The organism is Ktedonobacter sp. SOSP1-52 (genome assembly GCF_016587395.1).
This window is the reverse complement of record NZ_BNJH01000007.1, coordinates 57672-114618: the sequence shown is the minus strand read 5'-3', so window position 1 is coordinate 114618 and position 56947 is coordinate 57672. Positions and strand designations below refer to the sequence as shown.

Genomic DNA, 56947 nt, shown 5'->3' with positions numbered 1-56947 from the left:
TCCACCATGACTGATCCTCTTTTTCTTCTTTCTCGCCATTCTGACAGATCAGTTTTCTTTTTGCAACACAGCCTGCGTTCTCAACCGCGAAAAATGATCGGCAGGTTATTTGGCAATCACGCTTTTTTACCTGGCAAATGACATGCTCACAGTCATGGTTCATGGTCGGTTACGCTGTTGCTCCCTTGGCCTGGGTCAGGGTGCGAGGCAGGAATGCCAGCACGCCTTGACGGGACGTGGGTACAAGCGTGCGTCGTTGGGCTGTGCGTTGACGACGTAGATGCCTGCGTTCTTGCCGACGTTGAGCGCTTCCCATCTGCCAGGTCATCCAGACGACAGGTGCCGTGCTGAGTGGCAGACGGAGCTACGATGTGGACCGGAAACCGGGACTACCACCAGCGTATCGGAAGGTCTTCGGAGGAGCCTGGATCGGGCCTGTGTTCGTCCTGATGCATCACGCACCTGACGACGAAGAAGATGAGACGATCACGTTCCTCTCAGATGACATTCGATCCGCAGTTGCGACAGGCTTGCGAGCCACAGAGGGGAAGAATCTGCTGATCATCGGTGCCAGCCTTGCCCGTCAGTGTCTCGAGGCAGGGCTGATTGACGAGATCCTCGTGCATGTAGCGCCCATCTTGCTCGGTGCTGGTGTCCACTTCTTTGCCCGAAAGGCGGGCGAACAGGTTGCCTGAGAGACGATAGCCGTCTCACAAGCAGAGCAACTGACCAACCTGCGTTTCCGCGTGAGAAAGGCATGAACAGACGCAACAGATGGGGGATAAACGCACCTCTCCGGCCAAGGGCACGCTCGTCAGAGAGAGACCAGTTCCAAAACCTGGCATAGCAAAATGGCTCCGTACTTTCCATAGAAAATGGCCCTTGTAGGAAGACCACTATCCTTCTATAATTTTGCCAGGGAAAGCACTTCGGAGCCACATGCAGGTACGTATCCATTCAGAAGCTCCCCTTTAGCTCAAGACTTCTCGGCGTCTGCGGCATTTCGTTGGGTCATGTGTCGGTCCTGCTGGAGAGATCAGCCTGGAAATGCGCTGGAAGAATGAGGAAGAACAAGGAGACATGGAAGCGATGAAAGCTATTCGCCTCTATGGTCAGAGCGGACCCGATCAATGTGTGTTCGAAGATGCACCGCAACCTCAGCCAGGAGTAGGAGAAGTCCTGATTCGTGTCCATGCGACAAGTGTGATGTGGCAGGAACCTACCTGGTCAGAAACCTGGAAAACACCGGCTGGTATCGAACGTCAGCATCCCATACCAGGTCATGATGTTTCTGGTGAGGTCGTTGAAGTAGGACCCGACGTCACCGGTGTGGCTGTAGGAGAGGCTATCTATGCGCTCACCGAATTTTGGCGGGATGGCGCGGCTGCGGAGTACACGATCGCACGCGCGACTGATGTGGCGCCCAAGCCTCGAACCCTTGAGCACATACAGGCAGCCGGAGTTCCTCTGGTTGGACTGACAGCCTGGCAAGCGCTTTTTGAGCACGCAGGGCTGACCAGTGGGCAATCTCTCCTCATTCATGGGGCCGCCGGTGGTGTGGGAAGCATGGCGGTTCAAATGGCAAAGTGGGCTGGTGCCACGGTGATCGCGACAGCCTCCGCACACAATCATGCATTCCTACGCACGTTGGGAGCCGATGAGATTATTGATTATACCACCACGCGTTTCGAGGAGGTGGTGCGTGATGTTGATCTGGTGCTTGATACTATAGGCGGTGAGACAGAAGCTCGCTCCTGGCGGGTTCTAAGGAAGGGCGGACTGCTCCTGAGTGTGTTTAGCCCCCCATCCCAGGAGCAGGCTGCTGCCTTTGGCGTGCGTGAGCTCTTTTTTGTCGTCAAGCCCAATCGAGAACAGCTCATAGACATCGGGGACCTGATAGATACAGGCCAGCTCCGACCAATCATCAAGCGGGTCTTCCCGCTCTCAGAGGCATCCCAGGCGTTTGAGCAGGCCCTCCAAGGGCACACGCGCGGAAAAATCATTTTGCGCATAGAGGACGAGGAAAGGAGGAGATGACCATGATGCTGGTGACAGGCACAACGAGTGCTGGTCCTGCTCACTCCAACGGTGGAGGTTCGGCTGGCTTACCTGGCTCCCTCACACCTCGTCTATATACCCGATCAGCGACCAGTTAGAAGGTGATGAGTGAGGAGAACATATGATTGAAAACAAAGAAGCGACGCTGCCACACAACGCACCAAGGGTGCGCGTGGTCGCGGCATCGTCGTGCGCCGCGGCCGTCCCGACCCGGCCTGCAGCCGTTTGCGCGGAGGCCGCTGCCGCGGAGCCCAGGATCAGGCGGCTCTGGCTGTCCGTCGGTGCCGTCGCGCTCGGCGCTTTCGTCCTCGTCATGACGGAGACGATACCGGTGGGGCTGCTGCCGCAGATCGCCGGCGGACTGCATGTCTCGCTTGGCCTCGCAGGGCTAATGGTGCTCGTGCCAGGTTTCAGCGCCGCAGTGTCGGCGCCGCTGTTCTTCACCGTCTCCGGCCGCTTCAACCGACGCCCGGTCATTCTGGTCCTGGGACTGACGATACTGGTGTCGAACGCGATCGTTGCGGTTGCGCCGAATTTCGCCCTGATGCTGATCGCCCGTATGCTCTTCGGCGCCACCCTCGGAGCATTCTGGACTGTGGTCTCACCGGTCGGACCCAAGCTGGTAGGCCCGGCCCACGGCACTCGCGCCATCACCATCATCGCGGCGGGTATTTCGGGCGGGACGGTAGTAGGGCTGCCGGCGGGACAGTTCCTCGGCAGCCTCGTCGGCTGGCGTCTCACTTTCGCCATTGCGGCGGCGGTGACACTGCTTGTCGTGGTTGCTCAGGCGGTCGTGCTGCCCGGTATTCCGCCGGACATGAGTACGCACCTGGGTGATCTCGTGGGAGTCGTGAAACGGCGGGCCGCCCGGCTCGGAATGGCAGCAGGCGCGGTGGCGTTCATCGGACAGTTCACCGCCTGGACGTACATCACCCCGTTCCTGATGGAACACACACATCTGTCCAGCGGCGTGATCTCCCTGCTGTACGTCATCTACGGCTGCGGTGGCATCGTCGGCTCACTCGTCGCCGGATCGCTGTTCAAGCGCTGGGTGATCGGCAGCTTCGGCGGGGCGGCGGCAGTGGTGGCCGCATTGCTCATCGGGTTGGCGAACACGGGCTCCGTACCCTGGCTGGCTGGTCTGTTGCTCGTGCTGTGGGGCCTGTTCTGGGGAGTCGTGAACCCGGGAACGCTGGTCTGGATACTCGACGCGGCCCCGGAAACCCCGGAGGCCGCGTCGGCGGTGAATGTGACGAACCTTCAGATAGCCCTGGCCGCAGGGTCTGGCCTCGGAGCGATCCTTGTTTCGTCGACAACCTTGCGGACGGTATTCCTCACAGCGGGCTTCATCGTCCTTGCCGCTGCCGTGCTCTCCGCGGTGGCGGCGCGGTTCGTAACACTCGCAAGGAGGGAATGATGTGGCGCCCAAGCCACGAACCCTTGGGCACACCTAGGCAGCCGGAGTCCCCCTGGTTGGACTGACAGCCTGGCAAGCGCTTTTTGAGCACGCAGGGCTGACCAGTGGGCAATCTCTCCTCATTCATGGGGCCGCTGGTGGCGTGGGCAGCATGGCGGTTCAAATGGCAAAGTGGGCTGGTGCCACGGTGATCGCGACAGCCTCTGCACGCCATCATGCATTCCTACGCACGTTGGGAGCCGATGAGATCATTGATTATACCACCACGCGTTTCGAGGAGGTGGTGCGTGATGTTGATCTGGTGCTTGATACTATAGGCGGTGAGACAGTAGCTCGCTCCTGGTGCGTTGTAAAGAAGGGCGGATTGCTCCTGAGTGTGTTTAGCCCCCCCTCCCAAGAGCAGGCTGCCGCCTTTGGTGTGCGTGCGTTCTTTTTTGTCGTCAAGCCCAATCGAGAACAGCTCATACACATCGGGAACCTGATAGATACAGGCCAGCTCCGGCCAATCACCGAGCGGGTCTTCCCGCTCTCAGAGGCATCCCAGGCGTTTGAGCAGGCCCTCCAAGGGCACACGCGCGGAAAAATCATTTTGCGCATAGAGGACGAGGAAAGGAGGAGATGACCATGATGCTTGTGACAGGCACAATGAGTGCTGTGAGGAATGCCGTCCTGAAAGAACTCTTGGCACGGAAGATCCCAGTGCGTGCCTTCGTGCGTAAACCATCTGTTGCTGAAAAGCTGGAGGCGCAGGGCGTAGAAACATTTTTAGGAGATATGACAGAGCGAGAAAGCGTTCAGAAAGCGCTTCAGGGAATCGAGCGCGTCTATCTTATTTCCCCCACCGGTATTGTCAACGTAAAAAATTTCGTTGATGAGCTTTCACCACGTCGATGCCACATCAACCAGAATTCTCGAGCAACCAAGGCAAGAAAAAGGGCGCAATCTCCACTTTGAGGCCTGTTTCTCTTCTATAAGCTCTACAATTTCAATGAAGTTGACAATACCCATCATTGTAATAGATTTCTTGAGGTGAGAGCAGGAATGCGTCTTCGTTCTCAGGGATGGGGGTACGTGAAAGGGAGAGCTACCGCACGATGTCGAATACCGAACAGACCAAGCGTCTCACGCCTGCGTCGAGTGAGACGCTCCTCACGCTTCTTGAGACGCTTCCTGGGGCCTTGTTTGTCGTCGATGATGCCGCAAAGATTGTGTATGCCAATGCCAGCGCGCAGGCCCTGCTCGGCGCCACACGAGAGGACGTAGTGGGCAAGCCCTTGTGGCGCGGTGCTCCCCAACTGGTGAGCACCGCACTCTACCAGGCTGTTCAGCAGACCAGACAGACCCGAGCACCCGCCGAAGTGGAGTATGTGTCTCCCGTGACGGGGACCTGGCTGCACGTGCAACTCGCTCCCACGGCTGGGGGCTTGATGGTGCAGGTCCAGCAGGGCAGAGCCGCAGCCCGACGAGAGGCGCCGGTTCCCCAGGGCGAGCGTTTCTCCATCGAGGACCTGAATGGCTTGTATAGCAGAATCGGCGTGTTGACCCCCGAGGGGATCGTCCTAGAGATCAATGAGGTTCCCTTGGCGGAAGCGCGCGTCCGACGCGAGGAGGTCATTGGTTACCCGCTCGCCCAAACCCGGTGGTGGTCCTGTGCTCCGACCAGTCAAGAGCAGTTGTGTGCCGCCATCGCGCGAGCCAGCAGGGGAGAAACCGTGCGGTTCGAGGCGGTGGTTCACCTCAGAGAAGGCCTGGACCGTCACCTGGAGGTCGCGATCACTCCCCACAGGGATGCGGATCACCACATCGCGTACCTCGTCATCGCTAGCATCGACATCACCGAGCGCAAGCGCGCCGAAGCGGAACTCCATGCCCTCATCGATGCTATCCCCCAGCAGGTCTGGACCACGCAACCGGACGGCTCTCAGGACTCGTGTAATCAACGCTGGCGCGACTATATCGGCCAGAGCACCACAGAGTCCCAGGGGGAGGGGTGGATGCAGTGTCTGCATCCGGAGGATCGGTCACGCGTCCGCTCCGCGTGGCAGCGCGCCGTCCAGACCGGCGGGGTGTATGAAACGGAACTGCGCCTGCGTCATGGGACGACCGGGGAGTATCGCTGGTTCTTAGCCCGCGGCATGCCGGTACGTGATGAAAGAGGCCAGATCATCAAATGGTTTGGCACCAACACCGACATTGAGGAGAAGAAACGGGTCGAGCAGCAGCTCAAAGAAAGCCGGGAAGAGCTTCGCGTTTTGCTGGAGACGATGCCTCAGCTTGTGTGGACTACGCGACCGGATGGCTTTCTGGAATATGGCAATCAGCACATCCTTACCTATCTGAACGTTCCCGTTGAAGGGGTCAATGGAGACCAGTGGTTGCATTTCGTCCATCCCGATGATCGACAAAAGACGTGGACTATCTGGCAGACGCAGCTCCGCACCGGCCAATCTCATGAGGTCGAATATCGCCTGCGCGAGGGCAAGACGGGGAACTACCGCTGGTTTCTGGTACGAGGCATCCCTTTCAGAGATGAGCAGGGACACATCCTGAAATGGTTTGGAACTTGCACCGACATCGAGGACCAGAAGCGGACGGAGGAAGCCTTACGCCAGAGTCAGGAGCGCGCGAGCGTCCTGATGAACTCCAGCATTATCGGGATCAATATCATCGAAGGGGAGCAGATTGTGGACGCCAACGACACCTTTCTGCGCATGACCGGCTATACCCGCGAAGACCTGCGTGCCGGGCGCATGAACTGGATGCACATGACGCCCCCAGACTACCTGGCTCGTACCCAGCAGGCCCATCAGGAACTTGCCACGCAGCAGTCGATAACGCCCTATGAGAAAGAGTACGTGTGTCAAGATGGCAGCCGTCTTCCTGTGCTTGTGGGGGCCGTCGTCTTACAGCATCACCCGTTCCAAGCAATCGCCTTTGTGCTGGATAATTCTGCCCGCAAGGAACTGGAACAACGCAAAGATGACTTTATCAGTATGGCCGGCCATGAACTCAGGAACCCGCTCGCCGTAGTAAAGATGCAGACCCAACTGGTGCGAAAGCGACTGGAAAGGCAATCCCAGCACGAGGCTGCCACAGCGCTTTCCCGGGTGGAGGGACCCGTCAAGCAACTGGAACGCCTGATCGGTGAGTTACTGGATGTCTCCAAGATCCAGGCGGGCAAATTGGAATATCGGCAGGAGACGGTCGACCTTGATGCGTTGCTTCATGAGGTGGCAGACACCATGCAGCAGATACATACGACGCATACCATGGTGGTGCGAGGTGCCGCCCCACGCTCACTGGTCGGGGACAAAGACCGGCTCGGACAGGTCTTCACCAACCTGATCAGCAATGCCATCAAGTATTCTCCCGGCGCAGAGACGGTCGAGATGGACCTGAGTACCTCCGAAGAGACGGTCACGGTCCGTGTCCGTGATCATGGCCTGGGTATCCCACGAGAGCAGCGCGACAAGATTTTTGAGCGCTTCTATCGGGCCACTGGTCCCAGGCAGAAAGCGATCCCAGGCCTGGGCATGGGACTCTACATTGTGCAGGAGATCGTCAAACGCCATGGGGGAACCATTACCGTGGACAGTGAAGTCGGAAAAGGATCGACCTTTACGGTGACCCTTCCCTGGAAGAGAGATGCCTGAGCGATACGAACAGGGAACATCCGCCCCAGGACGACATTGGTCTTGAGATGGTACGTCGTGACTGGACGACCTACCATGACCAGATCCGGTGGATCCTGGAGAACATGCTGATCTGAGGGTCCATCGGCTTCGCGGCGGTGTTCGTGCGGGAGGAGTGTGCTGCAGCCAGGAGGGAACAGATCGGTGTACTGGCCCTCGTGTCCAGGAAGGAACAGCGCGAAGAGCCACATAGTCGACTCTTCGCGCTGTTCTTGTTTTCGCGACTGGAAGCCGTGTTTAGTGGGGGCGCTGGCCGTAGGCGGCGTAGAAGACGGAGGCTGGGTGTAGTTCCTCCCATTCTTGATGCTGGAGGAGGATGTTTTTCTCGTATGCTTCGGGCGAGATGCCTAGCTGTGAGGTGATGAGTGGCTTCATAGCCTGATAGGCTGAATTGATGTTGGCGGCCATCATGGAGCCTACGCGCCCACCCCATTGGCCCATGGGAACGGTGACGCTGCGCGTGACAACGTTTTGTAGGCCCGCATTCTTGAGATACGTACCAAGGTGAGGCACCTGAGAGGAATCGATGCCACGGCGTTTGCTCACCTCGATGATCCACTGGCCCATGCGTTGGGTGGCAGGACCCGCGTTGCGTGCCTGGATCTCGGACTCCACAAGCTCAATCCAGCCGCCGGGACGCGCCACACGCACCAGTTCAAGGAGTTCACTTGGCCATGCGTGCGCTGGAATGGCCAGGAAAAGTAGGCGCTGATGCACAAAATCAAAGCTGCGATCGCGGAAAGGAAGCCCTTTTAAGACATCGGCCTCAACGAAGCGATAGTTTGGTTGCTTAAAACTCTTCTCCGTTGTCTGCTCTACCAGGTCACAGCCTGTTACAAAGGCTTGAGGAAAGGCCTGAGCCATCTCATCGACCCAGCGTCCTGTGCCAGCGCCGACATCGAGGATATCTTTTGGTTGAGTAATAGGTGAGAGATAATTGCTCTGAAAAGCCTGGCGCAAGAGAAAATGTTGAAAGTCGAGGCGGCTAATCTCCTGCGTATCTTTAGGCAAGACATAGGGGGCGTCCGTTAAGATTTGGCGCTCTCCCAGTGCCTCAAGGGGTGATGAGGAAAAAATAGTATCTTCCTTTTGCTGCTGGCTTTGTTTGCCAAATATCCTGCTTAAGAAGTTCATTGGACACTCTTTTCTCTATAAAATGGATGGGTAAAAGTGTTCTCTCCTTTGGGACTTCTCGCCACTACGTGGCTCGCGGGGTCAAGTGTGGTGGAAATAGACCATAGGCCTATTCCCACCACACGACCCGGACCCAGACGAGGGTGATGTGCAAAACCTTTCCCCACCACACTTGACCTGGACGGAATAAGGTGATGTGCAAGGCCTTTCCCTTATTGCACAAATGGGACAGTATAGGATGATGTGCTTGTATAACGTGCCTGCTTTCACTAAGTTTGCACATTTCCAAACAAGCCGCTTAAGCGGCCAAGAGATCAGCAATGTGCTCGCTTGTGGTGCCTTGAAGCGCGTGATCAGTGATCCATGCCACAAGCAAGCGGTGATGAATGTGCTGGAGATCCCGTTTGGCTTCCCCAGCGTTACATGCCGTTGCCGCTGGGTCTGCAACCAGCCGCGATGCTCCTCCAGAAAGGAGAAGGCGATCCAGCACAAGCTCCAATAGCGCAGCAGCCCCTGGGCACTCATCAGTTGATAGTGATCAATGCCCAGCAGTTCTTTGACGTCTTCAAAGAAAACCTCGATGTCCCAGCGACGAGAGATATGGGTGAGCAGCTGCTCCACATCGGCCTGCAGATCGCTTGAAGCCCAGAAGCGAGCCCGGCTCACTGGATCATCGAGGTGCTGACGAATGATGATCAGTTGACAGCGATACAAGCTTTTCACCGAACTGTTCAGTACATGCACCCACACCCGATGTTCGGGGTTGCGCGGCCAGGCACAGGGCACAAAGGCCGCATCCGGTAAGCTTTCGACATAGGCGCAAAGGCGTTGCCAACGCCAGCCTTGTGGCGAGGTCGCATCCGGGATGCGCACCGAGCGATTGCTGCGCAAGGCCGTGGTGATCAAAAAGCCACGATCTCGTGCCGCTTTCCAGATGGCTTTGGCGCTGTACCAATTGTCGAGCAACACATGGGTGAGCGTGTTCTGCGGTGGCTCAAACTGCTTGATGATCTCGATCATGAGGGCAATCTTGCTCTGGAAAGGGACCCCTTCTTGCATACAGGTCGCCTGCTGACGGTAGAGTCGGGGCTCTAGCGGAAAATGCTGTCCAAGCAAGACATAGAGGCCTTGCACCAGGGAATGGCCCTTGACCCACTGGTTCTGCTTGCTGTCGTGATGCCGCCCCAGGCCTTGCATCTTCACTCCTTTCGGTTTGCCAATCGTCGAGTCGTCGCCAATCAAGTAGCCTATCACGAAGAGCTTGCGAGGGCGACCTCGTCCAACAGGTTGCAACGTGTGCTGGCGTGAGAGATTCTGGTGGACCCAGGGCTGCATCTGAGCCACAAAGCGAGACCAGGCCAGGGCATGCAGAGGCGTTTGGTCCCACGGAGCTTGAGCAAGGAAACGGCTCAGACTTGCCAGGCTTTTGCTCCCAGCCACCGCCCGTTTGAAGTGCAAGAGCGTGAACCCTTGGGAACCGACGATCAACGCAAGCAGCACGGCGACGAAGTGCTGAAATTGTGGGCGCGAAAACAAGGTCTGCCAGTGTTCTAGATACTGGCGAAAACGCACGTCCAGACATACAATAGGGTGTGGTATGGCTGACTCCTGACAAAAGACGTTTTTTGCTTGTTTCTTTTGTATCATGAGTCCTCCATGCTTTCAATTTTTTACCCATTTGGAAAGTGCAAACTTAGTGCCTGCTTTATTTTGAGGGCATAAAAGCAATTTTGTCAATAGAGGCGTAGCCGCGTACCAGGGCTGTTGCAAAGTCGACAACCCCACTCAAGCAGCGATAGTGGACACAGCTTTGTAGAACTGATAGCTAAAGGTCCGTTGCGTATGAGCCAGATTGGTTTCACCTTGACGAGCCATCAAGCCGAGAGCGGTATTGTTGAGTAACGGGAGCTCAAGAGGAGCATGGCCCATCCGCAGTTGAGAATGATGTTCTTGCAAGGTTTGGTTTCGTCGAGAGTGCAAACCATTCTCCAATGCCCCAATGTTCTCGAACCAACTCCAGTAGACGTTTGGGGGGCATCGGAGGTGGGCAATCTCTTGCTCGATCTGCCCCTTGGCATTGATGTGTTGGCGCCAGGGGGAGGAAGTGTCTATGGTTGTGTGCGTAAAAGAGTGCTATATCGTAGAGATTTATGCGCGATCTGTCTGAGGGGGGACGCGCGAGGCCTCCCTTTTCCAGCATGAAGCGTGAAAGAGGTGTGTGTGCAGAGGAATGGAGTGGAGAGAGGAGTGGGCCAGGGCGTAGTGGGGTGCTGGTGCGCTGGTGAGATGCGCTATGAGGGCGTTGGTGGGAGAGAATAGCTGGAGGTGCGTGATAGGTCCTGCTCTGATATACAGGTGTAGAGGAGTGCTATATACTCTAGCTTACTCCCCCACAAACATGTTGGGTGTGATCCATGTTTTAGGCGAAAGAGTGAGTTCTTGTGACTTGCTCTTTTTTTGTGGGTTGGGGAGCAGGCGGGAATGCGAGAGCGCGTCTGTTGTGGGAAAAGGAAGAGCGTATGGAAGAGCAGCCGTAGCCGCAGCTGAGTGCGTTGGGGAGTTTGAGCCAAGGGCAGAGAGGAACGGTCTGCGGGGGCGATCTGCAGCTTTATGACCGTTGCCTGGGGTGGGCCGCCTGGCGGAAGGTGTCTCGCATAGCCTTATTCTGCTGGGATGGTGGTTCTTGCTGAAGCGGGAGGACCAGGTCGCGAAGATCGGCCATGATCTCCAGCACGAAGAGGCTGGCGCAACTGGCGTGATAGTCTCGATGGGCCTTGTGCCTTACTCTCGCCGTGTTGAGGCGATGGAGAAACGCAGCTCCAGCGTTGCGATCTGTGCAGAATTGTGTTACGTGAAGGAGGACTTCTCATGCGTGTCTATCATGGAAGCGTCACCTGGGAGATGCTGCTCAGTGATGCGCTGCGCCATATCCAGAATGGCGGCAAACTGGGCCCGCTGTTGACGATGAGGAAAGAACGCCTGGTGTAAGGTGTGTGTGAACGGATATTTGATAGCGAGACTCCTTTCGCTCGTTTCTGGTTTTTCAGCGTCTAGGAACCATATAGCAGAAACGCGAGGGCATATGCAAGCAGAACGAGGTGTTTCGTGGAAGGCGGAGTTTGGATGCGGGAGCCAGGGGAGCGGCGTGACGTGTTGAGGCGAGTGGAAAGAACACATCGAGAGCACAGCAGGAGCAGCAGCCGAGGGAGGCTGGCCCTGGGAGGGGAAGATGTCTTTGGGTCCACGTATGAAATATGTACGATAGCGTAGAGATTTCCGCCTGATTGCGCTGATAATGAAGGCGTGAGGTCCCCTTTTGCCGCAAGAGGTGATGAGGTCTGATCGGCCCTTGCGTATTCCGGTCCGTTCATACGCAAGGGCCGATCCTTGCTAAATGTAGCGACTACATACCACTTACTTACTGTACATTTCTTGTAGCCATTTAGGGTAGCTGTAAGAGCGCTCTACAGCTAACGTATCAACGTGTATTTCGGTGAGAATGTGCTGTGCAACGAGCTTGAGTGTGTGCTCCGCGGCTTCTAAACCATGGGGGCTGATGACTTTTTCAAGGCCCAGTGTCCACCATATTTGCTGCCTGGCGCACAGTGTCGTCAATTCGACGTTGCAACTGTTGCTGGATTGCTCTGCGGGAGATAATGCGTGTACGATGGTGTCACTTACTATGGCGTACCTGCGGGTGCAACGCGTTTTCTCTACTTTGATCCAGGCTGGCTCGTTCTCCGTCAGGAGGCTTGAAAGCTGGGGCGTTCCCTCTTCACCACTGAAGCCCCACTTTTGCCAGTGTTCGAGCTTGCCCGTGACTGTGTTGCTAAAGGGGACGAGGCCGCGCTCTTCCTGTCGACGCTTCATCTCCAGTTTGTCGGGGGCTTTCTGAGGTGTGGCATCCTGTCCCCGCAACTTTATGCCCAGGTCCTCGACGCCCGACAGAGCGAGGTAGATATCAAGCCTTTTCTCCACGGCCTCTTCCTGGCCGATTGTGTTGTTGAGAAAATGTCGCCAGAGAGAGGGCGAAAGGTCTCCCTGGCAAAACCAGCGAACTTCTATAGTTGGCAGCATACAATTCTCCCTCTAAAAAAGCCCCTCGCGTTTGTGCGTATCTCTCGTATAGTCCTGTTGCCATGCCTTATCGCAAGCTCCTCAAGAAAACGCACAAGGTTTTGGGACCGCCACCAGAGCCTCGTGGCACTGATGACCAGAGGGTATCAAGCTCCCTCCAATGAACAGTGGTTCGTTGTTGTCGAGTTGGTCAATGACCCGGTGACATGGGAGCTGCCGTTGCTGCTCACGCTCAGGTGACCCTGGACAAGGTAAACCAAAAGGTGGAACCTTGCCCAGGGGTGCTTTCCACACCAACCTCTCCCTGGTGTTGGGCGATAAGCATCTGGCAAATATATAACCCCAATCCCAATCCTTTGCCCGAACCGCTCTGCACTGGCACTCCCTTGACCTGGTGAAAGCGCTGCCACAGTTCCCTTTGACTCTCTTCCGAGAGACCTGGTCCCCAATCGCGTACCCAGACACGAGCAAGGTTTTCCTGGAGCGTCAAACCAATCTGGACCGGTTGATCGGGAGGGGAATAGCGCAGCGCATTGGTCACAAAGTTGGTTACTACCTGGCTGATGCGCTCCCGATCAGCCAGCACGAGGACTGTGGTGTGTTCTGGCACATCGAGCAGGAGCGACCGCTCTGGTGCAATCACGCGTAGATCTTCGACAGTGTCGCGGACGATCTCGACCAGGTCACAGTGGTCTCGTTCCACCTTTAAGGTCCTGGCCACGATGCGCGAAACATCCAGCAGATCGTTGATCAAACGGGTTTGGGTATCGACTAGGTGGACCGCATCCTCCAGATGCCTGGTGAGACCCTGGCAGAAGGTGCTCCACTCTGAAGACATCTGGTTCGTTGTCGCGCGCGCGCGTTTGAGGCGTCGTTGGACCAATTGGAGAGTCCCTCTGAGTGCGGTCAGAGGCGTTTTCAGTTCATGGCCGACCATCCCGAGCATGAGATCTTTTTGCCGGTCGATCTCCTTCTGAGCGCTCAAATCGACGCTGAATGAGATAATCAACGGATGGGAAGCGTCCTCCTGCACGAGGGCTCCCCCAACCAGCACAGGGACGTGCCTCTCATCTTTTGTCACATACACTTTTTCAAATGGGGTATAGACTCCGGTCGCCAGCACTACGTCTCTGGCTTGATCATCTCTGGCCCAATATTCAGGAGGTGTGAGATCTCTTAAGTGGAGAGATGCTGCCGCCACATCTTCCTGGGTAGCTCCCACCAGCGAGAGGAACTGGTCGTTGGCTTCCACAATGTTTCCCTCCAGGTCATGCACAATGATGCCGATGAGATTCGCGTCCACAAACTGACGGAAGCGCGCGTGACTCTCGCGGAGAGCCGCATCCGCTTGCTTCAGCGCAGTAATATCAATGACTGCTCCAATGATGTCACTTGGCTGGTTGTTGACGTCAGCGAGGCATTGTGCGCGGATCGTCAGCCAGTGCAGGCTCCCATCAGGCCAGATCACCCGATACTCCACTGGGTAGACTTTGTTTTCGGTAAGCGCACAGGTCCTGAGTTCCTCAAGGGATGGACGATCATCGGGATGGACAAGAGCCAGGATGCTCTCAAAGGAGATTGAAGCATCACTCGCTATTCCATGAAGCCTTTTGCCCTGGTCCGTCGCCACGAATTGATGGGTGGCCAGATCCTCATGCCACATACCCACGCCGGAAGCTTCCACCGCCAGTTGGATTTGGGCTTCACTCATCTGCTCGCAGGTTATATCCGTGCCACAGATGACGAGTTCGCAAATCCCCTGCTGAGCAGAACAAACGGGAACAGCCTGCACGCGTACCAGGCGGTAGACCCCATCGCTTCTGCGAATGTAGCACTCGCTCTGCGCTGGCTGGCTGGAGAGTACAGCCTGATGCCGCATGGTTTCGAGCTGGGGCTGATTGTCGGGAAATACGGCATCAAGCCAACCTGGCCCTTGCCACGAGCTATCCTGTTGCCCGGTAAAAGCTTGCCAACTGGGGCTGACTTCTTGCATGTCACCTACGGGGGTGAGAATCCAAAAGAGATCAGTCGTTCCTTGAACCACGGCCAGAAAACGATCTGTTGCTGTTGCCGGTCCTTGCGAGGGGTAAATTCTCTCTTCGGGATCGGAAGCATGAGAAAAAGCCATGAGATTTCTCCCTCCTGACATAGGCAATCCTACCGCAAACAGGTGTTTCAGGCCCAGGAAGCAAGAGAACACCTGTCACAGTGTTCTTGAGAGGATGGACAACGCTCTCCCAACAATGGCAAGACCCAAGAAGTGTATCCATTCAGCATAATTGTCTAGAAGCTGTTATGAACAGAAAGAGCAGTGACTCATCAAGAAAGAAAAGCGATGAAGCATGAGAACAGTAAAGGCCAGCAGGTGAAGACCAGTCAGCGTCTCTAGCAAGCGTTCATAATCACGAGCCAGGCGACGAAAACGAGTCATCCAGGCAAAGCTGCGCTCACCCACCCATCGGCGTGGCAAAAGCACGAATCCACGCTTGGCTTCGGGCAGTTTGACCACCTCCAGGCGTATGCCTTGCTCTTGAGCAGCCTGTGCGGCATTGTCTCCCGTGTATCCTTGATCGGCAAACGCCACCCGGACCTGCTGGCCTGTCACTGCTTGAACCTCGGCTGCCAGTTTCCAGGACTGGGAACGGTCCTGGGCATCGGCAGGCGTCACATGCAACGCCAACAGATGACCCAGAGTATCAACCGCCATGTGGACTTTACTGCCTTTGCGCCATCATAGCCTGCTCGATGACCGCTTTCTGGAGTCGATTGCAGCGTTCGGCTATCGAAGATGGCAGCTGTGGGCTCCTCTTCATGCCCTTGAAGCAGGCGCAGCAGCGCGCGCAGGTCATTGACCATGTCCTCAAAGACGCCATTCTTGAGCCAGCGCTGGGTTTGCTGGTAGACCGCTTCCCAAGGCGGCAAGTCGTGAGGCATCATGCGTCATTGGGCACCTGTGCGCACGATCCAACGCAAGCCGTTGAATACCTCGCGCAGACTATGTTCTCGTTGAGGCGCTTCTTCGGTCATCAAGGTCAGGTAAGGAGTCACAAAGCTCCATTCTTCATCATTAATATCACTGGGGTATGCTTTTCTTTCCATACTACTATTCTAACTAGTGTTCATAACAGCCTCTAGTAAGTAGAGGATAAAGAGAATGGACTGTCAAAGTCAAGAGCGCAATCCCCGATCAGATGCTGGCCCCTGGCTCTCACGCAGATCCAGATCGTTATCGGGAGGAAGGAATCCCCATTGTGTGAAGAGGTTGAGTGCTGCGAGCCTTCGTTTCCGGGTGTGTTCGAATCGACGAGGAAAGGCCTCCAGACGTAAACGGAGAAAATCTTGTGGTGATAGAGGGAGTAGAGGGATATAGGGAAGCGCCTCAAACGGATTGTCTTTGGAATAGATGGTGTGATTATTACAGGGTCTGCAACAAAAGACAAAATTGACGGCACTATCAGTTGCCACGAAGCCCGATGAAGGAGAGTGAGCGACGGCGAGCACGGTTTGAGGCGCATGTAATTTGACTCGATTTGTCGCCGAAAGGGGCGTTTATGCGTCCGAAGTCAAAACTGGCAAATTTATGCATCAGTTTCTCGACCAAGGATTGGCCTTGTATCTAAAAGTTCGTCTCAATTAGGACGCGGTATAACCGTATTCGCTGCTATACTCAAGCAAAAAGTTGAAAGATGTAGAAGGAGCTAAAACGATGACGGAACAGAAAAGTAAAGCAGAACTTTTAGAATTGAGACGTGTGCTCTATATGCATTTCGATGCGCTGATCGCAGGTCTGAGTGAGCAGCAGATACAAATGCCGGGGGTGAATGGCGACTGGTCGGTCAAGGATCACATCGCCCATCTGACGTTCTGGGAGCGCGTGAACCTGCTTGAAATGTTGAAAGCTATCCAGCAGGGTACGAGCTGGACTGATCCAGGACTTGAGAGTACCGAAGAAGTGAGAGACAAGACCAACCAGCAGGTCTACCTGCAAAACAAGGACCGTTCACTAGCAGACGTGCTATCCGAATTTCAGGCAACGCATCAGCAGGTCATGGAGTATCTCGAAAAGCTGAGCGAGGAGGAATTGAAGACGCCATACGAATGGTTAGGAGGGTACACGATCATCACATGGCTAAGCGAACCAAGCGGGCATTACAACGAGCACGAGCAGTATATTCGCGACTGGTTGGCGAGGCAGAGCAGCGCAAAGGAGTAGGCACTTTCTGAGCATTCAGCTATGGCGCGAGGAGGCTCGGCGCTTCCTCGTGTCATAGCATTTTCAACTAACCAATCTGCCAGACTTGTTGAAGCATCTGGACACGGTACAGTATGACACAGACTCACATGATGGTGGTTCAATCAGAAAAAGGCAGGCGCTGCCATCTCGGCAAAGATATAGGCTCAGCCCACGGGATGCGCAATGAGCTTTAACTTATCAGTGAGACAACTTGATCGCATTCTTCTTGCCTCTCCTGATGCTATAAGGCAGAAGTAGCTCTGAACTCTTTCTAGGAAGAAACACAAGAAACGGGTTTGTGAAGCTACTTGAGCTAAAAGTGCATCTCGTAGAAAGAAGCACTCTTTTGTGCAAGAGTCCTGGAGTCCTCAGGGTATAACAGCGCTTTGTCGTACCATACGCCTATTTCATGGCATTTACGACCTCCTCTGTTGAGAGAACCGCATGAGCGAGAAAATGGTAGTTAATGAGCGCAGCAGTGTAGCCGTCACCCCACTCGGGGTGGCGGGGAGCCGCTGTTGCATCTTTTGCGACGGCAACCTCAAATCCTTGCTCAAGCAATTCTCGCAAGTGAGACTCGACACACATGTTTGCCAACATTCCTCCCAGAATCACTTTATTGATACGACGCTTCCGGAGTTGCAACACGAGGTCATTCGTCTGCGGTCCCCAAACTCGGTGAGGGCTCGCGAGGATGGTCTTGCTGTCCTCGATATAGGGTTTGAAGCGCTCCAGCCAGTCGGCACCTGAGCCAGCGAAGCCATCCAGCTGGAGCACTCCTCGGCGCGCAAACATCTGCGTCTCATGCTCGACCGTTTCGAGGGGATCGTTGAACATCCACCCGGCGTCCGTGGGATAGAAATAGTGCGGGGAGATGAAAAACGCATATCCCCTCACTTTGCCTGCTTGGAAAATGCGCTCCATGTTTTCAATCGTCTTATTTTCTCGGACACTCTCCTTGACCCATTCCCATCCAAGGCCATTCTCACTCAACACGTCATTTTGCGGGTCAATAAAGACAACGCCGGTGTCATCTGTGGTAAAGGACATCTGCCGGGACATTCCTTCCTCCTTTTGAAAAGCGAACTCAGAACAACTGCTGAGGCAATATTCACTAAAAAACGGATGGTACGTGGAGCGTGTCGGTCTTTGGATACACCGCAAAGGACAATGATGAACGCTTGCGAGATGCGAGAACGAACGGTCTGTCACTCCACACTATTTCAGAGTCGCCCGTACCCCCCCTCTCCGAACCAGTACATGCCGTTTATAGCGGCATACGGCTCTCCCCTTCGCCTGAGTACTTGCTTCTGAGTTATCGGGACAGCATCATATCTCGCCTCGCTCCACGCTGAATCGATAAGTGTCGCCTTGCAGGAGGTAGTGCACACTCGTGGTGAGGGATGCCTTCGTTGCCGCAGCAGCTTTAAAATCGTCCAACCCTGAGAGAAAAACGGAGAAATCGTTAAAGTGGATCGGGATAGCCACACGAGGATGGACGATCTTCACTGCCTGCACACCCTGCTCCCCGTTCATAGTGACCAGTATGCCCAGGAGCGTTGTGCCTCCGACGTGGAAGAGCCCCAGGTCAATGTCGGGGTAGCGTTTGGGAATGTCGTAAAGGAGATCATGGATGAGTGTATCTCCCGTAATATAGAGGCGGAACAGATGTTTTCCTCCTTGGCTGAACTCTAACATACTGCCTATCACTGGCGGTAGGAGCTCGACAACTTCGTCAGGAGCGTGCTTTGCGGGCATGGCTGTCACGAGGAGTTGGGCGTCGCCCTTTCTGACTGGTTGCGCTTCCCAGGTGTCAATCGTGTGGAGGTTCGTAAATCCCAGCTGAGTGAGCTGTTCCGCCGCGTACCCGTTTGTGACAATGGGAATCTGCTTGTCTAGCTCCCTCGCTGCCACTTCATCAAAGTGATCGCCGTGATAGTGCGAGAGGACGATCAGGTCGAGTGGCGGCAGGTCCTGGGGAGAGCAAGCCGGTTCGACCTCGCGCCGGGTATATACGCCGTGACCTAGTGGTGTGTAGCCGCCTTTATGCAAAAAGGCGGGATCGGTGAGAAGCGTGAACCCCGCGTACGTGATGAGGGTGGTGGCGTTCCCAATAAAGTAGACTTCCCCAGCCCCGGTGCTGAAACAATCTCATCGAACAAGATCATCGCTTCATCAAACGGCTGACGAAGCCAGGAACGGGCTTTTTCTCCTTCGCGACGGCGTGGCAAACATTACAAGGATATGAGGCCATGAACATGATCAGAAAGGGACAACTGCAAGGAGTGGCGAAAGGAGATGTGAGAAGCCAGAGCGCATTGATCTCCACACTGTTTGGAGTGGCTGCCTAAGAAGGAGCGAGAAATTCATCCCACGCCCAATTATTTGTCTCATCTTTCTTGCAACACAACCACCGGAAAAGCCGGGGGCGCGTTTCTTGCAGGTAGAAGGCTCAGTCCTCAGTGGAAAGAAGGCCAAGCGTCCGCGCTCGTGCAACCGCCTGGGTGCGATTGGCGACGTCGAGTTTGCTGAGGATATTACTGACATGACGCTTAATCGTACCGGCTGCGACCACCAAGGTTTCCGCAATTTCCTGGTTCGAGGCACCGTGTGCGAGCAGGTGTAACACTTCCAGTTCACGCGTGCTCAACGGGTCTATCAGTGTCGGAGGGGGTTCGCTTTTCAGACGGGTTGGTTGAGCTTCCGGCCTCTGGCTGAATGCATGCAAAAGCGTCTCCAGATAGGGGCGATCTTCCTCCCGGTGCTCCTGTTCTCTGAGTTGGGAGAGCAATTTCGCTATGAGCAGTCCTTCGTCCACAAAGCGACGGATGTAGCCTTCGGGTGCGCCCAGATGCACCGCTTGCGCCAGCAGTGCCAAGGCTTCTCGCTGTTGCTGGAGCATGTGATACGCCCGCACCTGCAACAGCCACATTTCTAGCACATGGTACCACCGCTGCGTAGTTGTTGCCCGTTCTACCAGAGAGTGAAGCAGGTGCAAGGCATATTCCGGCTGGGATTCGGCAAGCAGCAGTCGGGCGAACGCAACGCTCTGTTTTTCCCGCGCCAGAGAAGAAACCAATGGCGCTTCCCGCTGCAGATTTTTCGCCCAGTGTCGTGCCTGCTCCAGATCGCCACATGCCAACCAGAAACGCATCTGATCAACACAGCTCCAGAGCGCCGTGCGATAGGGTGATGCCATGATGCGCCCGACGTATGCTAATTGTTGTGAGACGTTTCTGGCCTCATCCCATCGCTCTTGCGAGAGGGCGAGCTGCAACAAGATGGTATAGCCGAATGGTAAAAACGCCAACATCTCGGCCTGTTCGCCCAGCCGGATCGCCTGTTCGGCCAGGCACCGGGCTTCCTCTAATCGGTTCCATTCATGCAAGATCTTTGCTTGATAGGTATAGGGCCAGCACAGCAGAGCGGGCTGGTGCCCCTCAACGGTATGGAGCGCGTGGATCGCTTGCTGGCTCAATTGCCAGGCCTGGTGCAAGTTCCCCGCCATCAGGCTTTCCCATATAGCCTCACGCAAGTAGACGCTCTCGAGCACGTGCTCACCTTCCGCTTTGATCCGGCTCAATGCGGCCTGCATCTGCTGCATCGCACGCTTGAAATCCCCCTCAGAGATGTTCGCCCGAGCCTTGGCAAACGCCACCTGGAGCCGTGCGGCCCATTGCTGCTCCTCCAGATGGGTCAGCGCATCCTGACAGAAGGCCTGGGTTGCTCCTGCATCTCCATGATAGAAACCCGCAATCGTGGCCTGCAAGGCGGCGATTTCGCCCAGGAGCGACGTGGGGGCCGCTGGTTCGTGTCTGCCTCGCACGTTGCCTGTCTGTTCTTCCCGCTGATGAGTTCGTGTCCAGGCGCTTCTGGCATCGCGCAACCAGCTTTCGGTAACCCCTGGCGATGCAATCCAGAACAGGCTCTGGGCCTTGGCCAGGCATAAACGCGGTCGCTCACACACAACCTCACGGGGAAGTTGCTCAATCCAGGAGAGAAGCGACGCGTCCCTGAACCGACTCCAGATGTGCTGGCTGGGGATCTGCTCCATCAGTTGTGCTGCCCAGGACCACTCGTGCGCCTGCAGCGCGTGCTGGATGGCTTCACTGCGCATCTGATGTGCCGCATACCACTGACTGGCCCGCAGATGCAGAAGCGGCACCTCGGTGGGAGAGGTCTGCTCCAACTGAGCGCGCAATACCTCGGTAAAGAGAGGGTGGTAGGCATACCACTGGCGCTGCTCATCAAGGAGACTCAGAAAGAGATTGGCCCGTTCGACTTCTTCCAGGAAGAGCTGGCTGTCCTGCTGCTGTAGAACAGCATTACACAGGGAGTTACATAGACGGGGGAGGATGGACGTTCGCAGGAGAAAGGTCCGCACCTGCTCTGGCTGGCGGTTCAGCACCTCCTGCACCAGGTACTCGAACAGAGTGGGTTGGGTTCTCTGGAAGGCTTGGAGCAGATCTTTCGGGGGTGTCTGCCCTTTGAAGGCGAACGCCGCCAGTTGCATGGCAGCCCACCAGCCCTGTATGTGTGCGCCCACTTTCTGGATGTCCTGCTCGGTAAACCGAGGATCCATCACACCGTGCAGGAAAGCGGTCATCTCCTCCCTGGTCGCGCGCAACTGCTCGGTGCGTAATTCCAGGATCTGAGCCTGAGTACGTAGCCGAGCCAGGGAAAAAGGGGGATTTGTCCGCGTCGCCAGCACCACACACAGGGTAGGTGGCAGGTGCTTGAGCAGCGAGACCAGCAGGGCATGGATCGCTGGCTCCGTAATCTCCTCATAATTATCCAGTACCAGCACCAGGGGTTCGTTAAGCTGGGCCAGGCCATTGATCAGAGCCGTGAGCATCGCTTGCCAGGAGGGTTGCGGGGTATCATGAAGTGCCGCAAAGGGGAGGAGCGAGAGCCCCGGCTGGCACTGTTCCAGTGCAGTCAGCACGTAGGTCCAAAACTGAAAGGGAACGTTGTCGCTCGCGTCAAGCGACACCCAGGCTACTGGCGGGTGGCCTGGAGCAAACGAACGAACCCAGCTTGCGAGGAGCGTGGTTTTCCCAAAGCCTGCAGGGGCAGAGACGAGCACGACGCGTTGGTGGAGACCTGCATTAAGCAAGGGCAGGAGGTGAGGGCGAGCGATGATCTCATGGGAAGAGACCGGGACGAGAAACTTGGTTGCAAGCAGTGGTTGAGGAAACGAGCGTGGGATGGGCTCGGGAGCATTGTTCTGGCATTCACGGTCTTTCTGGCCCATGATCGTTCACCCCTTTCTGCATCTTCCTCTGCTTTTTTGGAGCAAGCATGTCAATCCTTTGAGAAAACGCTTTGCCGCACCACATGGAGGAAGCCTCTGCTCCTTATCACTATAGCATCTTCCTCTGTCGGAATATACCCCTGGGCATTTGGTTCTGCGGCCAAAAGAAGGACAACAAAACGATACAACTTTCGTAACATTACTCGGTTGTCATTACTCCCTGAAAATACCTCTTTCGACACATGATTGCCCCTTCTTCTTTGCAGTATACTCCGACAGTCAGCACATCAACCGCCAGTAGAAACGCTGGCGAAATGTGATGGATGACGCCTTTTGCCCACTCGGGGCAGGAGAGATTCTTCATCAGGGATGAGGTACGTGAAAGGGAAATTGCGGCGTGGTTTCTACAACCGAAGAAAAAAAATACTCAGCGTCGTTCGTAGCATGGCTGATTTCCTGCATAAAAGAGAGGGGACTGTTGCAGAGAAGACAGAGGAAGATCGAAGATATAGAACCTCTCCCCTATCGTTATCATACCTTTGGATTTATTGAAAGCGATCGTCAAGAAGTGCAGCGTTTGCAACAAGCGCAGCTGGAATATGGCATCTATGCGTGTATTCCCGGAACCCAGCACACCTATGAAGCGGTAATCCAATCGCTTGTCGGGCTCGATTTACGTCGGCAATATGAAGCACGCAAGCAAAGAAATCACATGTCCTCACCAAAGCGGCACCAAACCATCACGGTGAAAAGGAGGAACCAAGAGGGGGCTTCTGATGAAACAAGAGCACGAGCTCCACAGCGGGACGTCTGTCCCCACAACCATGGTGCTCAAGAAGACCATCGTTGAGAAGAGAGAAGGCAGAAACACATGAGAACAGACGCATACAGCAAGAGGAGATGAAACGGGAGAGGCTATGGCCACAAAAAAACACGTGCAGGCAATCGTTGAGCAATTGGGATTAATTGATCTAGGAGAGGCACAATCCTACTGGGAAAAGGAGAGAAAACGGATGACGATCATGCAAGAAGTGCAAGACATCGTTGAGCAATTGGGATTAATTGATCTAGGAGAGGCTCAACAGTATGGGGGAAATGGAACAATGGAGAAAGACGTGAACGACAACCAGCGAAAACAACGCCTTGACGCGAAGGCACCTATCCCAGAGCCGGAGGAACGCGGCGTAGCTTTCATGGGGATCAGCACGAAAGGCAAGGGCACAAAAGGAGCGTAGACGTGAAAATTGTGGTTGATTTAACCCGCATGGTAAGAGCCATGCACCGAAGGTGCACCACCCTGGATGAAAGCCATCTATTCTGAGACTTTCAGAGAAAAATGCCCTGAAATCTAGCTCTTACACTGTTTTGGTTACAGCTCACAACGTTCAAGAGAAACACTAAAAGCTCTTGACCTCAAGCACTTGAGGTTTTTTATACTACGGACATGAAGAAGATATCCACACTTCCGCATCAAGAAACCTCTACCATTCACGAGGTAGCTCAAAGAAGTGGGTTGAGCATTCCGATCCTCAGATATTACGAAGACATCGGGCTTGTGCCTGATGTCGAGCGTGATACGAGCAGTGGGCATCGACGCTATCGTGCTGACACGCTCCAGATGCTCGAGTCTCTGGCAAACTTGCGTGCCGTTGGCATGAGCGTAGAAGAGATGCGTACCTATCTGACCCTTGTGCTCCCAGGGCGACGAGACGGCAGTCGAAAAGCGAGACCTGTTTCAGGCACACGCCGAAGAAGTGGGAAAGCAGATTGCGCGGCTGCACATACGCCAACGCTACCTCTCGTTGAAAGTCACCTACTGGGATGCTCGGGCCCGTGGTGATCTGGACGAAGCCGCGCGCATCGCTCAAGAGTACGAAAGTATTGTGAAGGATTTAAGATAACTAATAAAGGCAGGAAACACATGGCAGGATTAATAACCACACCTTTCGGTGCGGCAACAACCGCGATGGAAGTCATTGAAGGGATCGATTTACGTGGGAAACGAGCCATCGTTACAGGTGGCGCGAGCGGTATCGGAGTGGAAACAGCTCGCGCTCTGGCACAAGCTGGTGCCGAAGTGATGCTCGCCGTCCGCAATACCAATGTAGGTGAACAGACAGCCGAAAATATCAGGCAAACGACAGGCAACCAGCATATTCACGTCGGACAGCTCGACTTGTCAGACCTGCATTCGGTCCGTGCGTTTGTGAGAGGCTGGGAGGGTTCACTTGATATCCTCGTCAACAACGCCGGAGTCATGGCCATTCCACAGCGGGAGGTCAGTGCGCAAGGACATGAGATGCAATTCGCCACGAACCATCTCGGCCACTTTGCGCTGGCGCTTGGTTTGCACGACGCGATGGCAGCGACAGGCCATGCGCGTATCGTGTCGGTCAGTTCGGTGGGTCATATCAATGGCGAGGTGGATTTTGATGACATCGACTTTCACCATCGCCCCTATGACGCATGGGTCGCCTATGGACAATCCAAGACAGCCAACATTCTGTTTGCAGTAGAAGCAGCCAGACGCTGGGCCGATGATGGCATCGTTGCCAATGCGCTGAACCCTGGCCGAATCGCCAGTACCAATCTTGGACGCTACCTGGAGGATGCACCGGTGAATCCCGCACAATCAGGTCCGGCAAGCACGGGGGTGTCGACTAAAAACATCGAACAAGGCGCGGCGACCTCTGTTTTGCTGGCCACCTCACCGCTCGTCGAGGGCGTCAGCGGTCGCTACTTTGAAGACTGCAACGAAGCTGGGCCGCATCAGCCCGGTATTCGTCGAGGGGTAACGGCATATGCAATCGACCCTGAGAACGCGGTACGATTATGGAGCACCTCACAGAACATGCTCAACGAAGCACAATGACGCGGAAGCGCATCTGGTACGTCAGACAAAGAGTCCTCACTTCATCTGTTCTGTTGACACAGGAAAGAAATATGCTCTTCAGATAGATACTCAATGCTCTTCTGGAGAGTTGTAAATCACTTTTTTCTATGAGGCAAAAAACACACAATGACGTGGGTAGATAGCAAGTGGCTCGGGAGGCCTCGGCGGTTGCGTAAAGGCTCATCTGAGAAATAATGGTTTGCCTCATTTCATTATGCGATTTTTGCCTCACAAACAAAAGTGATTTACACGTATTGTCCGCATCGCCGCTCCTTCAGGGCGTGAGTGGACGATACTTCGAGGACTGCAACGAGGCTCTCGTGGTAACGAAGGCCAATGGCTACGCGAGTGGCGTGGCACCCTATGCCCTCAATGCCGAGAATGCTGATCGCCTCTGGGAAGCATCATTGCGCCTCTTTGCCTGATACTTCCGTTCTCTCTCCTATGTACCTCTTTCTGAGTGAAAGAAAATGCCATGAGCACTCTACAAACGACCATTCCAATGACAATTGGCTTCGTGGGCCTCGGGGACCAGGGAGCGCCGATCGCCCGCGCCATTTCTGAAGCTGGCTATGAACTCCATGTATGGGCGCGACGTTCACAGTCGCTCGAAGCGTTGACAGGAGTGAAGTATCAAGCCTATGACACTGTCAGCGAGATGGCGGCAGCAAGTGACCTGGTGGGGCTCTGCCTCACCGAAGACTCCGATATCCAGCGCGTTGCCCTTGACGGTGGCCTTTTGGCGAACATGAAGCCAGGCTCGGTACTGGTCAACTATGGGACAGGTCTTCCCGCGTTTGCCGCCGAACTCACCACCATTGCATCTGCATACCAGGTCCACGTGATCGATGCTCCGGTCAGCGGCGGCCATTCAGGTGCAGTTGCGAAGCAACTTCTGACGATGGTTGGAGGAGAGCCTGAGGTGGCGGAACGCTGTCGCCCGGTGTTTGAAACATTCTCCAAGAAAATCGCGTACCTGGGATTGGCGGGTTCAGGGCAGATGGCCAAGCTGATCAATAATGCCCTGTTGTTGATGAATATGAAGAATATTGAAGATATTCTTCAATTCGGAGAACACGCTGGTCTCGCAATCCCTGCTCTTATCGATGTGCTACGTGCGGGAACCGCAAGAAGTTACGCGCTCGAAACGCTCGGGACAATCCTTACCACCGAGAAGGCCCCCATCTCCAGAAGCTCCAGTTCATCGATATGGACCTGTTCGCCGAAGCTGTCGCCCTGGTCAGCTACGAAACAGAGGCCATGATCAGATATGCCGTTGCCGGAGCAACGGGCCTGACTGCTCAGATTGTCCGTGATAATGAAGATCTCCCCCGTTGGATTGTCTGCTTCGATGTCCTTGAGCAACTCGATGGAGTTCTTGGAATGACGCGTAGCCGCACATCTGGTCAATTCTTTGCCATCGCGGACCCGCAGGGCTCCATAGATCCACACCTTGTCATCACCACGACTGTATTCCAGGGGAGCTTTGATGCGATGCCCATCAGGCGACCACCCAGGGGCTGGCGCGAAGGTGCGCGGGGTTACCGGTCCGAGCTCATCAGCGCAGATGGTCGTCGATCCCGCTGGCGGTTGGGTGGAGTGGGTGACGACCGCAGTCCTTTTGGGACACGCGTCTTTGTCATCGCTGGTTCCCCAACTGTGAGTATGGCGCCAGCGCTTGCCTTCGCGGAGGTACATACGTCGGATCTGGCTCCGTTCGACCTGGATACCCGCGGCATGGGCAGAGTCGGTGAAGGCATCCAGGCTCCATTGGGCTGACCCTTCCTCATCTCGGGCATCCAGGGTTCCATCCGCATATCTTTCCAATTTCCCAGGGGGTGGTTGCTTCGCCAGGGCGAGAATCCGGCTGCGCTCCTGCTCAGTCAAACGCGGTTTGCGTCCTGCTCCTTCCCGCATCCCCAGGCCGTTGATCCCTTGCGCATTAAAGCGGTTCAGGTGGATGCACACGGTCCTGGGATGGCATGAGAGCGTGGTGGCGATCTCTTGCGGCGTCTTGCTTGCCCAACTCTCGACCACCATGTGGGCATGAAATTTCCAATCGGCTGGGGCATGAAGGCTCCTGGCGAGTTTGCGCACCTGGCGTTCTTCCTGCTTATCTTGTGCCGCTCGGGCTTGCACACGTTTGGGCATAGCTCTGCTCCTTTCTTGGTGACTTGCGTTCTTCTCTTTTAGCGTAGCACCAATGAGGAATAGAGCAGTAGCGGTTGCCTGCATCACCTTGAATCCAGGTTGTTTCAGGCAATGGATCTCTCGCCCTGACGCTTTTTGGGACCATGTAAAAATACCACCAGAAGATGGCAGGCAGCACAAAGAGCTCCAACGGTTCTCCACGCTGACCCCTGATCTGCTTCGCTTGGTTGATTGGCTCCAAACTACCCACTGCATTATTGCCCCATCCACTGACTGCCACTCCCACTCGATCCCTTGCACTTCATCATATTCCATGAGTCCAGCTCGCCAGAGTGCCTTAAAGAAGCCTTTCTGCTCCCATTCTTGAAAGCGATCGTTAACTGTGGAACTCGCTCCCAACTCCCGAGGTAAAGCATTCCATTGTATCCCCATGCGTAAGACGTACATGATGGCTGCAAAAGCTTTGCGATTTTCCATCCGAGGTCTTCCTCCCTTGGCATGCGAGGGAACTGGCGGGATCAGTGACTTGACTTTCTCCCACCATGCTTCGCTTCCCTCCCATGGGTGCGTCCTTGCCATTAATTGCTTCCTCTTGTATCTTCCCAAAATGCGCATCAGAAGAGCCTCATGGCAAGAGGAACTCATCGCCACGCATCCGTGAAGCGCTTGCAACCCGTTTCGCTCCCAATCCCATCTCTGATTATCTTTCTGAAACGGGTTGGGAAAGCTCGTTTTGTTGGATCAACTCCTCAGAGACGTTCCAGAGCCGTTGGCGTACCTCCGCATCATAAGAATGCGTAGAAGAAGGGATCTGCTTGCAGTCGGAGAAGTACTTCCCACTCACCCTTTCAACCTCAGGTGAGGTCGCTAGGTAGAGCGTCGTCTGCGCCCCTTTCTCTTCAGATATACCAGTCAGGAAGTAGAGGACCTCCCCAAAGACATGTATAAGACCCTTTGTGCCGCCGTTGAAACCAGAGTGAACTCGACCAGGATGAAGCGCGTTAACTGTGACGTCTGCGTCCTTGAGCCGATCAGCTAATTCGTAGGTAAAGTAGATCTGTGCGAGCTTGGCCTGGTTATAGGCTTTCACGAAGTTATATTTTTGTGCCCCTTGCAGATCGGCAAAATCAATTTTTCCATGAGGATGCGCGTCTGAACTGACGTTGATGATGCGAGCCGGAGCGCTCGCTTTAAGCACATCCAGCAACAGCTCTGTCAGCAGAAAAGAGGCCAGGTAATTGACCGTAAAGGTCTGCTCCAACCCATCAGGTGTCGCTTTGCGCTCTCCATAAATACCTCCAGCATTATGGATCAGAACGTGAAGTTGAGCATATTTCTGTTTGAACTCGCTGGCCACGCGACGTACCTGCGAGAGATCTGAAAGGTCCGCGACGAGCAGCTCGACCTGGTCGTTCGAGCTTTCCTTTATGATCTCTGCCCGCACAGCTTCTCCTTTCGCACGATTGCGGCAGACCATCACCACGGTCGCGCCCATTTTGGCCAGTTCTCTGGCTGTGACTTTGCCAATGCCTGAACTACTGCCTGTCACCAGGCAAACTTTTCCTTGCATGCTCTTGTTATTCATGGTCATGGTTCCTATCTCCTGCTTGTTTGAAATGACGTGGAAGCCTCTCGGGCAAGCCCTGTTCCCTCTTCAAAGGCACTTGCCTCTTCCATGCTCAGAGTGTAAACTATAGAGCCGTGTCTATAGTCAAGTCGTTTTAGGAGAAGATTCCCATGCGCATCAAAGAATTAGAAGAAAAGACCGGTTTGACACGTCATACGATACGTTTTTATGAGAAACAAGGGTTCCTCAGGAAGCACGCTATCCGCCGCGAGGGAAACAATTATCGGGATTATTCCGAGGAGACGGTTCCTTATCTCCTGATGCTCAAAGCAGGTCAGGCAGCAGGGTTTACATTAGCAGAGCTCAAAGAACTCATCAGCGCAGATGAGGCGAATGAACTTTCTCTCCAAAGAAAAGTTGAGCTTCTTCGCTCGAAGATGAAGGAGATCGACAGAAAAAAAGCCGAATTAGACCAGATACAGGCGTACCTCGCATATAAGTTGACGTTGATCGATCCCGAAGCAAATGGAACTACTTGTGGCAATATTGGCACCATTCCCGAAATGCTGACAGGCCCTTTTTCCACCGTGTGGAATGTATGCTTGTGTAAATCAGCGAAATAAATGAGGGAAGAATTGAGGGAATGAGTGAGGGAAGCAAGGATGTTTGAGCGGAAAAAGAGTGAAAAAGATGGAGAAAGAGCGAGGAAAGGAGAGGAATCCCTCACGGAGCCTGCCAAAAAGAGGATCCTGGAGCGTGCAAAATAGGAGCAAAGTGAGCGATGGGTGTGCGAGGCAGGAGAGGGTCATTGGCGGAAGAACAGCGCAGGAGATGCTGAGTGGAATGGGTGTGTTGGGTCTGGTGAAGAGGCGTCTGGAGCGTATTGGCACCAGGACCTTAAAGAGTGTGCAAAAAAAAACCTCAAAGAAAGGGAAGAAGAGGATCGGCCTCTTTTTTTGCGGAGTAATTGGGGAGAAATCTGAAGAAGAACATGAGGGGTATGGAGGGGGAAGGGAAAGAGCAGAGAAAAGAGGGAACAAGAAGCAGCCTGGAGTGAACCCAAGGAGCCAGACCAAGAGTTGAGGAAGGCAGTGGTAGAGTGAGAAGAGAAGTCAAAAAAGGAGCCAACAGATGAGCGGAAGGGTTCACTCACGAGAATTGAAACTCAAGGTAGTGCGCCAATTAACAGCTGGTGAACGGCGTCCAGCCCAAGTCTGTCGAGAGTAGAATCTTGCGCCCAGTGTCATCTCGCGCTGGCAAAAAGAATACTAGTTGCATGGAGAAGCCGCCTTTGTGAGCAGGGGAGAAACTGAGCCATCTGCTCAGGAGAAAATTGCCGAATTGGAGCGCTTTTGTGGGCAGTTGGCGATGGAGAATGCCTTATTAAAAAAAGCATTGGGCAAGCTCCCGTTGAGCAACGGCATGCCGTTGTTGAGCATGCTCTAGAGGAGCAGATGCCCTTCTCTCTTCGTCAACTCTGCCAGCTGATGCAGATCAATCGCGCATGGTACTCTGCCAAGCACCACAAGCCGGATGAAAGCTGGAAACAGGAAGAGCAGGTGGCATTGCGTGATGAGATCGAACAGATTGTCTTGGATTTTCCAGGCTATGGGTATCGTCGTGTGACGAAGGCATTACAGCGAGCAGGTCGGCATATCAACCATAAGCGGATCTTGCGTATCATGCGGGAAGAGTCCCTGTTGTGTCACTTAAAGCGGCATTTTGTGCGCACGACTGACTCGCATCATCCTTACCCGGTGTATCCCAACCTGGTCAATGGATACACGCCAGGCGCTCCCGATGTGATCTAGGTGGCGGACTTAACCTCCATCCGGCTCAGGAGCGAGTTTGTGTACCTGGCTTGCATTGTGGATGCCTCCTCTCGGCGGTGTGTCGGGTGGAACCTCTCACGCCGGATGGATGCCTTGTTGGTGCTTGGGCCTTGGAAAACGCGCTGGCAACACGAGAGGTGAAACCAGGGCTGATCCATCATTCGGATCGTGGTGTGCAGTATGCTTGCACTGCCTATGTGGAAAGGCTCCAGAGTGTGGGGATTCAGGTCAGTATGTCGGCTAAGGGCAACGCCTATGACAACGCCAAGGCGGAGAGCTTCTTCAAGACCTTAAAGCAGGAGGAGGTGTATCTCAAAGCCTATCAGACCTTTGAGGAGGCACACAGCAACATCGGCCAATTCCTTGACGATGTCTACAATACCAAGCGCTTGCATTCGAGCCTGGGATATATGCCTCCCGCTGAATTTGAAGCAGCATATTATCAGCAGATGTTGCCTTGACTTACCTTCTGGTCTGCTATCAAGGGTTCACTCCAGTAAATTGATCGCGCTCCCTTTCGGAAAAAAGGATCGTTCTTTCAAGACGTTGTTTGCCTACGTGATGATGGGCAACCTAAACCAGAACGTCGAGCCTTCTCCTGGCGCACTTTCCACGCCGACTTCGCCTTGATGTTGGGCAATGAGTGTCTGACAGATGTAGAGGCCCAGACCTAATCCTTTCCCCAAAACATCCGATTGAATAGGAGTGCTTTTGGCCTGGTGATAGCGCTGCCAGATCGCCTTCTGCGCTTCTGTTGTGAGACCTGGTCCCTGATCGCGCACCCAGACGCGTACATGGTTCTCCTGAAGCGTCACGCCAATGACGACAGGCAGGCTTGGGCTCGAATAACGCAGGGCATTGGTCACATAGTTCGTGAGGGTATTGTCAACTTGACGAAGAAATGGAAGAGTTTTTTGAGGGAAAGGGAGAAAGACGGGAAAGAAGCGGAGGATTGGAGCGGATGGTGTGGTGTCAGGCGGCAGCTTTCCCGCCAGTCACCTCGTTCCATGCAAGGAAACGATCCTGCATGAGGGCACGGTAATCTCTGGCGGTGAGGAGATGCCGTTTGGGTCGAAAGTGATCCAGGATCGGCCCAAACGCAGAGAGAAACCGTTGGGCTTGGCTAGGGGATTTGAAGCGCCTCAGGGTTCGTTCACGTTGCCGCGTCGGCTGGTGGGAACGTTCCGCTCGATTGTTTAAGCCCTTGTGTTGGCGGTGCTTAACGCTGGGCATGATTTCCCTCTTTGCGGCAGCGTAGCTAGCCAGCTTGTCCGTGATAATCACCCGTGGGACATATTGGAGTCCTTTGAGTAACTTGCGAAAAAACTTCTTGGCCGCATGCTTGTTGCGTCGGCTCTGCACGAGGATATCCAGGACGTTGCCCTCCTGATCAACCGCTCGCCAGAGATAGTGGGTTTTGCCATTGATCTTCAGGTACACTTCGTCTAAGTGCCACTTGTCTCCTGTTTTCGGACGGCGGCGTTTCAGTTTATTGGCATATGTCTGGCCAAACTTTAAACACCATTGCCGGATGGTTTCGTAGGTCAATACGGCTCCACGCTCCGCCATAATCTCTTCAATATCACGAAAACTCAAGGAGAAGCGAAAATACAACCACACGCAGTGGCTTATAATCTCTGGTGGGAAGCGAAAGCCTTTGTAGCGAGATGCAGATGCCAGTGTTTTCATGACGGTTAGTCTACCAGAAATTGTAGTCTCTCAGCAAGTTGACAATACCTTTCATATGGACTGTCTCTCCCTCTTGCTGGTTTCTCGCCACTACACGATTCATCACTTCTATCTTTCCCTCGGCTCGTTGAGACTTTTTATTTAGCTCCCACGCTGATAGTGTTGGCGAATTAACTTCCCTAGCTCAAACAGCGGAGAAATTGCCTCTTGTTGCAAGCTCAATTTTTGATTTCGCCAACACTATCCACGCTGGTGTAATCTGTTACTTTCACACCTATGATAACTTCACTCCTGGTTCCAATTATTTCCCAGCGCTACAATGCCAACCATCCAAGTGGAAATGATCATTGACTTCTCCACTTCTCAGAAACGGGAATAGCTCATAAACACATGAAAGGATGATAGAGATATGGAATTACACCTCACCGGAAAGAGGGCGTTGGTCACAGGATCGAGTTCTGGTTTGGGCGAAGCAATAGCCAGAATGCTCGCGAAGGAAGGTGCCGCCGTCGTAGTGCATGGTCGCAATGAAAAACGGGTGAATGATATAGCCGAAGCGATTCGCGCTGATGGTGGACATGCGGCGATCGCGATTGGCGATCTCACCACCGATGATGGAGCTGATATCGTTGCATCCACTGCACTGGCAGAAGGCCCCATTGATATTCTGGTCAATAATGCTGGTGTCTACGATCATTTATCGTGGGCAGAGGCGACAACGACGCTCTGGGCCCAGATATATAACACCAATGTGATTTCCGGGGTGCGTATGATTCAGCGCTTACTGCCACAGATGCGCGAACGGCACTGGGGCCGGGTCATCCATATTGGCGGTGGATTGTCGATGCAGCCAATGGCAGTCCAGCCACACTACAGCGCCACACTGGCAGCTCGCCATAACCTTGCCGTATCCCTCGCACGTGAACTCAAGGATACCGGCATCACGTCAAATGTGGTCGCACCGGGCGCAATTCTGGTCGGAGAAGTCCAGGCATTGCTTACCCGCCTGGCTCCGTCCAACGGTTGGGGCGAAACATGGGAAGAGATCGAGCGTGGTGCGGCACAAGATCTGGTGCCCAACGATGTTGGCCGCCTGGGGAGACCAGCGGAGATTGCCGCAGCCGTCGCCTACCTGGCAAGTCCGCTTGCCGATTATGTGAGTGGGGCAACCATCCGCGTCGATGGTGGAACTATTCGCTCAGTCATCTAAGAGAGCAAAGGGCATCGTGGCAGCTTTGAGATCTTACGTGAACGATGCTGGATTTTTCTTCAAGGGAAGAGCGTCATTGTGTGGTGAACATCCGCGTTCCCCATAGGTGAGCAGTGTTGTCCTCGCTCATCGAGCGGGTGTTTGCCAGCGCCAGAGGAGAGAGCCGCCAGGCAGGGCATGGGTCCATCCAGAATCCGTGGAACGCGCGCGGTCTCCCGCAAGTGTCTGCAGACCGGTCACAGGCGGTTTGAGCCATGTATGTGTTGGCCCAAACCGCGGATGACGAGCATGTTGCTAGTGCTGTTGAGAAGAGGCGCTCGCTCGCACCCGATTCACGACGTCGCGAATAGCGTCAATGACAACCTGTGGTTGATCAAGCTGGATGCGCATGACCACTGTGTTCGATGACACGAAGAGAGCCGTGCGGGGAAAGGTGAGCCAGCTCAGCCTGGAGTTCGAGCCAGCAGTGCTTCATGGTGGCGTTGGGCCAGACGGTTCTGTCAGAACTCAAACTTGATCTTGCTGAGAGGCAGCAGATTTGTTATGCTCATCCCGTCAGAAAATGGAACGAGGAGTATGGCCAATGAACTGTCCCCATTGCACAGGCACGAGAACGAAAAAACGAGCGAAGAAAACGAAACTGGGGTATGCAACATTCTTCTGTCTGGCATGCCAGTGTACTTTTAATGAACGAACCGGGACTCCTTTTAACTATCTCGAGGCCCCCACTGACATTGTGGTGCTTGTTGTTTTCTGGCGCCTGCGGTATAAGCTGAGCCTGCGTGATGTGGCGGAAATGTTTTTAGCACGAGGCTTTGTGTTTACGCACGAGACGGTTCGAGACTGGGAAGAGCGTTTTGCGCCCTTGATCGCCGATCAATTGCGCACAAAACGACGAGGTCAAGCAGGGGTCTCCTGGTATGTGGACGAAACGTATGTCAAAGTGCATGGAAAATGGTGCTACCTCTATCGTGCCATCGACCAAGATGGCAATCTGGTTGATTCGCGGCTGAGCGAAAAGCGAGATATGGATGCCGCCAAACAGTTTTTCAAACAAGCCGTTGCTGTGGTTGACCATACGCCAGAGCAGGTGACAACGGACGGCCATACATCCTATCCGCGTGCAATACGCGAGACAATGAGCAGCAACATCCAGCATCGGACAAACAAGTATCTCAATAATCGGCTGGAGCAAGATCATCGAGGAATCAAGCAACGCTACTATCCAATGCGTGGATTTGGGAATTTCGCCTCAGCGGCACGTTTTTGTCGTGCTTTTGATGAATTACGCAACTATTTTCGCCCACGTTCTCTCATGAGAGAAACCCTGTCTCTTCCGGAACAACGACGGTTGTTTTGCGAAAAACTTGCAGTCCTGCGACTCCTGCTACTGATGGCTTCCTAGCTCAATGGATGATGAGTTGAAAGACTGCCACCTCTTTCTGTGGGCTTTTATGCACTCAGTTCTGACAGAACCTCTCAAAAAACCTTCATTTCTTGAGAGATCTATTCCTCTGAGATCTCTTGTAGCGTGGATGGTTCCGAGAGAAATAGCCCTATGAAAGAGGCGCTACCCAGAGGAAGTGTGATGATGCATGCGATATCGTCGTACACGCATCAGTGTTGCGCACGTCTGGTTGCACCACTGGCGGTTCTTTTGTCGACTCTCATCATAGAAGACCCAACCACAGGCCGGATTTTGACACCGCTTCAGGCGGAGAGGATCATGCTGGATCAAAAGCTGCGAAAATGAAAAAGCGACCTCGCGGACAAACCAGCGCCAGTCTGATTGTAAAGGATGATGAGAAAGGGCATAGTGGTTTTTTTCCCTGGTAAAAAATGGCGTGGAAGGCATCAGCGCGAGAGCTGTGTTAATCGTTTCCACGTCTTGCTCAGAAGGATCGGTTCCTTTTCCAATTGCCTCTATGATGTTGCTCATGGCAGAACGTAAGGTTTGCAGAGCTTCTCGTGCTTCTGGCTCCAAAGGAAAAGGCGTCTCTATTCCCCATCGCTTTATGAGGTGCTCAATCCAGCCCGAGTTGAGTAAGCGATCCTGTTCTGGTTCTCCACCCCGGTATCCTTGCCAATTGCTATTGAGGATGTCCACACACAGTGCTTCCATCAACGTAACTCCTTTGGTTGACCTTGACCGTTACTCCTTCCAATTGTACTATATCACATGTAACTGCTTTGGACAAATTTATACGTTACAATCCGACAGTGGAGTAGGAAGTCCTTGAAGCGAAAGGAAGACATGCTCTCATGAAGAGAAAAGCAAGCACATCGTTATGGCGTCATGCACCGTTTCTCAAGCTGTGGCTAGGACAAACGATCTCATTGGTTGGCTCGCAGGTCACGCTGCTTGCTCTTCCTCTCATGGGCTTGCTCATCCTGCATGCTTCAGCCTTCCAGATGGGTCTCTTAGGAATGGTGCAATACCTTCCCTTTTTGTTCGTGAGTCTTTTTGCAGGCGTTTGGATAGATCATCTTCCTCGACGGCCCATCCTGATTTTAGCAGATATTGGGCGTGCGATCCTTTTAGGCTGCATTCCTCTCCTTGCTCTTTTTCATTTCTTGCGCATGGAATACCTCTACCTTCTTGCCGGACTGATCGGGCTCTGTACGGTTTTCTTTGATATCGCATATACTACTTTTCTTCCCCAGCTTCTCTCCTCAGAGAAGCTCATCGAGGGAAACAGCAAGCTCCAAATGAGCGAATCGCTCGCGCAAATTAGCGGACCTGGGCTTGCTGGTTTTGTGATTCAGGTGTTCAGTGCCCCTCTTGCTCTCCTCATCGACGCTGGTTCTTTCCTGTTCTCCGCTGCATTTCTCGCCAGCACCCACCTACGAGAAACGAGCAAAGCTGTCCAAAGAAAGAGAAAAGCACAACCTCTGCTGGTTTCGATACGTGAAGGGCTTCATCTTGTTTTTACCCATCCGGTGCTGCGTGCCTTCGCGGGTTGTGGAGGGACAGCCAATCTCTGTACAAATGCTCGTCTTGCCATCTTGCTTCTCTATCTGAACCGAACCCTTTCTCTCCCGGCTTTCCTCATCGGGTTGCTTTACACACTTGGAAGTTTTGGCAGTTTACTAGGAGCCTGGCATGTCCAAAGGGAAATAAAGCGTAGGGGAATAGGATGGGTGACTCTCTATACCCAGGTGCTCGCTGGAGGAGGTGCCTTACTCATTCCTGGAGCCTTTGGAGCGCCATGGCTCTCGATAGGACTTCTTGCATTGGCTCAAGCCATCTGGGGATATGCTGCTATGGGCTACAGTGTGGCCTCTCTGAGTCTGCGTCAAGCCATGATTTCTGATGAGTATCTTGGTCGTGTGACGGCCACTCTTCGCTGGATTGGTTGGGGAGGAGCTTCTCTGGGATACCTTCTTGGAGGAATAGCAGGGACGTATCTGGGCTTACGAATCACACTCGTTCTGGCGGGATTGGGAGAACTGCTTTCAGCACTCTGGATCTTCTCTTCTCCGTTAAGGACAAAGTCGTTCTCTTTCTCCTCTCCACTGACAGGAGATGAGGCAGGCGAAAAAGAGGGAAACACCACAAAGGAAATATTGCTCGTGGATGGTCTCGAGTTAGAGAATGGCGAAGAGCGTAAAGCCAGTGAAAATGCCAAATAAAATTGACAAAGTGCGTCATCCATAACATATCTCAAAATCGACCGGCAGCCTGTTGAAAAAGTCTTTGTCGAGCTTGACATGAGAGGATGGGTGAAGTGCAATGTAACAGGAGGAGTAACGACCATGATGGGTTTCTGTCATTTGAATCAATTCTTTTTCGGTTTGAAGAATATCTTTTCAAGGTATTGTGGAACTTAAAAGGCAAAACATGCGTGCTTTGCAGCATAACTTTTCCAGGCAACATCATTCTCATTTGCTCTCCATCAAGACCACTGAAACGGCCTTTTTCCTGGAGAGACGAAAAGTTATGCTGCATTGCATGAAGCTGCTTCTCAAGCCATTTGCGATATGCCAGATGAAACATTATGGTGCAGAACTGAGTGTGTTTTGATCTGGCACGGTAGCGAAAAAAGGTTCCAATCTGGCCTGGAAAAGTTATGCTGCACCACTCTTTTTCTTGAGCGACATTCAATCTGGCTTTGCAGGCTGATCCACAATATGCTCACGAAAAAGTTATCCTGCAGAAGAACGAAGAGAATTGGCTCAAACGACAGTTTCAAAGAGCGAATGTTTGCCCCTTTGACGGCTGTATCTTTAGAGGAACTGGTCCCGCAGGACCATTTTTATCGACATCTGGAACGCAAACTTGATCTCTCGTTTGTGCGAACGTTTGTCGAGGAGACCTATGCCAGCAAAGGCCGGCCTTCTATTGATCCGATAGTGCTCTTCAAGCTCCAATTGGTTATGTTTTTTGAAGATATACGCGTCTCCGCGCTTACTCATGCGTTTGGTTGCTGACCGGCTCAGCGTTCGCTGGTATCTTGGCTACGACCTGGATGATCCTTTGCCTGACCATTCAAGCCTGAGCCGTATTCGAACGCGTTACGGTCTCGCTATTTTTCGTCGCTTTTTTGATGCCATTCTTGAACAATGTCAACAGGAACATTTGATTTGGGGGAGAGAGCTCTACATCGATGCGACTAGAGTAGATGCCAATGCCTCTCTTGACTCATTGGCCACTCGTTTTGCGGTCGAGGCACGGGAAGCTTTCCAAAAGCACTTGCGGGAGCTCTTTCAGGAGGGGAACGAGCAGCAAACAACAGAGCCTGATCCCTCTCCCACCGAAACCAACTATCAGCCCCTTGTCTTCCCAACATCCCTTGCAAAAGAAGAGCAAGAGAGACGCTTGGCGCAGCAAGCCTCCCATCATGATTGGTACGCCAAAGGGGGGGAGCAACAACGTGAGGTGCGAGGGCTCTATCAACGTCGCTCTGATCAGCGGATCAGCACCACTGATCCAGATGCCACTCCTATGCGACATGGTGGAGGACCACTTCATCTTGGCTATCAAACCCATTATGTGGTCGATGGAGGAAAGCAACGGATGATCCTTGCGGCTCTGGTGACCCCTGCGGAGGTCATGGAAAACCAGCCCATGCTTGATCTGCTCTGGCATGTGCGCTTCCGCTGGCGATTACGTCCTAGGCAAGTCACTGGTGACACGAAGTATGGAACCCTTGAGAATATCAAAGCCATTGAAGATGCAGGGATGCGAGCCTACATTCCTCTCTTCAATAGAGAGAACGAGCATGGGGCCTATTACGGCTCTTCCAGATTCACCTATGATGCCATCCACGATCTCTATCTCTGCCCCGCTGGTCAGCCGCTCCACCTCTCTCGCATGGAGTACAAGGCAGAGAAGGCGGAATACCAAGCCGATGCCGCCATCTGCAATGCCTGCCCTCTGAAAGCGGAGTGTACTCCCAGCCCTTCTGGTCGACAGGTCCATCGCTCCTTTCATGCTGACTATCTCGAGCGGGTCAAAGGGTATTATCAAACTGAAGCGTATCAAAAAGCGTTGCGCAAGCGCAAGGCGTGGGTTGAACCCTTATTCGGGGAGGCCAAAGAGTGGCATGGGATGCGTCGCTTTCGTTTGAGACGACTCTGGAAGGTCAACTGTGAAGCCTTGGTAGTCGCCACGGGGCAAAATCTGAAACGGCTGCTCAAGAAGCGGGGATGGGGACGACACCCATTCCCCTCGGAGGACATGTGTGCCTCTTTTTGGCTGCTTTTCGGCCAAGAGTTCCTCCATTTGTACAAAAGCATCTTCTCTTTTGCCAAGTGATTGAGTTTTTCGAGAGTGAGAAATTCATACCTGCCTCTCTACTGATGAGTTTGGTATGGACTTTTTTCAACAGGCTGGTTCGTTATTTTTGACACACAGATGTGTTTGCAAAGAAAAGCGAGCAGTTCGCCTTTCTTTGCAAAACAATTGCCTGGGTCTGGTGAAGAACTATGACAGCTGATGACGCGCCAGAAAAAAGTTGACAACAAATGGCATGAGGATCTCCTCACTTATCTGTTGATTGAACGTGCCATTCTCGCATACGTATGCCTGATTCCTCGAATGGCGACGCCATACGCCTGAATGTTTTCAGGTGGTGCCATCCCAACATATCCAGCGTCGCCGAGATGATGCAGGTCAGTGCCCGCCATTTTGCACATCAAGGCAATCTGTCGGATCGTTTCCACGCTTGCTCCTTCCTGGGATGTGCCGAGAGCCGTCATCGTCATGGCGCCCAGTTGATGGGCATGAATAATCAACTCCCTGGCATACTCCAGGGTTATTCCAGGAACCGTTCCAGGCGCGGGAAGCAAGACAATGTCCGCGCCACTTGCTTTGAACGCCTCAATGTCGTCTTTGGTGAGAATACCTTCCCCGCCCTCAGAAATGAGGCCTGCGGCGTGCATCTTTCCGGCAACAAGAATGACCTGTTCACCCACCGCGGCGTGAATGGCTTTGAGAGCAGCAGTAATGGCTTTATTCGAGATCCCATTGCCTGGATTTCCCGTAAGCACAATGAATTTGGCTCCCATGGTGACCAGCCTTTGAGCATTGTGAGCGGTAGCCAGGCGACCCTCGCGGAGATCCCACAGATCCCCGCGTTGCTGTCGAAAGTCGGGATCAACGGCCTCTAGATTGACCCCAATGACCCGACCTGTCAAGTGTTGTAAAGCCTGGATCACCGACTCCGGCTCAATGCCATCAGGCATTCCATGAATCACAGGAGTCTCCACATCGAACAGATTGAGCAAGAGCAAATCAGCGCCCTGGCTAGCAGCTAACTCTGCATTGGTAATGGTCTGCAAAAGAGACTGCACAACACCAATAATCTCACTCACGACAACGCGCCCTTCGCTGGCACGCAGAGCATCGAGCAGGTTCAATTTGGAGATGGAGAGGAGTTCAGAAGCACTACAATCGAGATAGCGTTTTTGCATGTGTTTTTCCCTTTCTTCCTTGCAGGACCTATTGACAGAGTGTTCATCGCACCGCTAAGACAACACTCTCACACCGGTAGAACTTTCTTCTTGGCCTCAAGATCTTCAGGCGGCTTTTGTATGCCAACCAGAGCCATGAGCGCTCCAAGTGCCGCTCCTCCTGCTGCGACCAGAAGCCCTGCGTGGTACCCGTTGAACTGGGTCTCTGCTAATAAGGCTGAGGGATGGGCAATGGAGTGTCCGAAGGCGAGAAAGGCTGTTACTACAGCCGCAGTGACGGCGAGACCCAGCCCCCCACCAGCTTGCATACATGTCCCCTGAAGCCCCGCAGCCAGGCCCTGTTCAGTCGGCGCGATCCTGCTGACAGCGGCAACGGAGAGGGTTGGGCCAGCCAGGCCTGCGCCGGAGAGGGCAAGCACTACCGATGGTAAGATCGTTCCCACATAGTCACCTGCTTCATCAACCCTCAAAAAGAGCGCAATGCCTCTCAATAGACACAGCAGACCCAGAACGCTGGTGAGCCTGAGACCCAGTCGATTCATGAACCAGGGCGCGACAAACAAGCCGATCAGGGCGGAAGCGATACTGGCTGGCACCAGGGCCAGGCTCGTGTTCATCGGAGAGAAGTGGGCTATCTCTTGCAAAGAGAGGGTGTAAATGAAGAGGAAGCCGAACACTGACCCCTGCAAGGCGAGTGAGGCAACACTTGCCACACACAGAAGACGTGAGCGCAAGATGGTGAGCGGCATCAGGGGAGCCTTTGACCATCGTTCGATCAGCAGGAAGCCAGCCAGGAAAACGCCCGCCAGGGCGAAGAGTCCCACCGTCTTCACCACGCTCGTCCCATCTTCCTGCGCCTGTGTCACTGCGTAGACGAGCAGGAGCAATCCAGCGGTCACGGTGACAGCGCCCACAAGATCGTACGATCGCGGGCGGGGAGGCGACCTACCCTCCGGTACAACGAAGCGGGACAGCAAGAGGATCAGCAGCACAACGGGGATATTCAGAAAGAAGATCCAGTGCCAGTTGAGGAAGGTGGTTACCACTCCACCGAGGATGACTCCCCCGGTGAAACCCGCAGCTCCCATGGCCATAAAGATGCCCAGCGCTTTGTTGCGTTGCACCCCCTCCGCAAAGGTCGTCGTGAGGATGGAAACTGCTGCAGGAAAGGTCAAGGCTGCACCTATCCCCTGTCCCCCGCGAGCCAGAATCAAGAGCCAGCCGCTGTGCGCCATCCCGGTGGTGAAGGAGGCCAGGCCAAAGAGCGCGGCTCCAAGCAGAAAGATGCGACGACGACCAAGCAGGTCAGCAGCACGTCCCCCCAGTAACTGGAAGCCAGCGTAGGTGAGGACATAGATCCCTGGAACCCATTGCAGTTCCGTCGTGGTCAACTGAAGATCTCGTTGGATGTTGGGCAAGGCAATGGTGACGATGGACACATCAAGGGCGTCCAGGAAGATTGCCAGGCTGACGACAGCGAGGGTTAGTCTGAGGTATGTACGTCCTTGCTGTCCTCGCTCCAGGATCTGCTGCGCTGTGGCTGGAAATGTCTTCATCAGGTCCTCTCTTTCAGGTTAGCCAAGCAAGAACGTTTCCAGCACAGGAGTAAGGATCTCAGCCACAAGGTCGTGGGTTTGCCCCGGCAGGCGGCGGTGCTGCGCGTGGGGGAGAGCATCTGTGACAGCCTGGGCCGCGTCGCCGAGCATGGCCGGACTTGCCTCCCCACTGATCAGCAGGGTTGGGACCGCGATGGAACTCAGGCGAGAGGCCAGGAGATCCATTTTGCCCAGGATGGTGGCGTCGTAGACCAGCGATTGCGCGATGGCTTCGAGGGTGGGTCTGAAGGGTGCGTTGCGGAGCTGGGCCACGACTTCAGCGGGAATCCCCACCACGTCCGTCTGGTAGAGTTCGACCGCCTCCCCTCGCAACCCTTGCGAGAGCAGTTCGCTGAGCTGAGTTGCAACCGTCCGCGACCGCTCAGCCAGACCCTGCTCAATCAGAAACGGGGGTTCGTAAAGTGCCAACTTCGTGATGGGCAAGCCCTGCTCAGCCGCCATCAGCGAGAGGACAGCGCCGGAGGAATAGCCAAAGACCGAGGCCGATCCCCCTGCCTCGTCGATGAGGGCGGCAATATCCTCGATTTCGCGCTCGATGGCGTAGGGAGCGGTATCGGAACTTTCGCCGCGTGCCCGGCGGTCAACATTGAAGACGGTGAAATGCTCGGAAAGTCTCTCCGCCAGCGCTGAGCCGGTGAAGTGGTCGTTAAATGCGCCCAGCACCAGGATGATGGCTGGCCCTTCGCCAGATTGGTCAAATGCGATAGTTGTTCCATCTTGTGAGCGTACGTTTTTCATACCATGTCTCGCTTTCAGAAGTGATTTGAACATCGCTATCGTACTGCACTCAAGGGGCCATGTCTTGTACTGAGACGACAGCGTCTCAAGGCTTTCCCATCCGGGCGATTTGAGTAGGAGTCTGTCCGATGAAGCGCTTGAGCGCTCTGGTCAGATGGGGTTGATCGAAATAGCCAGCCTCTTCCACCGTATCAAGAACAGAGGTGCCTTGCCGCAACAAGCGAGCCGCGTGTTGAGACCGTTCAATCGCTTGAAGAGTACGCAGTGATAACCCGGTAGCGTGCCTGAAACGGCGCTGGAGAGAGCGTTTTGACATTGCTTGCGCCTGGTCCTGGAGTGCAGCATCAACCACTGGATCATGGACAAGCAGACCCTTACGCACCAGTTTGTTGACAAACATCTCGACGTTTTCATAGCTAGGAAATTGCCAGGAGAAGTCGCCTAACCAGAAGGATGTTGCAGATGTCCGAGGCAGGAACTCCCCTGTATCCGCCAGATGGCCCACCGGCATCTGCGGCAGAAAGGTCCCAAGGGGGAACGTGATGGAAAGGATCTCAGCGCCTTCGCGGTACAGCATAGTTGCCCCTTTCGTCATCGGACCCCACACCGAGAGGCTTATCTCATCTTGATATCGCACCACGAGCATGTTCCAAAGACCAGAAGCTGGGCAAAGAGAAACAGACTCTCTCTCTATACACAGACGCCCGATCTGTTCAACGTATGGGGAGTCAGAAGATCGCGTCTCACGTTCTGGCCTGGCGAGCGTTTGTTCCTGGCTGTGAAGTAGATGTTCAGGCATTTCTCTTGCGCTGTTGTGTAAGGGAATGTTTTTCATTCCATGCTTCTCCTTTGTGTGATGAAAGGTCTCCTGCCCGTGAGCAGGGTATTCAACTCTTCTTTTTCTGATCTCTCAGATCGGTCATGCCAGGAGCAGATCGATCCGAACAGCGCTCTCACAAAGGGCAAGCGCGTCTCCTGAGCGGCTGTTTCTTGAGTTGCGAAACTAACCGGTTGAGGCGTCTCGAAACCGTCCGCAGCCTGTTGAAAAACGCTTTGTTGAGCTTGACAAGAGCCGGGAGGGAGAAGTGCAATGCAAGGGAAAGGGGGAGCAAAGAAATGATGGGTTTCAAAGGACGGACGTTTGCCCCAGTGGTCGCTGTCTCCCTGGAGGATCTTGTGCCCCAGGATCACTTTTATCGACATCTGCAACGGGTACTGGACCTGTCGTTTGTCTATGACCTGGTCAGTGAATGCTATGCTGCGGATAGGAGACCATCCATTGATCCAGTGGTGTTTTTTAAACTGCAATTGATCATGTTTTTTGAAGATATCCGCTCCGAGCGCTTGCTGATGCGAATGCCTTGCCGATAGACTCAGTGTCCGCTGGTATCTTGGCTACAATCTGGATGATCCCTTACCTGATCATTCCAGCCTGAGCCGTATTCGAACGTGATTTGGTCTCGATGTGTTCCGTCGTTTTTTTGATGCAATTCTGGAACAATGCCAGCAGGCCAAACTGATCTGGGGCAAAGAACTCTACATCGATGCAACCAAAGTCGATGCGAATGCCTCTATTGATTCTCTCACCACTCGCTTTGCCGTCGAAGCCCGCGAAGCTTTCCAAAAACACTTGCACCTGCTTTTTCAAGACGAGGTTGAGCAACACCTCCCAGAACCTGGCGTCCCTTCTCTGGAAGCTGCTTCCCAACCAACACCTCTCCCAACGGCCCTCTCAGAAAAAGAGCAAGAATCGCTCCATATGGAACAAGAGGTTCGTCATGATTGGTATGCCAAAGGAGGACAGCAACAACGTGAGGTGCGAGGACTCTATCAACGTCGCTCAGATCAACGGGTCAGCACGACTGACCCGGATGCCACTCCCATGCGACAGGTTGTGTTGCAAGAAATTTAAAGAAAAGAAGATGAGTAAGAAATATCCCTTTCTGCTTTGTTTAAGCGACCACCCCAAACAATTGAGTGACGAATGTTGCTTGGGCTTCTGCATCCCCTTTGTCTACCCCTTGCAACTGTCCTTTCCTGATCATGTTCATCGTTTCGTACCCTTGAAGGGTTCGCCTTGCCGTCTCGAACGAGAAAAAGCCCATCCCGGGCTTGGCTAGGCGTTTAATAAAACGATGGTCTTGTTCAACCAAATTGTTAAGATATTTGACTTGTCTCAACTCACAGCTTTCGGGGAGATGTCCTCTTGCTTTGAGCTCGTTGAATGCTTTGGGATAGGCTGCGTTTTTGTCCACATTGATCACTCGTGGTTCAGCAGTATGAGGGGCGGCAAGGGTTTTCAGAAAGAAACGCTTGGCGGCTTCTCCGTCTCTGGTTGGGCTGAGTACGAAGTCGAGTGTCTTTCCCTGCGCATCAACCGCTCGATACAGATAGACCCATTCTTTTTTCACTTTGATGTAGGTCTCATCAACCCGCCAGGAGTCCGATGTGGTTTTCAAATAGGGACGACATCGCCGCTCCAATTCTGGCGCATAATGCTGAACCCAGCGGTAGATGGTCGTGTGATCAACGTGTAAGCCTCGCTCCATCATCATCTCTTCGAGGTCTCGATAGCTCAGCGAATAGCGCACATACCAGCGAACACAGAGCAAAATGATCTCAGACTGGAAGTGGCGCCATTTAAAGGGATTTTGACTTTGGATACGCATAAAGGAGACCTCTTTCGCTTTTTCCCTCCACTCTAGCAGATCAGCTTCCTTTTTTGCAACACAACCCTTTGAAGAGCTTACCACCAACTTTGCGTCAGAACCGTTTTTCGTTCAGTTGTCCCTCAGAGGCCTTTTACTACCATTTTCCTTATTTTTCAGCCATGGCGGTAGAATCCTGGAGAGCAACCAACGTTTTTTTCGAAAGGTCTTTGAGAAATGATGGGCATCTGCAAAGCCACAGTATTTGGCTATCTGCTCTATGGTCAGGTCCGTTTGTTGGAGGAGCATCTGAGCATGCTGGAGACGTAGACGGAGAAGATATTGGTGCGGGGAAAGGCCAAATTGTTGACGAAAGATCCGGGAAAAATGCGCTGGGGAGAGATGGGCGTAGCGAGCCATATCGGCAATGGAGATGGGTTCAGCGAGATGAAACGAGAGATAGGAGAGCATCCAATGCAATGAGCGTGAGTCTTGCAAAGCCTCCGTCACCATCTGTTGCTGCTTTAGCAAAGATAATACAAGGGCCATGGCATGATACTGTGCTTCCAGTTGACTGACCACATCTCGCCGCTGCCAAGCACCAATCATCGTTAGCATCGTCTCACGAAACCAGATTGGGCGCGCTGGTACAAATTTGACAGGGACATGGAGACTATCCCAATCATTTAATCGTGGTTGAAGCAAATGATGAAAACCAGTTAAGTCAACTTGGCCAGGTCGAGTAGGAAAGCTCTCCTCACGAAGCGGATGGTAGAAAATATCCAAGTGTGCATATGGTGTGATTGTCTGGGTTGTGCCTTCCAAGGTGTGAAGATCATTGGGTTGGATGAGACAAAAATCCCCTTCGTGAAAATGGTAGGATCTTTCTTCCACCGAAACAAGGCAGTGTCCTTCTTGGATATAGATCAGTAGGTAGTCCAAGAGACGGCGTGGTGGCGAATGCCAGGGTCTACGTACTGCAAAATCTGCTTGCCGAATAAAGGGAACGATAGGAGAATGGAATGTACACGGTTTCATGTGTATTTGACTTATTGAATGCATTAAGCTCCTTTACTCCTTTTCGCTATACTAATGGCTCGCGCGCTCCTCATTCAGTACATCATGATTGTTTTTGACCCTATCATATCATAATTAAACCCTGCTCTTTCCCGCATTTTTCGGTATACTCCTATCCATGAGGTTTGATCTCATTAGACAAGGAGATATAGAAAATTGGTACCTCAAACAATCGATAATCTTGGTATTGAGCCACTTGCTGGCCTTTGTACATATGAGGAAGCGTGTCGTCCTGGCCATACTGTTGATCATACTGTTTCTCTCCTCAAACGCTACAATTATGTTAAAACTGCCTCGCATGCACTCTTCGCTGCGCATCTTGCTCATACTCCAGAGTGGGAAGTTAAGTGTGCATTCAGTTTACATCTCTGGCTTGAGGCAGAACATAGCACTTGGCTCCGAAAACGGGTGACAGAAATGCGAGAACCTCCGCATTTCCTGGATGAGGCTCCTGACGAAGAGCTGAAGAGGCTCTTTGAAGAACTTATCCGGGCGAGCAATACAATTGAACTGCTGGTTGGCGTCTACCGCGTTGTCAAACCAGCACTCATTCGTGCGTTGAACCAGCACTTGGCTCAAGCAAACCCACTAAGCGACTATCCGACCTGCCGTCTCCTCCGTTTGCTTCTGAAAGATGAAGAGGAAATGGTGGTTTGGGGAACACAAGCAACAACCGCTTTAACGCAGGCCCCAGAAGCAGCCAAGATAGCTCATGACTGGGAAAAACATCTGTCTTGGTTCCTGGATGCCGCTGGGGGAATTGCGGGAGATCTTCCCAATGAGAATAATATTCCTTCCCCATGTCCTCGCTCTGATGGCTCTCCCTATACTATGGACAGCGTTCCACGGCGCGATCAGCGTTTTCGCGATTCGTTGAATCGATCAGCAGCCATTGATGAGTATTATCAAGATATATCCCGAGATGCGGATGAGCGTATGTACGCGTTACTCTACAAGCGATTGCGAGAAATGGATGTTCCAGAATGGATGGGGCCAATTCTCTTTAAGACACAGGGGAAACCTTGGGAATACTATCAGGATCTGAGTCGGCAACTTTGGGATGAAGCCCGGCATGCAATGATGGGAGAGGTAGGATTATATGCCAAAGGAGTTCCCTTTTATCGCTATCCCCTTGACATAACATCATCCTTATCCCTGAACAAGAGCTATGAGCCACTCGAGGCACACATTATTCTGTGGGGAATTGAACAAAATTTGATGCCTAAGGAGACTGGGAAGCGCTGGGAATGGGAAATCGCTTTTGCTGCGGGAGACGAGCTTGTAACAAGATTCCAGGATTACGACTGGGCAGATGAAGTGTTACATGCTCAAATTGGGCGCAAGTGGTTGATTCCCGAATTGGGAAGCAGACACGCGCTGCTTTCGGCCTGGGAAAGGTTGCGGGAACGTTGGGACCAATCGCGTGAAGCCCTGTTCGCCTTGTCAAAACAAGATGAATGGTGGCCTGAATTTCTGGCTGAAGTACGCTATCATCACACAAGCAAGGTTCCTGGGAAAAGCGAAAGAGAACACAATGACTATGCGAGAGAAGGAGAGTAATCTCTACCCGATAAGATCCTCTCTAGACCCACGGGATGCACAACGAGTTTTAACATATCTGCTAGTTTGCTTGAGAATGTGTTGTTTGTCGCAATTCTCGGATCTGCCCACGGGATACGCAACGAGCTGACAGCAAGCTAGCAGCATAAAAAGAAAAGAGACATCTAATGAGAGGGAAACAAACCATACTCTCACAAGGAGGTCTCTCTGAGTATGATACCCAACCCGAGCATAGAGGTCCAAACCTCTCCCGTAGATCGTCCCTCGGTGCCAGCGTGGTTCGCCGAAGTCGTCATCCTGTCCCAGCACCTCACAACGAAAGGGATTCTAGAAGCCTTCGCCCATCAAATCCAATTGGTGCGCGGACGCTTCGGCAGCTATGAACCAATTGATTTTCTCGCGCTCCTGTTCGGGTACGCGATGAGTGAAGAACGAACGTTATCGGCTTTCTTTGAGCGAGTCACTCCCTTTGGGTCAGCCTTCATGGCCCTGTTTGAGCGTGCGAACCTTCCCCATCGTGCCACGCTCAGCCGTTTTCTGGCGAGTGTCGATCGTCCCTGCTTGGAAGTGTTTCGCCAGCTCTTCGAGCAATACGGCTTCACTGAAGGGTGGACCTCGGAGACGATCGGCGGTATTTGGGATCGACAGAGCCGCCGCTACATCGTCTTTGATGTCGATGCGACACGTCAGGCAGCACGGCAGCGAGCGTTGCCCTGTGATCCAAGCTTGCCTCCCCCTCGACGCCGACTCGATGCGGTCTGCGCGCCAGGCTACACCGGACGAAAACGAGGTGAGGTCGTCCGCACACGCACCGTCGCGCTTCAGATGCATACTCGTCAATGGATCGGCACCTTTGCAGGCCGGGGCAATGGTGACTATCAAGCAGAGCTCGCTTCAGCGCTTCGGGCCATCACAACCTACCTGGAGCTCTTTGCGCTCACTGCACAGGTAGCTCTTGTTCGCCTCGACGGGCAATATGGGGATACAGTAGCCATTGCACAACTGATTGCAGCAGGCGTCCATCTGGTGACACGAGCGAGAGGGTATCGCGTCCTGGAGCACCCTCAGATCCAGCGCGTGCTCGCTCACCTACCAACCGCGAGGGTGACCAGAGTGAACAGTGATGAGGAGGTCGAGTTGTTTGATGGAGGCTGGTTGTCATTGGATGAGGGGGTACCTCAAACCCGCATCATTGTGGCTCGGCATCGTGCCCCCGCACCAGGCAAGAGGGTGTCGGTGGGCAAGTGCATCGGTGAGTGGGTGTATGAGGTCTTCATCACAACCCTGCCCATCGATGGATTCCTCGTCGCGCGATGTGCTCGATCTCTATCATGGGCGGGGAGCCTTTGAAGCGGTACTTGCGGATGAAGATGTCGAAGAAGATCCCGACCGCTGGTGTTCGTACACCGAGTGTGGACAAGAACTCTGGCAGATTGCGTGTCAATGGGTATGGAACCTCCGGCTCTCACTTGGACAGGCTATGCAAAAAGCTGAGCTACGCGAGATCGAGTGGGCATCTCCGAAAAAGACACCTCCTGTGCTTCTCACCATTGAAGAACCAGTTGAGGAGTATGGGCCGTGGGAGTGGGCCGCAGCATTCGGACGAGCCACTGGACGCTTCGGGGCTGATGCCTTTACGTTACAAGAGGATGGCAAGCTTCGCTGTCCAGCGGGAGCAAGCTTGTGGTTGAGCGAAGTGCGCCAAGAAAATGCGTTCACTCAGCGTGCCGTCTATCTCGCTTATCAGACCGACTGTCAGCGCTGTTCTCTGCGAGAACAATGCCTGGCGAAAGGTGCCAAAGGCAATCGTGCTCGACGGGTCAGCGCTGTCCGTCGCCTCTTGCCCCCACCTGCTTTGGCTGCGTGTGAGCAAACGCCTGTCCTTCTCGGACCAATACGATGGGTGGATGTCGCAGGTCGAGCGCTTCGCCGCACCTGGACGACCCATTGGCGTCGTCAACACACCGAGATCATCGCGCTTGTTGAGTGTCCTGAGAAGGTTTTCCCACCACCACGTCCCCCTCGTGAAGTGCGTTCGCATTACCGCTGGAGGTGGTCCGACCGGCTCGCCTGTAATGCCTGGTGGGGACCACCGCAACGGCGTGTTTCCGTGGCAGGCGTCCCCACCTTTCTCGCTATCAAGTAATACAGGAGGAACTGGCGAACAAACAGGCGATTTGAGCGAGGTGTCATTGCTCCTCTGAGCTTGTCATGAGGGCCGAGAGTCCCTGTCTGCTTTCAACAATCTCTTCCATTCCTTCATTGCTCGTTTGCTGCAAGCTCGTTGCGTATCCCGTGGGCAGATCCAAATATTTCGACAAACATCACGAGTGCTCGTTCGTTTTACCGCATCGACGCATAACTCGTTCCAGTGTTGTGGTAGACCACCTGGAGGCCGTCTACGGTTACCACCAGATCCGGATGGAGCGTATCTCCTGAAAACGTGAGCGTGACCGGCGCCAGGTCAGCGCCGGGTCCAACCAGGTGTGGCCCTTGTAAGAGCCGCGAATGCTGTGGATCGCCGCCAGGCACCTCAAAGACCAGCACTTGCCCTTTGAGATTGAGAGCGGTGAAATGCGTTTGGACGTGTGGATCCAGTTCGTGCCCCACTAAGTGGTCTACCTGGGTTGTCCGTGGATAGCCATAATGAACGTCGTCGAGAAGTCGCCCGCTCCAGGAAAGCACCATGGACAGCGCGAGCGCGAGGAGTAGCGCACACACCATGCCCAGCCCAAGGGGCAAGAGCCAGCTCCCTCGCTGTGACTTTTTCGACTTTAGCGCTGACGGCCGCGAGAATTCCTGCACCTCTTCAGTCGTTACAGGGCGCTGCGTTCGTGGTTTGACGAATTGTGACGCACGCGCTGTCTGGACCGCTGGCGCTTTCTCGGGCTCGGACCTCGGGCGGCGACGCACAACAAGGCTGCGTGGAGCGAGACGAGACTCCTCTCCCTCGATAGTTGCAGGCATAATGGTTCCCTCCTTTGGATATGAGCAAGCAAAACAAGGACACAGAAGAAATAGAGGGACTAAGCAGGCAGAGGAGAGGGAGGTCACTCATTCCTAGCCAAAGCATACCTGAACCGTTTGTCGCGGCGCAACCCATTTATCCCCGAACTTTTCCAGACCGATGTGGAGGATTTGTGGAGAAAGCAGAGGCAATTGCCATAACCTAGTGGTCTGACCATCACCATGTGGCGAGTTGGCAAGCAGTGTTGTATCCTTGGGCTACAGAACAAAGCGCAAGGAGAAGAACGTGAATAAAAAGTATATTGTGAAACTCACTGGAGAGGAACGGACGGGACTTCTTCAGATGATTTCGGCGGGAAAAGCGGCAGCGCGGAAATTGCTGCACGCACGTATTTTGCTGAAAGCTGATGCACGTCCAGAAGGGCCAGGCTGGACCGATGAGCAGATCAGCGAGGCGCTGGAGGTGAGCACCACAACAATTGGGCGCGTGCGTCAGCAGTTTGTCGAGCAGAGTCTGACAGCTGCACTGGAGCACCGTTCCCCAGTGGACATCGACCACGACGGATCGACGGTGAGGCAGAAGCCCATCTGATTGCTTTGGCGTGCTCGCCTGCGCCATCCGGGCGCGTTCATTGGACCATCCGCCTGCTTGCCGATAAACTGGTCGAGTTGGGCTATGTGGAGTGTGTGGGGCGCGAAACGGTGCGACAGGTCTTGAAAAAAACGAGCTCAAACCGTGGCAAAAAGAGCAGTATTGCATTCCTCCTGAAGCAAATGCCGCGTTTGTATGCCAGATGGAAGAGACCTTGGATATCTACACGCACCCATATGATCCCCGGTATCCACAAATCTGCCTCGATGAAACCAGCAAGCAGTTGGTGAGCGAAACGCGGGTGCCCATTCCGACGGAACCTAGTCAGGTGGAGCGCTATGATTACGAGTATGAGCGGCAGGGTGTCTGTAGCCTGTTCATGTGCTTTGAGCCACTCGCGGGCAAGCGACATGTGACGGTGAGTGCACATCGGACGAAGCACGATTTCGCGCACGTTCTTCGTGATCTTGTTGATATGCACTATTCAGAGGCAGAGAAGATCGTGCTCGTGATGGACAATTTGAATACGCATGACTTCTCGGCCCTCTACGAGACGATTGAGCCAGAGGAAGCCAGGCGTATCCGCGAGAAGATCGAGATCCACTACACACCGAAACACGGGAGTTGGTTGAACATGGCCGAGATTGAACTGGCCGTGTTGAGCGGGCAATGCCTGGATCGGCGCATCGGCAAGGAAGAGACGCTAAGGCTCGAGGTGGCTGCCTGGGAAGCGGAACGCAATGCACAGCAGGTCAAAGCCAACTGGCGCTTTACCACCCAGGACGCGCGGATCAAGCTCAAACGGCTCTATCCTGTTCTTGAGGCGGAGTTGGAGGAGACAGCCTCTGTGTAGCTCTTGGAAATGCCTGCCTACGACTTCGCGCAAAGAAATGGAGAGGAGATTGGCATCAGACAGGGAAATGGCGGGCGAGCCGCCACCTCCCCATCTGATGGGCATTGCTTCTCTTGTCACCCCTGGGTGTAGGTAATCACCGGGCGGATCTCAACTGAGCCGAACATCGCATAGGGAATTTTCGCTGCCCACCCAACCGCTTCATCGAGGTTCTTGCAGTCGAGCAGAAAGTATCCGCCCAATTGCTCAGGCGTTTCGGCAAATGGACCATCGGTGGTCACCGTCTCGCCATTGCGGACACGCACCGTCGTCGCGTTGGTGACCGGGGAAAGTCCATCATTCGAGAGATACACCTGGGCCGCTTTCATTTCCGCTACCAGATCAAACCAGCCTTGCATTGCGGCTCGCGCTTCTTCAGGGGTATAGTTTGGCGGTTGAGACGTGTTTCCGTAAAGCAGTAGCATATACTTCATAATTTCTCCTTTTCCTCAAACCTGGACGTTCATGGCCCCGGTTTCGATCTTGATTGACCAGATTGCCCACTCGATCTTCCACGCGCGAGCTGGTCTCCCGATGTCATCGGGGAATTGCTCTGGTTACTCCTTTGACGGAAGACGAGGAAGAAAGGTGACCGACGCCAGATTCTACAATGGTCATCGCCACTTCGATCGAGCTGGTATCGCTCACTCGCGTTCCATGGGAGCCTATTTCCCGGTCACATTGCGTGAATTTCTTCCGTCACTTTATTGACGGAACACACCAAAGAAGTGTGACCGATGAGCGAAAGGGAAGAAGAGGAATGGACAAACACGACTGGCTGGCCACACAATTTGAGGCAGAGCGTCCCCGCCTGCGGGTGGTGGCCTACCGTATGCTTGGCTCACTCTCCGAAGCAGAGGACGCTGTGCAAGAGGGCTGGCTCCACCTCAGCCGTTCCGACACGACTGGGATCGGGAATCTGGGCGGATGGTTGACCACTGTGGTTGCGCGGATCTGCCTAGATATGCTGCGCTCGCGCAAATCGCGCCGTGAGGAGCCCGTAGGATTGGTTGTGCCAGAATCTGGCAGAGAAGGGCAGGACAGGATCGACCCTGAGCAAGAAGCGCTGCTGGCTGACTCGGTCAGCCAGGCGCTGCTGATCGTCCTGGACACACTTTCGCCCGCCGAGCGCCTGGCTTTCGTGCTGCACGATCTCTTTGACGTGCCTTTCAACGAGATTGCCCCTATCGTCGGGCGCTCAGAGACCGCGGCAAGGAAGCTGGCGAGCCGTGCACGCAGCCGAATGCGGGAGGCCGGGAGAGGAAAAGAAGCGGATGATCCAGGAAGCCGAGCAGTGGTCGAAGCCTTCCTCAAGGCTTCGCGCGAGGGGGACTTCGACGCGCTGCTCGCGCTGCTGGATCCGGATGTGGTCCTGCAGGCCGACCATGCCGCCGTGTCCGGGGGCGCGCCAGGCGAAGTTCGCGGTGCAAGAGCCGTGGCCCGGCAGTTCTCCGGGCGCGCCAGGGGAGTACAACCAGCGCTGGTGAACGGAGCTGTGGGAGCTGTGGCCCGGCGTGGGCAACATGTCCTCGTCTTCCAGCTCACGATTACGAGCGGCAAGATCGTCGAGATCACTATGGTCGCCGACCCCGAGCACCTTCGCCATCTCGATCTCGTGCTCCTGGACTCAGGCATCGAGCGGGCTCCCTAGACTGCTGAAAGGGCGAGAACCTGGCGTGCGTCTCAATTTGGGTGAGTGATGAAAGCTCTCGCTTACCCAGGTTCGACATCTGTTCACTCCGGCTCTGCGCCGAGGTGACGTGAAACCACGCTGGGAAGGAGAAGCCATCGTGTTAGCGTTAGCACGATGGCTTTGAACGTTGGCTTTTGAACTTGTTAAATTTTGGTGGTCAGACCACTAGTGCAGCTTCAAGGGACCAGTTGTGTAATGAGTTCCGTTTGTTCACAGCCGAAGTAGTCACACACCCTCTGCCTGAGTTCACTAGCGGAGAGCTTCCGAGCAGGCTCGACGATAGCGCGCTTGCCATGAACCCACTTTGGCTCGATGTGGTTGAGCCAGGGGCTCTTGGTGGGCAACCAGCAGGGAACAATGCGTACTCCCTGTTTGCCCATTTGAGCCTCTTGCAGCACCGTATGATTGTGCTCGCGCAGCCACGTTTTGACCTGCTTGCTCACATGCCAGGAAGCGTTATCCCAAATGAGCAGCAGGACCTGCTTGCCCTGAGCCTGGACTTGCTCGCACAGCCACTCCAGAAAATCCTTCGTGACCTGGCTTACTGGGCGTCCCGATACGAAGCGCAAACGCATGCGACCGCTGCCAGCCGAGAGCATGCCGTAACACGCCAGCGCTTGGGGATCAGGGTCGGCCTTGTCCTTGGAGTGTTCCTGCAAGCGCAACGGCTCGTTCTCTTCACTCCAACTGTGCAGAGCCGGCTGGCTCAGCCGGCTCCACCACACTTCATCCAGGTAGCCAATCTCCCAGCCGTGCTGCTGAGCCAGTTCGATCAGCGCGTCGCGCCGTTTTTTTCCCTACGGTATTTGGGATCTGGACTCGTGATCCAGTGTTTGGCACGTTGCCAACCAACTCCCACCCGTTTAAGCGCGAGTCGGATGGTTTCAATACTGACCTGCTTTTCAGTCAATCCGCGCTCAAAACAAACTGCTGCTGCTAGCCCCAGTGTCCAGAGGCTGGTGGGTTTGCCAAAAGTCCATGGATTCTGGTGGAAGATCGCTCGTAATGCCTCACACTTGGCCTGGTCGAATTCGGCTTGCACCGTTTTCGGGCGACTGGACTCACGAGTGAGACAGCCCAGCCCTTCCTGCTCAAAGGCATGGATCGCGTTGCGTACGGTTTGGGTTGCACAGCCGAGATGCCGCGCGATTGCTGATGGGCGTTGCTCACGGCTGGAAGCCAGCAGGATCTGGCTACGACGCAGAGTAAAGGCATCGTATGAGCGCAAGCCAGCTTCGATCTTTTCCCGCTCAGCTGAGCTCAATGGTCTGACATAGAGGGGAGCTTTCATGCTTGCGGTTTTCCTCCCTTTGTACAAGCGTTTTGTGTCAACTGGCACGGCTTCCGTTCGGTTCATGAGGAGAGAAAAAGAGAGCAATCCTTCTTGGAGGATTGCTCTCTTTGGGGAAGAACTGTTCACCCAGAAAGGGTTAGGGCTGCGTGATCAACAGATTCGAGAAAGCAACCTCGGTGCCTTTGAGGTACACCAGCATACCCACCTGGCCAGACTGCAATGGGCTCGCATCTGTGGCAGTCCCAACCAACCGGCCATTGACAGAGAAGGCGAATGAGTTGCCATTGATGGAGATCTTTACCGTGTTGGCCGCATCTGGCCCCTGGCCGCTACGGAATTCCTTGCCCGCCTTCATGGTCTTGCCGACCTGCGTCCAGGGGGCAGGCGCAGACCTGCTATCATATTTGTAGAAGACATACTGACTCTTGCCATCTTCATTGAGGATCGTGAAAGCATAGAAGGTCACAAGCATCCTCCCTCCGACTGTCTGGGTGGTGTAGCGCAGGATCATGCCGAACGTATTCACGAAAGAGCTATCGTCGCCGGCAACCTCCTCCATCGTGAGTTGGTAACTCAGTGTGGTTTGAGGAAACGTCTGCTGAGGAGAAACGACGGCAGCGGGCCCGTTGCCCTGATTCGTGATGTGATAAGAACCGTCTTTGAAAGCCGTTTGTTTCTGACCGAGGTTTCCAACGAGGTTTCCAACTGGCCAGTTATGGACATTCTGGCTGAGCGGATCAGAGAAGAGGATGGTGCCCGCAGGTGTTGAGGGAGCAGTTGTCGTCGCAGTTGCACCACTGCCCTTATGGCCTGTTCCGAGCGTTTGTTGGGTGCGTGTGCTGAAGAACGATGTTGTCTCAACAATCGCACTGATCAGCAACAGAGCGGCGGCGAGCACAGCGACCATTTTCGTCCACGAGAACGGCTTGCGCACGATAGACGTCTGTGGCAGGGAAACCATCGTGGGAGACATCCGCTCTTTGGTGCTGCTGGAGGCCTTCTGGTACCCTCTTGCGAGCGTTTGGTCTGGCTGGTCGACGATCATCAGGCGTTGGTGTGCACGAGCGAGAATCTCTTCTTTACGATAGAGATAGGAGAGATCCCGGAGACAACGGCTCTCCTCGCCATCTTGCTGAGCCGGGATCGTTTGCAGGAACTGTTCGATTTGCTCATCGATATGGTTGGTATCCAGGTTCGCGAATGGCTCTTTCATCGGTGCTCCTCTCGGTTGGCGTGATACATTCCACGCAGCGTTTTTAGTGTGCGGACCAGCATGATACGAACGGCCCCCTCGCGTTTGCCCATGCGTGTGGCGATTTGTGGGCAGCGCAGCCCTTCGGCAAAGCGCAAGTGGAGCAGTTCTCGCTGCGGCGCGGGCAAGTGCTCCACGGCAGTCCGGAGCTGGTCCAGCGTTTCGCTCTGGACCAGTGCCTGTTCTGGATCGTGTGCCGTTTCCGGGTCTGCGAGGTTCCAGGCGTGTTCCAGCGGAATAGCCTGAGCTCGGCTTCCACGACGGTAGAAATCGACCAGTTTGTTGCGTGCTACTTGCCTGAGCCAGGCAAACTGTCCTCTGGGTGTCTCATGCCCAATCTGGGGGCCTGGCGAGCGGCGAGAAACACATCCACCAGAATATCTTCTGCGTCCTCCAATGTGCGCGTCCGCGTGCGTAAATAGTCCAGAAGAGGCGAGGCGTATTGCTGGTAGAACAGCGCGAAATGTGTTTCATCCCAGGTTTGTTCCCGAAACG

The 56947-nt window shown here is 54.1% G+C and carries 56 protein-coding genes and 6 pseudogenes (2 of these 62 only partly in view); 32 read left to right on the top strand and 30 right to left on the bottom strand.

All coding sequences use genetic code 11. The annotated features are described in order from the left end of the window. Positions 1-8: the 5' portion of an IS6 family transposase gene (locus JMJ16_RS49920; RefSeq protein ID WP_201393842.1), read on the bottom strand. The gene continues 703 nt to the left of window position 1, outside the view; only the first 8 of its 711 coding nucleotides appear in the window; its start codon is at positions 6-8; its stop codon lies beyond the left edge, outside the window. A gap of 161 nt (positions 9-169) precedes the next feature. Then, positions 170-316: a hypothetical protein gene (locus tag JMJ16_RS49915; protein WP_201393840.1), complete on the bottom strand. Its 147-nt coding sequence runs from the start codon at positions 314-316 to the stop codon at positions 170-172. A 55-nt stretch (positions 317-371) separates the two neighbouring features. Here JMJ16_RS49915 and JMJ16_RS49910 point away from each other — a divergent pair, with 55 nt between their 5' ends. From JMJ16_RS49910 to JMJ16_RS49885, 6 genes are all read left to right on the top strand, one after another. Beyond that, positions 372-695, top strand: coding sequence for a dihydrofolate reductase family protein (locus JMJ16_RS49910; RefSeq protein ID WP_201393837.1), 324 nt, complete (start codon positions 372-374; stop codon positions 693-695). 394 nt (positions 696-1089) lie between these two features. Further along, positions 1090-2037 (top strand): NADP-dependent oxidoreductase, encoded by a 948-nt coding sequence (locus JMJ16_RS49905; RefSeq protein ID WP_201393835.1) that lies wholly within the window; start codon positions 1090-1092, stop codon positions 2035-2037. Between the two features lie 142 nt (positions 2038-2179). Then, positions 2180-3475, top strand: a complete 1296-nt coding sequence (locus JMJ16_RS49900) for an MFS transporter (protein WP_201393833.1) — start codon at positions 2180-2182, stop codon at positions 3473-3475. A 151-nt stretch (positions 3476-3626) separates the two neighbouring features. Further along, entirely contained in the window at positions 3627-4097 is a 471-nt protein-coding gene (locus tag JMJ16_RS49895; protein ID WP_201393832.1) for an NADP-dependent oxidoreductase, read from the top strand. A gap of 2 nt (positions 4098-4099) precedes the next feature. Next, the gene (locus tag JMJ16_RS49890) at positions 4100-4429 is read left to right on the top strand and encodes an NAD(P)H-binding protein (protein WP_201393830.1); all 330 of its coding nucleotides are present in this window, start codon (positions 4100-4102) and stop codon (positions 4427-4429) included. Positions 4430-4569: 140 nt separating this feature from the next. After that, positions 4570-7128 carry a PAS domain S-box protein gene (locus tag JMJ16_RS49885; RefSeq protein WP_201393828.1) on the top strand — a complete coding sequence of 853 codons (2559 nt, stop codon included), beginning with the start codon at positions 4570-4572 and terminating at the stop codon, positions 7126-7128. A gap of 276 nt (positions 7129-7404) precedes the next feature. Here JMJ16_RS49885 and JMJ16_RS49880 read toward each other — a convergent pair whose 3' ends face one another. The 6 genes and pseudogenes from JMJ16_RS49880 to JMJ16_RS49855 all read right to left on the bottom strand — a co-directional run bounded on the left by JMJ16_RS49880 (position 7405) and on the right by JMJ16_RS49855 (position 15477). Next, positions 7405-8301 (bottom strand): class I SAM-dependent methyltransferase, encoded by an 897-nt coding sequence (locus JMJ16_RS49880; RefSeq protein WP_201393826.1) that lies wholly within the window; start codon positions 8299-8301, stop codon positions 7405-7407. An 81-nt stretch (positions 8302-8382) separates the two neighbouring features. Beyond that, complete coding sequence (locus JMJ16_RS49875; RefSeq protein WP_201393824.1) at positions 8383-9948, bottom strand: transposase; 1566 nt, start codon at positions 9946-9948, stop codon at positions 8383-8385. Positions 9949-10086: 138 nt separating this feature from the next. Continuing rightward, positions 10087-10257, bottom strand: coding sequence for a hypothetical protein (locus JMJ16_RS49870; RefSeq protein ID WP_201393822.1), 171 nt, complete (start codon positions 10255-10257; stop codon positions 10087-10089). A 1458-nt stretch (positions 10258-11715) separates the two neighbouring features. Continuing rightward, positions 11716-12378, bottom strand: coding sequence for a hypothetical protein (locus JMJ16_RS49865; RefSeq protein WP_201393820.1), 663 nt, complete (start codon positions 12376-12378; stop codon positions 11716-11718). A gap of 232 nt (positions 12379-12610) precedes the next feature. After that, positions 12611-14506, bottom strand: coding sequence for a PAS domain S-box protein (locus JMJ16_RS49860; protein WP_201393818.1), 1896 nt, complete (start codon positions 14504-14506; stop codon positions 12611-12613). Positions 14507-14671: 165 nt separating this feature from the next. Further along, positions 14672-15477 (bottom strand): annotated as a pseudogene (locus tag JMJ16_RS49855) (IS5 family transposase). Positions 15478-16084: 607 nt separating this feature from the next. Here JMJ16_RS49855 and JMJ16_RS49850 point away from each other — a divergent pair. Continuing rightward, positions 16085-16591: a ClbS/DfsB family four-helix bundle protein gene (locus tag JMJ16_RS49850; protein WP_201393816.1), complete on the top strand. Its 507-nt coding sequence runs from the start codon at positions 16085-16087 to the stop codon at positions 16589-16591. A gap of 423 nt (positions 16592-17014) precedes the next feature. On the opposite strand, the gene JMJ16_RS49845 is transcribed toward JMJ16_RS49850, so the two are convergent. Both JMJ16_RS49845 and JMJ16_RS49840 read right to left on the bottom strand, forming a co-directional pair. Continuing rightward, entirely contained in the window at positions 17015-17674 is a 660-nt protein-coding gene (locus tag JMJ16_RS49845; protein WP_201393814.1) for an isochorismatase family protein, read from the bottom strand. A 267-nt stretch (positions 17675-17941) separates the two neighbouring features. Then, a complete protein-coding gene (locus tag JMJ16_RS49840) occupies positions 17942-18727 on the bottom strand; it encodes an MBL fold metallo-hydrolase (RefSeq protein WP_201394405.1) in 786 nt (261 codons plus the stop codon). A gap of 29 nt (positions 18728-18756) precedes the next feature. Here JMJ16_RS49840 and JMJ16_RS49835 point away from each other — a divergent pair. Beyond that, positions 18757-18963 (top strand): annotated as a pseudogene (locus JMJ16_RS49835) (DDE-type integrase/transposase/recombinase); the annotation flags it as partial. A 101-nt stretch (positions 18964-19064) separates the two neighbouring features. Here the strand turns inward: JMJ16_RS49835 and JMJ16_RS49830 are convergent. Beyond that, complete coding sequence (locus tag JMJ16_RS49830; RefSeq protein WP_201393812.1) at positions 19065-21866, bottom strand: LuxR C-terminal-related transcriptional regulator; 2802 nt, start codon at positions 21864-21866, stop codon at positions 19065-19067. Between the two features lie 397 nt (positions 21867-22263). On the opposite strand from JMJ16_RS49830, the gene JMJ16_RS49825 reads away from it, so the two are divergent. The 6 genes from JMJ16_RS49825 (at position 22264) to JMJ16_RS49800 (ending at position 26023) form a co-directional block, all read left to right on the top strand. Further along, positions 22264-22716 (top strand): hypothetical protein, encoded by a 453-nt coding sequence (locus JMJ16_RS49825; protein ID WP_201393810.1) that lies wholly within the window; start codon positions 22264-22266, stop codon positions 22714-22716. 67 nt (positions 22717-22783) lie between these two features. Further along, a complete protein-coding gene (locus JMJ16_RS49820) occupies positions 22784-23101 on the top strand; it encodes a hypothetical protein (RefSeq protein WP_201393809.1) in 318 nt (105 codons plus the stop codon). 278 nt (positions 23102-23379) lie between these two features. Next, positions 23380-23706: a MerR family transcriptional regulator gene (locus JMJ16_RS49815; protein ID WP_236602102.1), complete on the top strand. Its 327-nt coding sequence runs from the start codon at positions 23380-23382 to the stop codon at positions 23704-23706. Positions 23707-23787: 81 nt separating this feature from the next. Next, positions 23788-24738, top strand: a complete 951-nt coding sequence (locus tag JMJ16_RS49810) for an SDR family NAD(P)-dependent oxidoreductase (RefSeq protein ID WP_201393808.1) — start codon at positions 23788-23790, stop codon at positions 24736-24738. Between the two features lie 275 nt (positions 24739-25013). Beyond that, positions 25014-25184, top strand: coding sequence for a hypothetical protein (locus JMJ16_RS49805; protein ID WP_201393806.1), 171 nt, complete (start codon positions 25014-25016; stop codon positions 25182-25184). A 50-nt stretch (positions 25185-25234) separates the two neighbouring features. Then, positions 25235-26023: an NAD(P)-dependent oxidoreductase gene (locus tag JMJ16_RS49800; protein WP_236602101.1), complete on the top strand. Its 789-nt coding sequence runs from the start codon at positions 25235-25237 to the stop codon at positions 26021-26023. 92 nt (positions 26024-26115) lie between these two features. Here the strand turns inward: JMJ16_RS49800 and JMJ16_RS49795 are convergent. The 3 genes and pseudogenes from JMJ16_RS49795 to JMJ16_RS49785 all read right to left on the bottom strand — a co-directional run. Continuing rightward, positions 26116-27165 (bottom strand): annotated as a pseudogene (locus JMJ16_RS49795) (helix-turn-helix domain-containing protein); the annotation flags it as partial. Further along, positions 27166-27489, bottom strand: a pseudogene (locus JMJ16_RS49790) (transposase); the annotation flags it as partial. Between the two features lie 121 nt (positions 27490-27610). Next, the gene (locus JMJ16_RS49785; protein ID WP_201381133.1) at positions 27611-28501 is read right to left on the bottom strand and encodes an SDR family oxidoreductase; all 891 of its coding nucleotides are present in this window, start codon (positions 28499-28501) and stop codon (positions 27611-27613) included. Positions 28502-28647: 146 nt separating this feature from the next. Between JMJ16_RS49785 and JMJ16_RS49780 the strand changes: the two genes are divergently transcribed. From JMJ16_RS49780 to JMJ16_RS49760, 5 genes are all read left to right on the top strand, one after another. After that, positions 28648-29100 carry a MerR family transcriptional regulator gene (locus JMJ16_RS49780; protein WP_201381135.1) on the top strand — a complete coding sequence of 151 codons (453 nt, stop codon included), beginning with the start codon at positions 28648-28650 and terminating at the stop codon, positions 29098-29100. A 67-nt stretch (positions 29101-29167) separates the two neighbouring features. Then, positions 29168-29560 carry a hypothetical protein gene (locus JMJ16_RS49775; RefSeq protein WP_201393804.1) on the top strand — a complete coding sequence of 131 codons (393 nt, stop codon included), beginning with the start codon at positions 29168-29170 and terminating at the stop codon, positions 29558-29560. A 210-nt stretch (positions 29561-29770) separates the two neighbouring features. Next, positions 29771-29923: a hypothetical protein gene (locus JMJ16_RS49770; protein ID WP_201393802.1), complete on the top strand. Its 153-nt coding sequence runs from the start codon at positions 29771-29773 to the stop codon at positions 29921-29923. Positions 29924-29931: 8 nt separating this feature from the next. Next, entirely contained in the window at positions 29932-30288 is a 357-nt protein-coding gene (locus JMJ16_RS49765) for an IS3 family transposase (protein WP_201393800.1), read from the top strand. A gap of 131 nt (positions 30289-30419) precedes the next feature. Further along, positions 30420-30770, top strand: coding sequence for an integrase core domain-containing protein (locus tag JMJ16_RS49760; RefSeq protein WP_201393799.1), 351 nt, complete (start codon positions 30420-30422; stop codon positions 30768-30770). A gap of 93 nt (positions 30771-30863) precedes the next feature. On the opposite strand, the gene JMJ16_RS49755 is transcribed toward JMJ16_RS49760, so the two are convergent. Then, positions 30864-31175, bottom strand: a complete 312-nt coding sequence (locus tag JMJ16_RS49755) for a sensor histidine kinase KdpD (protein ID WP_236602100.1) — start codon at positions 31173-31175, stop codon at positions 30864-30866. Between the two features lie 106 nt (positions 31176-31281). After that, positions 31282-31998: an IS6 family transposase gene (locus JMJ16_RS49750; protein ID WP_201393798.1), complete on the bottom strand. Its 717-nt coding sequence runs from the start codon at positions 31996-31998 to the stop codon at positions 31282-31284. A gap of 409 nt (positions 31999-32407) precedes the next feature. Here JMJ16_RS49750 and JMJ16_RS49745 point away from each other — a divergent pair, with 409 nt between their 5' ends. Further along, entirely contained in the window at positions 32408-33208 is an 801-nt protein-coding gene (locus JMJ16_RS49745; protein WP_201393797.1) for an SDR family NAD(P)-dependent oxidoreductase, read from the top strand. 583 nt (positions 33209-33791) lie between these two features. Beyond that, positions 33792-34613, top strand: coding sequence for an IS6 family transposase (locus JMJ16_RS49740; RefSeq protein WP_201393791.1), 822 nt, complete (start codon positions 33792-33794; stop codon positions 34611-34613). Positions 34614-34778: 165 nt separating this feature from the next. On the opposite strand, the gene JMJ16_RS49735 is transcribed toward JMJ16_RS49740, so the two are convergent. Further along, positions 34779-35330, bottom strand: a complete 552-nt coding sequence (locus tag JMJ16_RS49735) for a CGNR zinc finger domain-containing protein (RefSeq protein WP_201393790.1) — start codon at positions 35328-35330, stop codon at positions 34779-34781. 140 nt (positions 35331-35470) lie between these two features. Here JMJ16_RS49735 and JMJ16_RS49730 point away from each other — a divergent pair, with 140 nt between their 5' ends. The 3 genes from JMJ16_RS49730 to JMJ16_RS49725 all read left to right on the top strand — a co-directional run bounded on the left by JMJ16_RS49730 (position 35471) and on the right by JMJ16_RS49725 (position 38966). Further along, positions 35471-36841: an MFS transporter gene (locus tag JMJ16_RS49730; RefSeq protein ID WP_201393788.1), complete on the top strand. Its 1371-nt coding sequence runs from the start codon at positions 35471-35473 to the stop codon at positions 36839-36841. A 567-nt stretch (positions 36842-37408) separates the two neighbouring features. Beyond that, complete coding sequence (locus JMJ16_RS55490) at positions 37409-37639, top strand: hypothetical protein (RefSeq protein ID WP_236602099.1); 231 nt, start codon at positions 37409-37411, stop codon at positions 37637-37639. Next, a complete protein-coding gene (locus JMJ16_RS49725; protein ID WP_236602098.1) occupies positions 37623-38966 on the top strand; it encodes an IS1182 family transposase in 1344 nt (447 codons plus the stop codon). The genes JMJ16_RS55490 and JMJ16_RS49725 overlap by 17 nt, the downstream gene beginning before the upstream one ends. Before the next feature lie 230 nt (positions 38967-39196). Here the strand turns inward: JMJ16_RS49725 and JMJ16_RS49720 are convergent, their stop codons facing one another. The 4 genes from JMJ16_RS49720 to JMJ16_RS49705 form a co-directional block, all read right to left on the bottom strand. After that, a complete protein-coding gene (locus tag JMJ16_RS49720) occupies positions 39197-40123 on the bottom strand; it encodes a hypothetical protein (protein WP_201393785.1) in 927 nt (308 codons plus the stop codon). A gap of 68 nt (positions 40124-40191) precedes the next feature. Then, complete coding sequence (locus tag JMJ16_RS49715; RefSeq protein WP_201393783.1) at positions 40192-41679, bottom strand: MFS transporter; 1488 nt, start codon at positions 41677-41679, stop codon at positions 40192-40194. Positions 41680-41697: 18 nt separating this feature from the next. Further along, complete coding sequence (locus tag JMJ16_RS49710) at positions 41698-42477, bottom strand: alpha/beta fold hydrolase (RefSeq protein ID WP_201393781.1); 780 nt, start codon at positions 42475-42477, stop codon at positions 41698-41700. Positions 42478-42562: 85 nt separating this feature from the next. After that, positions 42563-43054 carry a helix-turn-helix transcriptional regulator gene (locus JMJ16_RS49705; protein ID WP_201393779.1) on the bottom strand — a complete coding sequence of 164 codons (492 nt, stop codon included), beginning with the start codon at positions 43052-43054 and terminating at the stop codon, positions 42563-42565. A gap of 539 nt (positions 43055-43593) precedes the next feature. Here JMJ16_RS49705 and JMJ16_RS49700 point away from each other — a divergent pair. From JMJ16_RS49700 to JMJ16_RS49690, 3 genes and pseudogenes are all read left to right on the top strand, one after another. Next, positions 43594-43848: a hypothetical protein gene (locus tag JMJ16_RS49700; protein WP_201393777.1), complete on the top strand. Its 255-nt coding sequence runs from the start codon at positions 43594-43596 to the stop codon at positions 43846-43848. A 25-nt stretch (positions 43849-43873) separates the two neighbouring features. Next, positions 43874-43930 (top strand): annotated as a pseudogene (locus JMJ16_RS55485) (hypothetical protein); the annotation flags it as partial. Positions 43931-43942: 12 nt separating this feature from the next. Beyond that, entirely contained in the window at positions 43943-44389 is a 447-nt protein-coding gene (locus JMJ16_RS49690) for a hypothetical protein (protein WP_201393775.1), read from the top strand. Positions 44390-44429: 40 nt separating this feature from the next. Here JMJ16_RS49690 and JMJ16_RS49685 read toward each other — a convergent pair whose 3' ends face one another. Next, positions 44430-45140 (bottom strand): IS6 family transposase, encoded by a 711-nt coding sequence (locus JMJ16_RS49685; RefSeq protein ID WP_201382821.1) that lies wholly within the window; start codon positions 45138-45140, stop codon positions 44430-44432. Positions 45141-45257: 117 nt separating this feature from the next. Beyond that, positions 45258-46163: an AraC family transcriptional regulator gene (locus tag JMJ16_RS57700; protein WP_201393773.1), complete on the bottom strand. Its 906-nt coding sequence runs from the start codon at positions 46161-46163 to the stop codon at positions 45258-45260. A gap of 456 nt (positions 46164-46619) precedes the next feature. Here JMJ16_RS57700 and JMJ16_RS49675 point away from each other — a divergent pair, with 456 nt between their 5' ends. The 3 genes from JMJ16_RS49675 to JMJ16_RS49665 all read left to right on the top strand — a co-directional run bounded on the left by JMJ16_RS49675 (position 46620) and on the right by JMJ16_RS49665 (position 49908). Further along, entirely contained in the window at positions 46620-47762 is a 1143-nt protein-coding gene (locus JMJ16_RS49675; protein ID WP_201393771.1) for a hypothetical protein, read from the top strand. A 213-nt stretch (positions 47763-47975) separates the two neighbouring features. Next, positions 47976-49112, top strand: coding sequence for a hypothetical protein (locus JMJ16_RS49670; protein WP_236602097.1), 1137 nt, complete (start codon positions 47976-47978; stop codon positions 49110-49112). Next, complete coding sequence (locus JMJ16_RS49665) at positions 49027-49908, top strand: transposase (RefSeq protein WP_236601125.1); 882 nt, start codon at positions 49027-49029, stop codon at positions 49906-49908. The genes JMJ16_RS49670 and JMJ16_RS49665 overlap by 86 nt, the downstream gene beginning before the upstream one ends. Positions 49909-50105: 197 nt before the next feature. Here the strand turns inward: JMJ16_RS49665 and JMJ16_RS49660 are convergent, their stop codons facing one another. Beyond that, a complete protein-coding gene (locus JMJ16_RS49660) occupies positions 50106-50729 on the bottom strand; it encodes a hypothetical protein (RefSeq protein ID WP_201393769.1) in 624 nt (207 codons plus the stop codon). A gap of 343 nt (positions 50730-51072) precedes the next feature. Between JMJ16_RS49660 and JMJ16_RS49655 the strand changes: the two are divergent. Continuing rightward, positions 51073-52174: pseudogene (locus tag JMJ16_RS49655) on the top strand (IS630 family transposase). Positions 52175-52290: 116 nt separating this feature from the next. Here the strand turns inward: JMJ16_RS49655 and JMJ16_RS49650 are convergent. Continuing rightward, positions 52291-52647 carry a YciI family protein gene (locus JMJ16_RS49650; protein WP_201393767.1) on the bottom strand — a complete coding sequence of 119 codons (357 nt, stop codon included), beginning with the start codon at positions 52645-52647 and terminating at the stop codon, positions 52291-52293. Positions 52648-52973: 326 nt separating this feature from the next. Between JMJ16_RS49650 and JMJ16_RS49645 the strand changes: the two genes are divergently transcribed. Continuing rightward, positions 52974-53864, top strand: coding sequence for a sigma-70 family RNA polymerase sigma factor (locus JMJ16_RS49645; RefSeq protein WP_236602096.1), 891 nt, complete (start codon positions 52974-52976; stop codon positions 53862-53864). A 218-nt stretch (positions 53865-54082) separates the two neighbouring features. On the opposite strand, the gene JMJ16_RS49640 is transcribed toward JMJ16_RS49645, so the two are convergent. From JMJ16_RS49640 to JMJ16_RS55480, 5 genes are all read right to left on the bottom strand, one after another. Then, positions 54083-54565, bottom strand: coding sequence for a transposase (locus tag JMJ16_RS49640; RefSeq protein ID WP_236602095.1), 483 nt, complete (start codon positions 54563-54565; stop codon positions 54083-54085). 113 nt (positions 54566-54678) lie between these two features. Beyond that, positions 54679-55197, bottom strand: a complete 519-nt coding sequence (locus tag JMJ16_RS49635; RefSeq protein ID WP_201393763.1) for a helix-turn-helix domain-containing protein — start codon at positions 55195-55197, stop codon at positions 54679-54681. 139 nt (positions 55198-55336) lie between these two features. Then, entirely contained in the window at positions 55337-56413 is a 1077-nt protein-coding gene (locus JMJ16_RS49630) for a hypothetical protein (RefSeq protein WP_201377400.1), read from the bottom strand. Beyond that, positions 56410-56730 (bottom strand): RNA polymerase sigma factor, encoded by a 321-nt coding sequence (locus JMJ16_RS49625; protein ID WP_236602140.1) that lies wholly within the window; start codon positions 56728-56730, stop codon positions 56410-56412. Before JMJ16_RS49625 ends, JMJ16_RS49630 begins: the two co-directional genes overlap by 4 nt. An 11-nt stretch (positions 56731-56741) precedes the next feature. After that, positions 56742-56947 carry the 3' portion of a hypothetical protein gene (locus tag JMJ16_RS55480; RefSeq protein WP_236602094.1) on the bottom strand. It continues 10 nt past the right edge of the window, so only the last 206 of its 216 coding nucleotides appear in the window; its start codon lies beyond the right edge, outside the window — the gene reads right to left on this strand; it ends in the stop codon at positions 56742-56744.

Coding starts and splice junctions, on each gene's coding strand:
- JMJ16_RS49915 (WP_201393840.1), bottom strand. CDS start 316: ATGGGAAGCGCTCAACGTCGGCAAGAACGCAGGCATCTACGTCGTCAA.
- JMJ16_RS49905 (WP_201393835.1), top strand. CDS start 1,090: ATGAAAGCTATTCGCCTCTATGGTCAGAGCGGACCCGATCAATGTGTG.
- JMJ16_RS49900 (WP_201393833.1), top strand. CDS start 2,180: ATGATTGAAAACAAAGAAGCGACGCTGCCACACAACGCACCAAGGGTG.
- JMJ16_RS49895 (WP_201393832.1), top strand. CDS start 3,627: ATGGCGGTTCAAATGGCAAAGTGGGCTGGTGCCACGGTGATCGCGACA.
- JMJ16_RS49890 (WP_201393830.1), top strand. CDS start 4,100: ATGATGCTTGTGACAGGCACAATGAGTGCTGTGAGGAATGCCGTCCTG.
- JMJ16_RS49885 (WP_201393828.1), top strand. CDS start 4,570: ATGTCGAATACCGAACAGACCAAGCGTCTCACGCCTGCGTCGAGTGAG.
- JMJ16_RS49880 (WP_201393826.1), bottom strand. CDS start 8,301: ATGAACTTCTTAAGCAGGATATTTGGCAAACAAAGCCAGCAGCAAAAG.
- JMJ16_RS49875 (WP_201393824.1), bottom strand. CDS start 9,948: ATGATACAAAAGAAACAAGCAAAAAACGTCTTTTGTCAGGAGTCAGCC.
- JMJ16_RS49865 (WP_201393820.1), bottom strand. CDS start 12,378: ATGCTGCCAACTATAGAAGTTCGCTGGTTTTGCCAGGGAGACCTTTCG.
- JMJ16_RS49860 (WP_201393818.1), bottom strand. CDS start 14,506: ATGGCTTTTTCTCATGCTTCCGATCCCGAAGAGAGAATTTACCCCTCG.
- JMJ16_RS49850 (WP_201393816.1), top strand. CDS start 16,085: ATGACGGAACAGAAAAGTAAAGCAGAACTTTTAGAATTGAGACGTGTG.
- JMJ16_RS49845 (WP_201393814.1), bottom strand. CDS start 17,674: ATGTCCCGGCAGATGTCCTTTACCACAGATGACACCGGCGTTGTCTTT.
- JMJ16_RS49830 (WP_201393812.1), bottom strand. CDS start 21,866: ATGGGCCAGAAAGACCGTGAATGCCAGAACAATGCTCCCGAGCCCATC.
- JMJ16_RS49820 (WP_201393809.1), top strand. CDS start 22,784: ATGGCCACAAAAAAACACGTGCAGGCAATCGTTGAGCAATTGGGATTA.
- JMJ16_RS49810 (WP_201393808.1), top strand. CDS start 23,788: ATGGCAGGATTAATAACCACACCTTTCGGTGCGGCAACAACCGCGATG.
- JMJ16_RS49800 (WP_236602101.1), top strand. CDS start 25,235: ATGAGCACTCTACAAACGACCATTCCAATGACAATTGGCTTCGTGGGC.
- JMJ16_RS49785 (WP_201381133.1), bottom strand. CDS start 28,501: ATGACCATGAATAACAAGAGCATGCAAGGAAAAGTTTGCCTGGTGACA.
- JMJ16_RS49780 (WP_201381135.1), top strand. CDS start 28,648: ATGCGCATCAAAGAATTAGAAGAAAAGACCGGTTTGACACGTCATACG.
- JMJ16_RS49775 (WP_201393804.1), top strand. CDS start 29,168: ATGGAGAAAGAGCGAGGAAAGGAGAGGAATCCCTCACGGAGCCTGCCA.
- JMJ16_RS49765 (WP_201393800.1), top strand. CDS start 29,932: ATGCCCTTCTCTCTTCGTCAACTCTGCCAGCTGATGCAGATCAATCGC.
- JMJ16_RS49750 (WP_201393798.1), bottom strand. CDS start 31,998: ATGAAAACACTGGCATCTGCATCTCGCTACAAAGGCTTTCGCTTCCCA.
- JMJ16_RS49745 (WP_201393797.1), top strand. CDS start 32,408: ATGGAATTACACCTCACCGGAAAGAGGGCGTTGGTCACAGGATCGAGT.
- JMJ16_RS49740 (WP_201393791.1), top strand. CDS start 33,792: ATGAACTGTCCCCATTGCACAGGCACGAGAACGAAAAAACGAGCGAAG.
- JMJ16_RS49735 (WP_201393790.1), bottom strand. CDS start 35,330: ATGGAAGCACTGTGTGTGGACATCCTCAATAGCAATTGGCAAGGATAC.
- JMJ16_RS49730 (WP_201393788.1), top strand. CDS start 35,471: ATGAAGAGAAAAGCAAGCACATCGTTATGGCGTCATGCACCGTTTCTC.
- JMJ16_RS55490 (WP_236602099.1), top strand. CDS start 37,409: ATGTTTGCCCCTTTGACGGCTGTATCTTTAGAGGAACTGGTCCCGCAG.
- JMJ16_RS49725 (WP_236602098.1), top strand. CDS start 37,623: ATGCGTTTGGTTGCTGACCGGCTCAGCGTTCGCTGGTATCTTGGCTAC.
- JMJ16_RS49720 (WP_201393785.1), bottom strand. CDS start 40,123: ATGCAAAAACGCTATCTCGATTGTAGTGCTTCTGAACTCCTCTCCATC.
- JMJ16_RS49715 (WP_201393783.1), bottom strand. CDS start 41,679: ATGAAGACATTTCCAGCCACAGCGCAGCAGATCCTGGAGCGAGGACAG.
- JMJ16_RS49710 (WP_201393781.1), bottom strand. CDS start 42,477: ATGAAAAACGTACGCTCACAAGATGGAACAACTATCGCATTTGACCAA.
- JMJ16_RS49705 (WP_201393779.1), bottom strand. CDS start 43,054: ATGCTGTACCGCGAAGGCGCTGAGATCCTTTCCATCACGTTCCCCCTT.
- JMJ16_RS49700 (WP_201393777.1), top strand. CDS start 43,594: ATGATGGGTTTCAAAGGACGGACGTTTGCCCCAGTGGTCGCTGTCTCC.
- JMJ16_RS57700 (WP_201393773.1), bottom strand. CDS start 46,163: ATGAAACCGTGTACATTCCATTCTCCTATCGTTCCCTTTATTCGGCAA.
- JMJ16_RS49675 (WP_201393771.1), top strand. CDS start 46,620: ATGCGAGAACCTCCGCATTTCCTGGATGAGGCTCCTGACGAAGAGCTG.
- JMJ16_RS49670 (WP_236602097.1), top strand. CDS start 47,976: ATGATACCCAACCCGAGCATAGAGGTCCAAACCTCTCCCGTAGATCGT.
- JMJ16_RS49665 (WP_236601125.1), top strand. CDS start 49,027: ATGAGGTCTTCATCACAACCCTGCCCATCGATGGATTCCTCGTCGCGC.
- JMJ16_RS49660 (WP_201393769.1), bottom strand. CDS start 50,729: ATGCCTGCAACTATCGAGGGAGAGGAGTCTCGTCTCGCTCCACGCAGC.
- JMJ16_RS49650 (WP_201393767.1), bottom strand. CDS start 52,647: ATGAAGTATATGCTACTGCTTTACGGAAACACGTCTCAACCGCCAAAC.
- JMJ16_RS49645 (WP_236602096.1), top strand. CDS start 52,974: ATGGACAAACACGACTGGCTGGCCACACAATTTGAGGCAGAGCGTCCC.
- JMJ16_RS49635 (WP_201393763.1), bottom strand. CDS start 55,197: ATGAAAGCTCCCCTCTATGTCAGACCATTGAGCTCAGCTGAGCGGGAA.
- JMJ16_RS49630 (WP_201377400.1), bottom strand. CDS start 56,413: ATGAAAGAGCCATTCGCGAACCTGGATACCAACCATATCGATGAGCAA.